Source organism: Pseudomonas sp. PDM32 (genome assembly GCF_019219225.1).
Lineage (GTDB): Bacteria > Pseudomonadota > Gammaproteobacteria > Pseudomonadales > Pseudomonadaceae > Aquipseudomonas > Aquipseudomonas laurylsulfatiphila.
This window is the reverse complement of the sequence record NZ_JAHUWE010000014.1, coordinates 57,672-113,724: the sequence shown is the minus strand read 5'-3', so window position 1 is coordinate 113,724 and position 56,053 is coordinate 57,672. Positions and strand designations below refer to the sequence as shown.

54 protein-coding genes and 1 tRNA gene (2 of these 55 only partly in view) are annotated in these 56,053 nt (G+C 59.9%); 34 read left to right on the top strand and 21 right to left on the bottom strand.

The window, feature by feature from the left end; genetic code table 11:
- On the bottom strand, positions 1-2 hold a 2-nt sliver of the coding sequence (gene gabP, locus KW846_RS24640) for a GABA permease (protein WP_218485849.1). The gene continues 1,390 nt to the left of window position 1, outside the view; just 2 of its 1,392 coding nucleotides fall inside the window; the start codon is cut by the window's left edge — 2 of its three bases fall inside, at positions 1-2; its stop codon lies beyond the left edge, outside the window.
- A gap of 564 nt (positions 3-566) precedes the next feature.
- Between gabP and KW846_RS24635 the strand changes: the two genes are divergently transcribed.
- The 7 genes from KW846_RS24635 to KW846_RS24605 all read left to right on the top strand — a co-directional run bounded on the left by KW846_RS24635 (position 567) and on the right by KW846_RS24605 (position 6,089).
- The gene (locus KW846_RS24635) at positions 567-1,340 is read left to right on the top strand and encodes an ABC transporter ATP-binding protein (protein WP_007972784.1); all 774 of its coding nucleotides are present in this window, start codon (positions 567-569) and stop codon (positions 1,338-1,340) included.
- Positions 1,341-1,353: 13 nt separating this feature from the next.
- The gene (locus tag KW846_RS24630) at positions 1,354-2,103 is read left to right on the top strand and encodes an ABC transporter substrate-binding protein (protein WP_007972785.1); all 750 of its coding nucleotides are present in this window, start codon (positions 1,354-1,356) and stop codon (positions 2,101-2,103) included.
- A 72-nt stretch (positions 2,104-2,175) separates the two neighbouring features.
- Entirely contained in the window at positions 2,176-2,871 is a 696-nt protein-coding gene (locus KW846_RS24625) for an ABC transporter permease (RefSeq protein WP_007972786.1), read from the top strand.
- Positions 2,868-3,557 carry an ABC transporter permease gene (locus tag KW846_RS24620; RefSeq protein ID WP_007972788.1) on the top strand — a complete coding sequence of 230 codons (690 nt, stop codon included), beginning with the start codon at positions 2,868-2,870 and terminating at the stop codon, positions 3,555-3,557. Before KW846_RS24625 ends, KW846_RS24620 begins: the two co-directional genes overlap by 4 nt.
- Complete coding sequence (locus KW846_RS24615; RefSeq protein WP_218485848.1) at positions 3,538-4,767, top strand: methyltransferase; 1,230 nt, start codon at positions 3,538-3,540, stop codon at positions 4,765-4,767. Before KW846_RS24620 ends, KW846_RS24615 begins: the two co-directional genes overlap by 20 nt.
- A 343-nt stretch (positions 4,768-5,110) precedes the next feature.
- Positions 5,111-5,935: an FkbM family methyltransferase gene (locus tag KW846_RS24610; protein WP_218485847.1), complete on the top strand. Its 825-nt coding sequence runs from the start codon at positions 5,111-5,113 to the stop codon at positions 5,933-5,935.
- A 78-nt stretch (positions 5,936-6,013) separates the two neighbouring features.
- Positions 6,014-6,089, top strand: a tRNA-Thr gene (locus KW846_RS24605).
- 64 nt (positions 6,090-6,153) lie between these two features.
- On the opposite strand, the gene KW846_RS24600 is transcribed toward KW846_RS24605, so the two are convergent.
- Genes KW846_RS24600 through KW846_RS24590 form a run of 3 tightly spaced genes read right to left on the bottom strand, consistent with a single transcriptional unit; the run spans position 6,154 to position 7,783 of the window.
- Positions 6,154-6,864, bottom strand: coding sequence for an SDR family NAD(P)-dependent oxidoreductase (locus tag KW846_RS24600; RefSeq protein WP_218485846.1), 711 nt, complete (start codon positions 6,862-6,864; stop codon positions 6,154-6,156).
- A 44-nt stretch (positions 6,865-6,908) separates the two neighbouring features.
- Positions 6,909-7,565 (bottom strand): DsbA family oxidoreductase, encoded by a 657-nt coding sequence (locus KW846_RS24595; protein ID WP_218485845.1) that lies wholly within the window; start codon positions 7,563-7,565, stop codon positions 6,909-6,911.
- Positions 7,562-7,783, bottom strand: coding sequence for a 4-oxalocrotonate tautomerase family protein (locus KW846_RS24590; protein WP_007972813.1), 222 nt, complete (start codon positions 7,781-7,783; stop codon positions 7,562-7,564). The genes KW846_RS24595 and KW846_RS24590 overlap by 4 nt, the downstream gene beginning before the upstream one ends.
- Positions 7,784-8,324: 541 nt before the next feature.
- Between KW846_RS24590 and KW846_RS24585 the strand changes: the two genes are divergently transcribed.
- Positions 8,325-8,618, top strand: a complete 294-nt coding sequence (locus KW846_RS24585) for a DUF3077 domain-containing protein (protein ID WP_104451190.1) — start codon at positions 8,325-8,327, stop codon at positions 8,616-8,618.
- A 576-nt stretch (positions 8,619-9,194) separates the two neighbouring features.
- Here KW846_RS24585 and KW846_RS24580 read toward each other — a convergent pair.
- Both KW846_RS24580 and KW846_RS24575 read right to left on the bottom strand, forming a co-directional pair.
- Positions 9,195-10,481: an OprD family porin gene (locus KW846_RS24580; protein ID WP_218485844.1), complete on the bottom strand. Its 1,287-nt coding sequence runs from the start codon at positions 10,479-10,481 to the stop codon at positions 9,195-9,197.
- Between the two features lie 259 nt (positions 10,482-10,740).
- Positions 10,741-11,412, bottom strand: coding sequence for a DsbA family protein (locus KW846_RS24575; RefSeq protein WP_218485843.1), 672 nt, complete (start codon positions 11,410-11,412; stop codon positions 10,741-10,743).
- Between the two features lie 263 nt (positions 11,413-11,675).
- On the opposite strand from KW846_RS24575, the gene KW846_RS24570 reads away from it, so the two are divergent.
- Positions 11,676-13,769: a TonB-dependent siderophore receptor gene (locus KW846_RS24570; protein ID WP_218485842.1), complete on the top strand. Its 2,094-nt coding sequence runs from the start codon at positions 11,676-11,678 to the stop codon at positions 13,767-13,769.
- Between the two features lie 176 nt (positions 13,770-13,945).
- Here the strand turns inward: KW846_RS24570 and KW846_RS24565 are convergent, their stop codons facing one another.
- The 3 genes from KW846_RS24565 to KW846_RS24555 form a co-directional block, all read right to left on the bottom strand.
- Positions 13,946-14,158 carry a hypothetical protein gene (locus tag KW846_RS24565; protein ID WP_007972820.1) on the bottom strand — a complete coding sequence of 71 codons (213 nt, stop codon included), beginning with the start codon at positions 14,156-14,158 and terminating at the stop codon, positions 13,946-13,948.
- 244 nt (positions 14,159-14,402) lie between these two features.
- Entirely contained in the window at positions 14,403-15,509 is a 1,107-nt protein-coding gene (gene aguA, locus KW846_RS24560; protein ID WP_218485841.1) for an agmatine deiminase, read from the bottom strand.
- Positions 15,510-15,783: 274 nt separating this feature from the next.
- Positions 15,784-18,696 (bottom strand): aminotransferase, encoded by a 2,913-nt coding sequence (locus KW846_RS24555; protein WP_218485840.1) that lies wholly within the window; start codon positions 18,694-18,696, stop codon positions 15,784-15,786.
- A 156-nt stretch (positions 18,697-18,852) separates the two neighbouring features.
- On the opposite strand from KW846_RS24555, the gene rfbC reads away from it, so the two are divergent.
- The 4 genes from rfbC to KW846_RS24535 all read left to right on the top strand — a co-directional run bounded on the left by rfbC (position 18,853) and on the right by KW846_RS24535 (position 23,187).
- A complete protein-coding gene (gene rfbC / locus KW846_RS24550; RefSeq protein ID WP_116580864.1) occupies positions 18,853-19,398 on the top strand; it encodes a dTDP-4-dehydrorhamnose 3,5-epimerase in 546 nt (181 codons plus the stop codon).
- 93 nt (positions 19,399-19,491) lie between these two features.
- A complete protein-coding gene (locus tag KW846_RS24545; protein ID WP_218485839.1) occupies positions 19,492-21,300 on the top strand; it encodes an ATP-binding protein in 1,809 nt (602 codons plus the stop codon).
- A complete protein-coding gene (locus tag KW846_RS24540; protein ID WP_218485838.1) occupies positions 21,297-22,691 on the top strand; it encodes a sigma-54 dependent transcriptional regulator in 1,395 nt (464 codons plus the stop codon). The genes KW846_RS24545 and KW846_RS24540 overlap by 4 nt, the downstream gene beginning before the upstream one ends.
- A gap of 40 nt (positions 22,692-22,731) precedes the next feature.
- The gene (locus KW846_RS24535) at positions 22,732-23,187 is read left to right on the top strand and encodes a thioesterase domain-containing protein (RefSeq protein ID WP_007972829.1); all 456 of its coding nucleotides are present in this window, start codon (positions 22,732-22,734) and stop codon (positions 23,185-23,187) included.
- A gap of 75 nt (positions 23,188-23,262) precedes the next feature.
- Here the strand turns inward: KW846_RS24535 and KW846_RS24530 are convergent, their stop codons facing one another.
- The 3 genes from KW846_RS24530 to nudE all read right to left on the bottom strand — a co-directional run bounded on the left by KW846_RS24530 (position 23,263) and on the right by nudE (position 25,272).
- Positions 23,263-23,691 carry a hypothetical protein gene (locus KW846_RS24530; protein WP_218485837.1) on the bottom strand — a complete coding sequence of 143 codons (429 nt, stop codon included), beginning with the start codon at positions 23,689-23,691 and terminating at the stop codon, positions 23,263-23,265.
- Positions 23,692-23,878: 187 nt separating this feature from the next.
- A complete protein-coding gene (cysQ, locus tag KW846_RS24525; RefSeq protein ID WP_218485836.1) occupies positions 23,879-24,709 on the bottom strand; it encodes a 3'(2'),5'-bisphosphate nucleotidase CysQ in 831 nt (276 codons plus the stop codon).
- Positions 24,706-25,272 carry an ADP compounds hydrolase NudE gene (nudE, locus tag KW846_RS24520; RefSeq protein WP_007972833.1) on the bottom strand — a complete coding sequence of 189 codons (567 nt, stop codon included), beginning with the start codon at positions 25,270-25,272 and terminating at the stop codon, positions 24,706-24,708. Before nudE ends, cysQ begins: the two co-directional genes overlap by 4 nt.
- Positions 25,273-25,360: 88 nt before the next feature.
- On the opposite strand from nudE, the gene yrfG reads away from it, so the two are divergent.
- Positions 25,361-26,023: a GMP/IMP nucleotidase gene (gene yrfG / locus KW846_RS24515; protein ID WP_218485835.1), complete on the top strand. Its 663-nt coding sequence runs from the start codon at positions 25,361-25,363 to the stop codon at positions 26,021-26,023.
- Between the two features lie 111 nt (positions 26,024-26,134).
- On the opposite strand, the gene lysM is transcribed toward yrfG, so the two are convergent.
- The gene (lysM, locus tag KW846_RS24510; protein ID WP_007972838.1) at positions 26,135-26,575 is read right to left on the bottom strand and encodes a peptidoglycan-binding protein LysM; all 441 of its coding nucleotides are present in this window, start codon (positions 26,573-26,575) and stop codon (positions 26,135-26,137) included.
- 128 nt (positions 26,576-26,703) lie between these two features.
- Between lysM and KW846_RS24505 the strand changes: the two genes are divergently transcribed.
- The 4 genes from KW846_RS24505 (at position 26,704) to KW846_RS24490 (ending at position 31,712) form a co-directional block, all read left to right on the top strand.
- Complete coding sequence (locus tag KW846_RS24505) at positions 26,704-27,591, top strand: LysR family transcriptional regulator (protein ID WP_218475695.1); 888 nt, start codon at positions 26,704-26,706, stop codon at positions 27,589-27,591.
- Between the two features lie 92 nt (positions 27,592-27,683).
- Positions 27,684-28,523 carry a formate dehydrogenase accessory sulfurtransferase FdhD gene (fdhD, locus tag KW846_RS24500; RefSeq protein WP_218485834.1) on the top strand — a complete coding sequence of 280 codons (840 nt, stop codon included), beginning with the start codon at positions 27,684-27,686 and terminating at the stop codon, positions 28,521-28,523.
- Positions 28,520-30,868 carry an FdhF/YdeP family oxidoreductase gene (locus KW846_RS24495; protein WP_218485833.1) on the top strand — a complete coding sequence of 783 codons (2,349 nt, stop codon included), beginning with the start codon at positions 28,520-28,522 and terminating at the stop codon, positions 30,866-30,868. The genes fdhD and KW846_RS24495 overlap by 4 nt, the downstream gene beginning before the upstream one ends.
- Positions 30,869-31,223: 355 nt before the next feature.
- Complete coding sequence (locus KW846_RS24490) at positions 31,224-31,712, top strand: glycine zipper domain-containing protein (RefSeq protein WP_218485832.1); 489 nt, start codon at positions 31,224-31,226, stop codon at positions 31,710-31,712.
- A gap of 66 nt (positions 31,713-31,778) precedes the next feature.
- Here the strand turns inward: KW846_RS24490 and KW846_RS24485 are convergent, their stop codons facing one another.
- From KW846_RS24485 to KW846_RS24475, 3 genes are all read right to left on the bottom strand, one after another.
- Complete coding sequence (locus KW846_RS24485; RefSeq protein ID WP_007972849.1) at positions 31,779-32,201, bottom strand: thioesterase family protein; 423 nt, start codon at positions 32,199-32,201, stop codon at positions 31,779-31,781.
- A 176-nt stretch (positions 32,202-32,377) separates the two neighbouring features.
- The gene (locus KW846_RS24480) at positions 32,378-33,604 is read right to left on the bottom strand and encodes a 3-hydroxyacyl-CoA dehydrogenase (RefSeq protein ID WP_218485831.1); all 1,227 of its coding nucleotides are present in this window, start codon (positions 33,602-33,604) and stop codon (positions 32,378-32,380) included.
- Positions 33,605-33,800: 196 nt separating this feature from the next.
- Positions 33,801-35,729 (bottom strand): ATP-dependent DNA helicase RecQ, encoded by a 1,929-nt coding sequence (locus tag KW846_RS24475; protein ID WP_218485830.1) that lies wholly within the window; start codon positions 35,727-35,729, stop codon positions 33,801-33,803.
- A 263-nt stretch (positions 35,730-35,992) separates the two neighbouring features.
- Here KW846_RS24475 and KW846_RS24470 point away from each other — a divergent pair, with 263 nt between their 5' ends.
- The 7 genes from KW846_RS24470 to KW846_RS24440 all read left to right on the top strand — a co-directional run bounded on the left by KW846_RS24470 (position 35,993) and on the right by KW846_RS24440 (position 40,034).
- A complete protein-coding gene (locus tag KW846_RS24470) occupies positions 35,993-37,057 on the top strand; it encodes a S8 family peptidase (protein WP_218485897.1) in 1,065 nt (354 codons plus the stop codon).
- 396 nt (positions 37,058-37,453) lie between these two features.
- Positions 37,454-37,792 carry a hypothetical protein gene (locus KW846_RS24465; RefSeq protein WP_218485829.1) on the top strand — a complete coding sequence of 113 codons (339 nt, stop codon included), beginning with the start codon at positions 37,454-37,456 and terminating at the stop codon, positions 37,790-37,792.
- 13 nt (positions 37,793-37,805) lie between these two features.
- On the top strand, positions 37,806-37,973 hold the full coding sequence (locus KW846_RS24460) for a hypothetical protein (protein WP_256356849.1): 168 nt from the start codon (positions 37,806-37,808) through the stop codon (positions 37,971-37,973).
- Between the two features lie 336 nt (positions 37,974-38,309).
- Entirely contained in the window at positions 38,310-38,609 is a 300-nt protein-coding gene (locus KW846_RS24455) for a hypothetical protein (protein WP_095964516.1), read from the top strand.
- A gap of 256 nt (positions 38,610-38,865) precedes the next feature.
- A complete protein-coding gene (locus KW846_RS24450; RefSeq protein WP_095964515.1) occupies positions 38,866-39,036 on the top strand; it encodes a YhfG family protein in 171 nt (56 codons plus the stop codon).
- Positions 39,036-39,644, top strand: a complete 609-nt coding sequence (locus KW846_RS24445) for a putative adenosine monophosphate-protein transferase Fic (protein WP_218485827.1) — start codon at positions 39,036-39,038, stop codon at positions 39,642-39,644. Before KW846_RS24450 ends, KW846_RS24445 begins: the two co-directional genes overlap by 1 nt.
- Positions 39,645-39,680: 36 nt before the next feature.
- Positions 39,681-40,034 carry a DUF1493 family protein gene (locus tag KW846_RS24440; protein WP_218485826.1) on the top strand — a complete coding sequence of 118 codons (354 nt, stop codon included), beginning with the start codon at positions 39,681-39,683 and terminating at the stop codon, positions 40,032-40,034.
- Positions 40,035-40,130: 96 nt separating this feature from the next.
- Here KW846_RS24440 and KW846_RS24435 read toward each other — a convergent pair whose 3' ends face one another.
- The 3 genes from KW846_RS24435 to KW846_RS24425 form a co-directional block, all read right to left on the bottom strand.
- Complete coding sequence (locus KW846_RS24435; RefSeq protein WP_218485825.1) at positions 40,131-41,672, bottom strand: phosphoenolpyruvate carboxykinase; 1,542 nt, start codon at positions 41,670-41,672, stop codon at positions 40,131-40,133.
- A 180-nt stretch (positions 41,673-41,852) separates the two neighbouring features.
- Complete coding sequence (gene hslO, locus KW846_RS24430) at positions 41,853-42,755, bottom strand: Hsp33 family molecular chaperone HslO (protein WP_218485824.1); 903 nt, start codon at positions 42,753-42,755, stop codon at positions 41,853-41,855.
- A gap of 371 nt (positions 42,756-43,126) precedes the next feature.
- A complete protein-coding gene (locus tag KW846_RS24425) occupies positions 43,127-43,534 on the bottom strand; it encodes an RNA-binding S4 domain-containing protein (RefSeq protein ID WP_007972869.1) in 408 nt (135 codons plus the stop codon).
- 234 nt (positions 43,535-43,768) lie between these two features.
- Here KW846_RS24425 and KW846_RS24420 point away from each other — a divergent pair, with 234 nt between their 5' ends.
- Positions 43,769-44,230, top strand: a complete 462-nt coding sequence (locus tag KW846_RS24420) for an ATP-dependent zinc protease (RefSeq protein ID WP_172435679.1) — start codon at positions 43,769-43,771, stop codon at positions 44,228-44,230.
- Positions 44,227-45,132 (top strand): 30S ribosomal protein S6--L-glutamate ligase, encoded by a 906-nt coding sequence (rimK, locus tag KW846_RS24415; RefSeq protein WP_007972871.1) that lies wholly within the window; start codon positions 44,227-44,229, stop codon positions 45,130-45,132. The genes KW846_RS24420 and rimK overlap by 4 nt, the downstream gene beginning before the upstream one ends.
- An 88-nt stretch (positions 45,133-45,220) precedes the next feature.
- Here rimK and KW846_RS24410 read toward each other — a convergent pair whose 3' ends face one another.
- Together KW846_RS24410 and ompR are read right to left on the bottom strand one after the other, a co-directional pair.
- The gene (locus tag KW846_RS24410; protein WP_218485823.1) at positions 45,221-46,534 is read right to left on the bottom strand and encodes an ATP-binding protein; all 1,314 of its coding nucleotides are present in this window, start codon (positions 46,532-46,534) and stop codon (positions 45,221-45,223) included.
- A 115-nt stretch (positions 46,535-46,649) separates the two neighbouring features.
- A complete protein-coding gene (gene ompR, locus KW846_RS24405; RefSeq protein ID WP_007972873.1) occupies positions 46,650-47,390 on the bottom strand; it encodes a two-component system response regulator OmpR in 741 nt (246 codons plus the stop codon).
- Positions 47,391-47,751: 361 nt separating this feature from the next.
- On the opposite strand from ompR, the gene KW846_RS24400 reads away from it, so the two are divergent.
- From KW846_RS24400 to tauD, 7 genes are all read left to right on the top strand, one after another.
- Positions 47,752-50,076, top strand: coding sequence for a Tex family protein (locus KW846_RS24400; protein ID WP_218485822.1), 2,325 nt, complete (start codon positions 47,752-47,754; stop codon positions 50,074-50,076).
- On the top strand, positions 50,076-50,459 hold the full coding sequence (locus KW846_RS24395; RefSeq protein ID WP_007972875.1) for a PaaI family thioesterase: 384 nt from the start codon (positions 50,076-50,078) through the stop codon (positions 50,457-50,459). The genes KW846_RS24400 and KW846_RS24395 overlap by 1 nt, the downstream gene beginning before the upstream one ends.
- A gap of 287 nt (positions 50,460-50,746) precedes the next feature.
- Entirely contained in the window at positions 50,747-52,330 is a 1,584-nt protein-coding gene (gshA, locus tag KW846_RS24390; RefSeq protein WP_218485821.1) for a glutamate--cysteine ligase, read from the top strand.
- Between the two features lie 234 nt (positions 52,331-52,564).
- Complete coding sequence (gene tauA / locus KW846_RS24385; RefSeq protein ID WP_218485820.1) at positions 52,565-53,542, top strand: taurine ABC transporter substrate-binding protein; 978 nt, start codon at positions 52,565-52,567, stop codon at positions 53,540-53,542.
- A gap of 16 nt (positions 53,543-53,558) precedes the next feature.
- A complete protein-coding gene (gene tauB, locus KW846_RS24380) occupies positions 53,559-54,353 on the top strand; it encodes a taurine ABC transporter ATP-binding subunit (protein WP_218485819.1) in 795 nt (264 codons plus the stop codon).
- Positions 54,350-55,183: a taurine ABC transporter permease TauC gene (gene tauC / locus KW846_RS24375; RefSeq protein ID WP_218485818.1), complete on the top strand. Its 834-nt coding sequence runs from the start codon at positions 54,350-54,352 to the stop codon at positions 55,181-55,183. Before tauB ends, tauC begins: the two co-directional genes overlap by 4 nt.
- A gap of 160 nt (positions 55,184-55,343) precedes the next feature.
- A protein-coding gene (gene tauD / locus KW846_RS24370; protein WP_218485817.1) for a taurine dioxygenase crosses the window boundary here: on the top strand, positions 55,344-56,053 show its 5' portion. Its footprint extends 133 nt past the window's final position; the window shows 710 of its 843 coding nt (coding positions 1-710); its start codon is at positions 55,344-55,346; the stop codon falls past the right edge of the window.

Genomic DNA, 56,053 nt, shown 5'->3' with positions numbered 1-56,053 from the left:
ATTGAAACTACCTTTGTAAGGAAAAGCGAATGCGTGCATCCCGTTCGGCGATCCTTCTCGTAAAAAGAAGCCAACGGGGCGTTCTGGATTCTGCACGCAATAATTGCGCCAAAATGTTTCAAATCCCTCTAGCCCGGTGATCTCACTTCGACCGGACGGTCATCGCAACCCATTGAATTTAATGGCACTTTGCCAGAACGTTACCCTGCGACCCACTTTGCGGGGCAAATTCGCGCACCGGAAACACACCTGAAAATGGCCCGGCGCACATTAAAAGTGCACAACCGCTGCATTTGGCCGGATAGCGCTTCCAACACCCCGTCAAAGCTGGCAACATCGCGCCTTTTTTTGCGACAGCCACCGCGCTTTTTATCGACAGGCAAGGTTCAAACAGCTGTTCGGTTGTTGATGGGGCGACAGTCTGCTGCGCCGATGCGACAACCTGCCACACGCCAGCCGTTTACCGTCCGTAGCGCTGTTGGCTGCCATTGAAACGCTATGCTAGGTTGGCCGCCTCGCCAGGAAGGCCGCCAACAGCAGGAGCGCAACATATATGAGGAACGCACATGGCTGAGGCCACGCCCGCGCTTGAAATCCGCAACTTGCACAAACGCTACGGTTCGCTGGAGGTGCTCAAAGGCATCTCGCTGACCGCCCGCGACGGCGATGTGATCTCGATCCTGGGTTCCTCCGGCTCCGGCAAGTCCACGTTCCTGCGCTGCATCAACTTGCTGGAGAACCCGCACCAGGGCCAGATCCTGGTCGCCGGCGAAGAACTCAAGCTCAAGGCTGCGAAGAACGGCGAACTGGTGGCCGCCGACGGCAAGCAGATCAATCGCCTGCGCAGCGAAATCGGTTTTGTGTTTCAAAACTTTAATCTGTGGCCGCACATGAGCGTGCTCGACAACATCATCGAAGCCCCGCGCCGCGTGCTCGGCCAGAGCAAGGCCGAAGCCATCGAAGTCGCCGAAGCCCTGCTGGCCAAGGTCGGCATCGCCGACAAGCGCCACGCCTACCCGGCGCAATTGTCCGGCGGCCAGCAACAACGCGCGGCCATCGCCCGCACCCTGGCCATGCAGCCCAAGGTCATCCTGTTCGACGAGCCCACCTCCGCGCTTGACCCGGAAATGGTCCAGGAAGTACTTAATGTCATCCGCGCGCTGGCCGAAGAAGGCCGCACCATGCTGCTCGTGACCCACGAAATGGGCTTCGCCCGTCAGGTCTCCAGCGAAGTGGTGTTCCTCCACCAGGGCCTGGTAGAAGAGCAAGGATCGCCACAGCAGGTGTTTGAAAACCCGCTTTCGGCGCGCTGCAAACAATTCATGTCCAGCAACCGCTAACGGAGCTACCCACATGCAGAACTACAAAAAGGTCTTCCTGGCTGCCGCCGTCACCCTGGCGTTCAGCGCCGGTGCCATGGCCGAGACCCTGAAGATGGGCATCGAAGCGGCCTACCCGCCGTTCAACAACAAAGATGCCAGTGGCAATGTCGTCGGCTTCGACAAAGAGATCGGCGACGCCCTGTGCGCCAAGATGAAAGTCGAGTGCACCGTCGTGACCTCCGACTGGGACGGCATCATCCCGGCCCTGAACGCCAAGAAGTTCGACTTCCTGATCTCCTCGATGTCGATCACCGACGAGCGCAAGCAAGCGGTGGACTTCACCGACCCGTACTACTCCAACAAGCTGCAGTTCATCGCCAAGAAAGACGTCGACTTCAAGACCGACAAGGCCTCGGTCAAAGGCAAGATCATCGGCGCCCAGCGCGCGACCCTGGCCGGCACCTTCCTGGAAGACAACTATGGTGACGACATCACCATCAAGCTCTACGACACCCAGGAAAACGCCTACCTCGACCTGACTTCCGGCCGCCTGGACGGCATCCTGGCCGACAAGTACGTCAACTACGAGTGGCTGAAAAGCGACGCTGGCCGCGCCTACGAGTTCAAGGGCGACCCAGTGGAAGAAAGCGACAAGATCGGTATTGCCGTGCGTAAAAACGATCCGATCCGCGCGAAGCTGAACACCGCGCTGAAAGAAATCGTCGCTGACGGCACCTACAAGAAGATCAACGACAAGTACTTCCCGTTCAGCATCTATTGATTCTGACCTGCCTGACCGGCGCCTGATGGCGCCGGTTCTCGGCCTTGCCTGCCGCGATTTGAAAAGAAATCCATGATTATCGACCTCTACGGATTCGGCCCGGCGCTCGCCGCTGGCGCGCTGATGACTGTGAAACTGGCACTCTCGGCCCTGTGCCTGGGGCTGGTGCTCGGTCTGCTCGGCGCCTTGGCCAAGACTTCCCCGTACAAGCCGCTGCAATGGCTTGGCGGCACTTATTCGACCCTGGTTCGCGGCATCCCGGAATTGCTCTGGGTACTGTTGATCTACTTCGGCACGGTCAACCTGATGCGTGCCCTGGGCGAGTTCTTCGGCAACCCCGACCTCGAACTCAACGCCTTCGCCGCTGGCGTGATTGCGCTGGGCCTGTGCTTCGGCGCCTACGCCACGGAAGTGTTTCGCGGCGCGATCCTCGCCATCCCCAAAGGCCATCGTGAAGCCGGCGTGGCCCTGGGCCTGTCGAAATGGCGCATCTTCACCAAACTGATCATGCCGCAGATGTGGCGCATCGCCCTGCCCGGCCTGGGCAACCTGTTCATGATCCTGATGAAAGACACTGCGTTGGTGTCGGTGATCGGCCTGGAAGAAATCATGCGTCACGCGCAAATCGGCGTGACCGTATCCAAACAGCCGTTCACCTTCTATATGGTCGCCGCGTTCATGTACCTGGGCCTGACGGTGCTGGCGATGACCGGCATGCACTTCCTGGAAAAACGCGCCGCCCGCGGCTTCGCGAGGAGCACCCAATGAACTGGGAAGTCATCATCAAGTGGCTGCCGAAACTGGCCCAGGGCGCGACCCTGACCCTGGAACTGGTGGCCATCGCCGTGATCGCCGGTTTGCTGCTGGCCATTCCGCTGGGCATCGCCCGCTCGTCGCGCCTGTGGTGGGTGCGGGCCTTTCCCTACGGCTACATCTTCTTTTTCCGGGGCACGCCGCTGCTGGTTCAACTGTTCCTGGTCTATTACGGCCTGGCGCAGTTCGACGTGATCCGTAACAGTTCGATGTGGCCCTATCTGCGCGATCCGTTCTGGTGCGCCACGGCGACCATGACCCTGCACACGGCGGCCTACATTGCGGAAATCCTGCGCGGCGCCATTCAGGCGATACCACCGGGCGAGATCGAAGCGGCACGGGCACTGGGCATGTCCAGGCCAAAAGCGCTGTTCTTCATCATGCTGCCGCGCGCCGCGCGCATCGGCCTGCCGGCCTACAGCAACGAAGTGATCCTGATGCTCAAGGCCAGCGCCCTGGCCAGCACCGTGACCTTGCTGGAACTGACCGGCATGGCCCGCACCATCATTGCCCGGACCTACCTGCCGGTGGAGATCTTCTTCGCCGCGGGCATGTTCTACCTGGTGATGGCTTACGTGCTGGTGCGCGGCTTCAAGCTGCTGGAGCGCTGGTTGCGCGTCGATGCCTGCCAAGGGCGTTGAGGATGGCGTGTTGACGGGCGAGGCCTTGCTCGCCCGCTTCACCGCACTGGATGCGTTTCTGACAGAGCACCAGGAACTGTGGAAACCTCGGCCGTTTACTCATCTGCAGCTTCCTTGGGAAGCGTCCTACCCAGCGCTAGCCGAATGGCTACGCGAGCGGTCGCTGGAAGACGCGGAAAACGCCCACAATCAACCTGCCCTCCTGAATGCGCCGGAGCCCTTTGCTTCCTTGGCATCGATGTCCGTTGCATTGAGTGCAGTGGATGAATTGCCTGCACACGCACTCGAAGCGGCCGGCCATCGACTGAACGTCGATGTACCGGGACGTAAATGGCAGCAGATCGAAGCCTTCGCCAGCCGATTGCAGTTTTCAGCAACACCCAAGCATTGGCTGGACTGGTGCTCGGGCAAGGGACACTTGGGGCGCCGCCTGCTGCAACCAGGGCAACAACTGACTTGCCTGGAATACGACCCGGCACTGGTAACGAGCGGCCAGGCACTCAGCCAGCGTCATCACCTGCATGCGTTGCATATTGAACAGGATGTGCTCGCGACAGACGCCGCTACTTTACTGAGTGCGCACCACACGCCCGTCGCACTTCACGCCTGCGGTGATTTGCATGTGCGGCTGATTCGACTCGCCAGCGCCACAGGCTGTAGACAACTCGCCATTGCACCGTGCTGCTACAACCGGATCAGTCTTGCCTACTACTCGCCGATTTCCTCGGCCGCCCAAGGCTCCGGCCTACAGCTTTCCCTCGACGACCTCGCGTTGCCCATGAGCGAAACCGTCACCGCCGGCGCCCGCGTGCGCCGTCAGCGCGACACCTCCATGGCCCAGCGCCTGGCTTTCGACTTGCTGCAACGGCAACTGCGCGGCATTGACGAGTATCTGCCAACCCCTTCGCTGCCCAGCGCCTGGCTGGACAAACCCTTCTCTGATTACTGCCATCACCTGGCCGCACTCAAAGAGTTATCCACAGTCGGCCCGCAAGATTGGCCAGCGCTTGAAGTTGCCGGTTGGCAGCGTCTGGCCGAGGTGCGCAACCTTGAGCTGCTACGCGGACTTTTCCGGCGTCCGCTGGAGCTTTGGCTGGTTCTCGACCGGGCACTTTTCCTCGCCGAACAGGGCTACAGCGTCCGCGTCGGTACGTTCTGCGAAACACCGCTCACGCCGCGTAATTTCCTGCTCCTGGCCGAACGCGCTTAAGCACGCCCGACCTGTGGATAACTCTGTTGATGAAATAATCATGGATCCAATATCTACGCCTGTTTCAGGGCTAAATCAGCACTGTTCATTTTTTGTACACCCGCATAAAAAATCGAAAAAACAGGCATTTGCGGACAAATGAGAACGGATCCACAAATTCGGCCTAAACCCAGTGCGTCGCCAATGCCATTGTGCATAAGCATTTAACCAAAACGACATAAACGCCTAATCCCGGACCGCAGACAGGGGAAATTGCACCCTTTCACTACTCTTGATATACACACATGCAAGGGCGCCGGCAGCGCGGCCACGAACAAGAACATTCCTCCGACAGGATGCGCCAGTGACGTTCATTTCCTACGCACAGAATTTCGAAGACATACGCCTGTGGCGCGCCCTCAAGACCGTCGAGAACGGCTTCTACATCGACGTCGGGGCAAACGACCCCACCCATGACTCGGTCACCAAGGCGTTCTACGACAACGGCTGGACCGGCATCAACGTCGAACCGATGCCCAACTACTACGAAGCCTTGTGCCAGCAACGCCCCAAGGACACCAACCTGCAATGCGTGGCCGGCGAAAGCGCCGACAGCCTGACCTTCTACGGCATCGCCGACACCGGCCTCTCGACCGTCGACCCGGCCATGGCGCAGATGCACAAAGACGCCGGTATGGACGTGCGCAGCCAAACCGTCCAATCCCGCACCCTAACATCCATTTGCGAAGAACATGCCCAGGGCCGCGCTATCCACTTCCTGAAGATCGATGTCGAAGGCCACGAAGAGACCGTCCTGCGCGGCATGGACTTCACCCAGTGGCGGCCGTGGGTCATCCTCATCGAAACCCCGTGGGAACGCGACCAGACCTGGGAAACCCTCGTCACCGGCGCTGGCTACCAGTCCATCCTGTTTGACGGCATCAACACCTACTACCTCGCCGAAGAACACCTGAACCTCAAACCCGCCTTCGACATCCCGCCGTGCAACCTGGACGAGTTCCAGTTCTGCAAAGGCCACAACTTCAGCCACCCCGTCGGCGATGCCGAACAGCAACTCGCCGCCGCCCTGCAACGCGCCGAACAGGCCGAAGCACAGCTGCGCGCAATGCAAAACAGTCGAACCTGGAAAGCCATTCAGAAACTCAAGAAAACCCTGCTGCGCGCCTGACCCGAACCCCGCGTAAAAATAGTCAGAATTCAGGGGTTTACAGAACCTATCCAATCGCTATAATCGTCGCCCTGACACGCCGGTATAGCTCAGATGGTAGAGCAACTGACTTGTAATCAGTAGGTCCCGGGTTCGATTCCTGGTGCCGGCACCATACAAAACAAAGCCCCTGCAGAAATGCAGGGGCTTTGTTGTTTCCGGGCTTTGAAAAATCGCTTTCAGTGACCCGCGCTCTGACCACCATCCACGTGCAGGATTTCGCCGGTCACGAACTTGGCGCCGTCCAGATACACAACCGCTTGCGCAATATCGTCTATCTCGCCCATGTGCCCGACCGGGTGCAGGTTGCCCAGTGCTTCATGGGTTTCTGCGCCGTGCATCGGGGTCTTGATGATGCCTGGGCTGACCGCGTTCACCCGGATTCCGCGCTTGGCGTATTCGATGGCCAGGGATTTGGTGGCCGCGTTGAGGCCGCCCTTGGTCAGCGAAGCCAAGACCGATGGCACACCGTCGATGGCGTGGTCCACCAGGCTGGTGGTGATGTTGACGACGTGGCCGCTGCCCTGTTTTTCCATTTCGGCGATGGCGAGTTGGGTGATGTAGAAGAAGCCATTGACGTTCACCGACAGCACATTTGCATAGTCTTCTGCGGTGTACGCGGTGAACGGCTTGGCGATGAAGATCCCGGCGTTGTTGACCAGGGTGTCGATGCGACCGAAACGGGACATCGCTTCGCGGATGACGCGCCGGGCGGTTTCCGGCTCGCCGATGTCACCGGCCACGGTGAGTATGTCCGGATCGGTGGATGGCTGGATCGAGCGCGAAGTGGCGACGATCCGGTAACCGAGTTCACGAAAGGCTTTGACCATACCGTCGCCGAGACCTTGGGATGCGCCGGTGATGACGATGACTTTTTTCGAAATGCTCATGATGAAGACCTCTGACAATTAAAAGTGGGGTAGAAAATCTGTAATCAAGCGTCGGCATGTGCCTTGGCCATTTCTCTCAACATCTGTTCGTAGTACTCGACCGATTGCGAGCCGGACACCAGGTGGCGACCGTTCAGCACCATGGCCGGCACCGAGTTGATGCCGCGCTGCTGGTAGTACGCTTCAAGCTCCCGCACCTCAGCGGCGAACGCACCGGACGCCAGCACCTCTTGTGCAGCTGCCCCATCCAGCCCCGCTTCAGTCGCCAGGCTCACCAGTGCCTGGTGATCGCTCGGGTTCTGGCCCTCACTGAAATAGCCCCGCAGCAGCACCTTCTTCAGCTCGACTTGCCGCCCTTCCTGCAACGCCCACAGCAACAAGCGATGCGCATCAAAGGTGTTGTAGAAATGCGTGCGCTTCTCCAGATCGAACTTGAAGCCGATGGCCTCGCCGCGAGCGATCTGCATGGCCTTGCCGTCGGCGACGTCTTCAGCAGTGCGTCCGTATTTGCGCATCAAGTGCTCTACCGCTGGCTCACCTTCAGCCGGCATGTTCGGGTTCAATTCGAACGGCTTGTAGGTCAGCTCGACCGAGACTTCCCCGGCCACGTTCTCGATCGCCTGCTCCAGCGCCGTCGCCCCCAGCGCGCACCAGGGGCACACCACATCGGAGATGAAATCGATGGTGACGGAGGACGTCATGACTTGCCCTCCGCCTCAGCCAGTTGCTTGCGGTACTGGGTGGTGGTGATACCGGCGTAACCCCAGTTATCGGTGTCGACTTCCTCGATCACGATGTGGGTCAGGTCAGGGCGCTTGTTGAGGACGCGTTCCAGTGTTTCAGTGATTTCGGCGATCACCTGAGCTTTCTGCTCAGTGGTAACGCCATCGCGAGTGATGCGTACGGTTACGAAAGGCATGAGGACAACTCCAGTGACCTTCCCGTCGGGATGATGGGAGAGGCGTTGGAGATGAATGTATGGGGTTGGCGGGAGGGGATAAAGGTGGGGGCGGGAACTTCATTCGTTACTCAGTGTAATGAATGAATAAGCCCCGTTGGCCAGGATCGCAGGTTGCGAATCGCCCTGCCCCACGCTAGGCTGCCCACATCGCTGCAAAATCAGCGACCGGGTTTGGCGACCCGACCCAAACAATAGGCGCACAGGCGCCACCATAACGATTGCTGGCGTTTTTTTTCGCTCGTATTTTTCCGTTATGGCGGCTGTGCGCGGGAGACCTTCGGGTCTGCCGGGTTCCTATTGTCCCGGTTCGCCAACCTGCGCACAGCTGCCACCCATAATCGTTTGGCGACGGTTCGTGGCAGTTCCTCAACGATAGGAGCTAGACCATGTATAAAATTGATTCGTCCAAAATCTGTGTTTTCACGTTCTTTGTAACCACGCCGGCCCTTCTTCGAAGGCATGCAAATACTCAACTCCTCCCAACCAGCGGAGGTGTTCAATGACCAATCCCCAAGATCTGAAAACCATCGGCCTCACCCACTTCTCCTTCCACGCCAACGAACCGCTGTTTCGCGTCAATGCAGGCGTTCCGGTTATCCAGGCTCTCTACCATGCTTCCGATCTACTCCACGTTGCCAAGCTGCTCGCAACAGACGCGGCCATGGTTCGCGATACTGATCGGCACGCTTGGGCGTCGCATTTTTTGCAGGATATGAGTAAGGCGATCATCGATGATGTTGTGAAGGTGCTTGATGCACCATGCAACAACCGAGTCAGCAATGTCGCGCCATGATGTGAGCTGCAAGTTTAAAAAAGCCCCGAATCAGCGGTAATGCTGTTCACTTACGGCCGACACTGACCCCGTGGCGAGGGAGCTTGCTCCCGCTTGAGTGCGTAGCACTCACAAAAAATGGCATTGTTGTCACATTTTTGGGGCCGCTACGCAGCCCAGCGGGAGCAAGCTCCCTCGCCACAAAAGTAGGTGTGCCTGAAGCACCGCGCTTAAGTGAACAGCGTTACGAATCAGCGGGGCCTTTTTGTTTTTCGATCAAGCTTCGGGGACTCCAAACACAAAGCGAAAAAAGTCTAAACGCTGGCAGTCCACACATAACAAGTGGGTTGCCATATGGATTGACGTAAGCGCCACTGCTGTCAGAGAATCGAACCAAGAGCGCGAAACCGACTGCCATCAGGTGGCGATAGTCGGCGTTAGGAACCCCGTTGATGACCTGAAAATCAGCGCCCGGGTGAGACCTCTTTTAAAAAGCAGCCTTATTGGTTGCTTTTTTATGCCCACAAAAAAGCCCCGAACCAGTCGGGGCTTTTTCTTTCTCAGCCTCTGATCAGACCTCGATCTCGCAACCACTCATCAGAAGATATTGATCGGGTAATCCACAAACACACGCACTTCATTGCCGCTGACGTTGTACTCGCTCGACTTCTGCGACACACGCAGGACCGAGCTGCGCAGTTTCACGCTGAGGTCTTTGGCCGGGCCGCTTTGGACGACGTATTTGATCTGGTTGAAGATCTCGCGCTCGGTGCCGCCTTCGCTGGTGGAGGTGGTGATGTTGTCACCGCGTACGTAGGCGAAGTTGTAGCTCAGGCCCGGTACACCGAAGGTGCTGAAGTCCAGGCCGTAGCCCAGTTGCCAGCTGCGTTCGTCTTCGGCGTTGAAGTCGGACCAGTAGGAGTTCGCCAGGTAGATGGTGTTGCCGCCGTCGCCGACACGACCCTGGTCTTTCTGGTAGCCGCCGTAGGCGTAGCCCAGGTTGCTGTCGCCAGTGCTGCGCTGGTGCGCGAGGGTGAACGAGTGCGGGCCGGTGATGAAGGTGGCCGCCAGGCTCCAGATTTTGTTGTCGTCGCCGGTGATAGCGTTTTCGCGGACGTAGGAGTCGTCCAGCTTGGTGCGGTAGCCGTTGAAGTCCAGGGTCAGGGACTGATCCTTGTCGATCGGGAACACGTAGTTGGCGTTCACGTATTGCTTCTTCAGCACGTCTTCGACGTCGGAAGCGTACAGCGCGGCCTTGAATTGTTCGGTGAACTGGTAGCTACCGCCCAATACGTTGATCGACTTCAAGCCACCACTGTCACGGCCTTCAGCGCTTTTACGCGATTCGGCGGTGAAGCGCCCGGCGTCCAGTTGCAGGCCTTTGATCTCCCTGGAGGTGATCAGGGTGCCGGTGTAGCTTTCCGGCAGCAGGCGCGAGTTGTCGTAGCTCAGCACCGGCAGGGCCGGCATCTGGTCGCCGTAGGTCAGGGTGGTGCTGGACAGGCGGAACTTGATCGCTGCGCCGCCCTTGGACAGGTCGTCCGCCGGCTGGCCGCTGTCGCCCTTTTTGAAGAAATCGATGCCTTGTGCGCCGCTACGGTCTTCGCTGCGCTCCAGGTTCAATGCGTACAGGCCAAAAGCGTCGACGCCCACACCCACGGTGCCTTGGGTGAAGCCGGACGAGAACGTGCCGATGGCCGCCTGGCCCCACTCGGATTTATCCGGGTTGCCGTCTTTGTAGTCACGGTTGATGTAGGCGTTGCGCAGCAGCACTTTTAGGCTGCTGTCTTCAACGAAACCCTTGGATTCGGCCTGGTCGTTCGCCATGGCCTGTGTAGCGCTCAACATCCCCAGAGCAATCAGGCTGATTCTCTTGTTCAACATTTTGTTTTTTCCTTGATGCGGTTGATACGCGCTGTGTCGAACGGCCGAAACGGCGCTATTGCGCTCTTATTTCGAGGCGAAAACAAAAAGGCCCGCCCACGATTTCTCGCGGCGGGCCTTTTATTGTTTTTGAGTCGTGGCGGTCGGCCACAGGCGTTGGGCCGAATCGTAGCGGCGCCCTTAACGACGTGTCAATTTCATGAATCTTCTAGAAATAGGCGAAAAACGTCTAAGAAACTGCTTTACGCGGCAGGAATATTCAATTGATACAGCCTTCCAGGCCACAAGCTGCTACGGAATGCGATGAGGGCTGCTCCGGCAGCGACTGTCCCAGCCACTGCGCAAATGCCTGGGGTTTGCCCAGCCAAGGCCCGATATCGATCAGGGTGAATTGGCCATTGTTTTCAAGTACCAGGGTCGGAAACCCCTGCCCGCCCACCTTGGCCAGCAAAGCCCGGCTGTCCTTGATATGGCCTTCGGTGTCGGCTGCCTTGAAGGCTCTTTCGAAGGCTTGAGGGTCCAACCCCATACCGCGGGCCAGTTCAAACAGCACAGATTCGTCGGCGATGCGGCGCCCTTCCACGTAGTGAGCACTTTGCAAACGCCCCAGCAACTCCAGCCCGCGACCTGCCATTTGCTCGGCAGCCAGCACTGCAGCGATGGGAGGAGCCGAGTCGAACACGGCGCTGTGATCACGCAGCAAACCTTCGAAATAGGCTTCACCGTACGGCTGCCCGCTGTATTCGGCAATACGCCGGTCATGGGGCATGACGTAACTGCGCAGTTGTGGCGAAACCTTTTGCCGATTGGCCCCCGTCATCATGCCCCCGCCGTGGGCAAGCACGGGCAGCACAGCCTGGGCGGCTTGCACCAGTGGTTTGGCGCCGTAGCACCAACCGCACAACGGGTCGTAGATGTAATGCAGGATCATGGGAAAGCTCCGACAGAAATTCAGGAAAATTCGATATCGGCAGATTAGTACCGCCGCAGCCCCGGAAAAACGCCAGATCTGCTTTCAGTCTGTTGCTTGAATCGGTCGAATAACTGCGTAAACCCTTTGTATCGACTAAGAAATAATTCGAAACAATCAAATGAGATAAGTTCTCAATAACAACTAACTGCAGTAAATGACAAGCATTACTATTCGCACCCTCCAGATGCTTCAACCTCAAAATCCTACGGATGCGCTCTTCAATGCCTGCCCCTTTTCGCCTTGCGCCCTGCAGCCTTGGGCTCTCTGCCTTGTTGTCTGCCGGTTTTTCCTACGCTGCACCGACCACCCTGCCTGCCACATCGATCAGCGCAGAAGCTGAAGCTGACGACCCGCGCGTGACACAAACCAACACGGCGACCCGGACCGCCACCCCGGTGCGCTACGTGCCACAAGCCATCGACTCGATCAAAACCTCGAACGTGATGGATTACGGCACCAACGATCTGGGCACGGCGCTCAGTGGCATCCCCAACGTCAGCAGCGGCGCCGACACACGCTTCGACAGCCTGCGCATCCGCGGTTTCGACGCCAGCAACGATTTCTATCTCGATGGCATCCGCGACGACAGTCAGTACGTGCGCGACTTGCACAACATCGAACGCATCGACGTCCTGAAAGGCCCTGCCGCCGTGCTGTATGGCCGTGGCAGCCAGGGCGGCATCGTCAACCGGGTGAGCAAACTGCCCGAGTTCGGTCGCCGCTCGACCCTTGAAGCCCAGGGCGGTAGCGAAGACTTGCGCAGCCTGTATGCCGACCTCAGTGCCGATCCTTCCGAGAACATCAGCTTGCGCCTGAACATGGGCAACATGGACGAGAACAGCTTCCGCGATGGCGTGAGTGGCAATCGCCAGCTGTTCGCCCCCTCGATGAGCTGGCAGCTGACACCCGACCTGAACTGGTTGGTGCAGTACGAATACAGCCGTTACAACCGCACGCCGGATCGTGGCATCCCCGGTGTAGATGGTCGCCCGGCCGACGTAGGACGCGATACCACCTACGGCAGTGAAAACGATTTCATCGACGACAAGGCGCAATCCCTGCGCTCGAAACTCACCTATGAACTGAGCGACAACTGGCAGCTGCGCCAGACCCTGGGCGTGTTCAAGCTCGACAGCGATTTCGACAATACTTACTTGAGCGGCTATGTCCCGGCCACCAACAAGGTCACGCGCCAGCACTGGCAGCAGGACCTGAACACCCGCAATGTCTACAACAACGTCGAGCTGGAAGGTGGTTTCGATACCTTCGGCCTGGAGCACCGTTTGCTCACCGGCATCGAGATCGGCAGCCAGCGCCGCGACCCGCTGCTGTACACCGCCGCCACTTCCGGGCCGGGCAGCTCCCCGGTGCCGGCGCTGGACCTGTACGCCCCCGACCGCAATTTGCGTCATACCGGGCGCATGGTGGTGTCGAGCAACACCCATACCGAGGTCGAGAGCCGCGCGGTGTATGTGCAGGATCAACTGCGCCTGAACGATCAATGGCAATTGCTCGCCGGCCTGCGTTACGACACGTTCGATATCGAGTCGACCAACAAGGTGCGCAATATTTCCGAAGACCGTGACAGCCATAGCACCAGCCCTCGCGTTGGCGTGGTCTGGACGCCGCTGCAAAATCACTCCTTCTACGCGTCCTGGAGCAAGACGTTCTCACCGGTCGGCGGAGGCTTGATCGGCATCACCCCGGGCGCGGCGGGCAACAGCAATGACCTGAGCCCCGAGCTGACCAAACAGAAGGAAATCGGGGTCAAGAGTGACTGGCTCGATGACCGCCTGAGCACAACGCTGGCCATCTACGAGCTGGAACTCTACAACCGCCGCACCAGCGATCCTAACAACCCGACCATTACCCTGCTCTCCGGGCTGCAACGTTCACGCGGGATCGAGCTGACCGCTGCCGGCAGGATTACCGGCAACTGGTACGTGCGCGGAGGCGTGGGTCTGCAGGACGCAACCATCGAAAAGGACAACAACGGCCTGGAAGGCAAGCGCATCAACAACGTGGCCAAGCACAACGGCAGCCTGTTCCTGACCTGGAAACCGGAAATGGGCTGGTACGCCGAAACCGGTTTGACCCTGGTTGGCGACCGCTATGCCGACAACCTCAACACCGTCGTGTTGCCGGGTTATGGCCGTTGGGACGCCTTGGCGGGATTCCGTCAGAAGGATTGGGATTTGCGCGCAGCGCTGAACAACATCAGCGACAAGACGTATTACTCGTCGGCGACCAGTGCATTCCAGATCCAGCCGGGGGCACCGCGTAGCCTGATGGTGACGGGCACCTACAGCTTCTAGACACCACAAAAACTGTGGGAGCGGGCTTGCTCGCGAAGGCGTCGTGTCAGCCAATGGCAACGTTGCTGACACACCGCTTTCGCGAGCAAGCCCGCTCCCACAGGGTTCAGTGTGCTGAAAAAAAAGCGCTGCCATCCCGGCAGCGCTTTTTCTTGATCAATCCGTTGTTGTTCTTCTTATCCTTCCATTACATCCCACAACGCATCCAGTTCCGCTTCGCTGAATAAACCAGCAGGGTAACGCTCGATCATTGTCCGGCGCGGATCAGTTTCGCTGATCTGACGCATTCCATTGGACTTGAACCAGTGCGCCAGAATCTGGAGCGATTCGCTGTTTACGGCCAGGGGATGCAACGCCTTGTCGCTCACTACGTTCACTTCGGCGTTCATTTCAGCGCTCTCTCCCGGTTTGTGAGCGGCTAACTTATCCAAGGTTTATGACAGAACATCGAAGTCCTCCCCCTCCCCGAGTTACAACCGCAGAGATACAAGAGCTGTGCCAAGGTGTCTGAAGTGTGGCCCTGCAGATACAAAAAAGCCCGCAACCCTGAAGGGCTGCGGGCTCTGCGCATGGCGGAAGGCTGATTTACAGCTTGAGAAAATTCGCAATCAACTCAAGATGTTACAACCTCACTCACTCCTTGTGCGGCGCGGGTTGCTGCTGGGTAAGGCAGTGAATATTGCCGCCCCCCAGTAACAGTTCGCGACCAGGCACCATCACCACTTCATGCTGCGGGAACAGGTTCTGCAGGATTTCCTTTGCCGGGCCATCCTGCGGGTCATCAAAGCAGGGCGCGATGATCCCGCCGTTGACGATCAGGAAGTTCACATAGGAACCGGCCAGACGCACAGTCGGGTTACGTTCCTGAGTACCGTCCACCGGATCGACGCCGGCACATTCTTCCTCGGTCGCAAACAGCGGGCCCGGGATCGGCATTTTGTGCACCGTGAACGGGCGACCCTTGGCGTCGGTGCTGCTTTGCAGCACGTTCATCGCCGCCTGGCAGCGCGGGTAGTTCGGATCCTGCGGATCATCGGTCCAGGCCAGCAGCACTTCACCCGGACGCACGTAGCAGCAGAAGTTATCCACATGGCCGTCGGTTTCGTCGTTGAACAAGCCATCCGGCAGCCAGATGATTTTATCCACAGCCAGGTTCGCACTCAGGACCGCTTCGATTTCTTCGCGGTTCAGGTGCGGGTTGCGATTGCGGTTGAGCAGGCATTCTTCGGTGGTGATCAGCGTGCCTTCGCCGTCGACGTGAATCGAACCGCCTTCAAGTACGAAGCCTTCGGTGCGGTAACGCGGGCTGCGCTCGATTTCGAGGATCTTGCCGCCGACCTGCGAGTCACGGTTCCACGGCGAGTACAGGCCACCGTCAAAACCGCCCCAGGCATTGAAGTCCCAGTTCACGCCACGGACTTCGCCACGGTTATTGATGACGAAAGTCGGGCCGGAGTCGCGAACCCAGGCGTCGTCACTGGACATTTCCACTACGCGAATATTCGGCACGTCCAGACGGGCACGGGCGTTTTCGTACTGGCCGGCGGAAACAGCCACGGTGACCGGCTCGAAACGGGCGATGGCCTTGGCCACGGCCACGTGGGCGGCTTGTGCCGGTTTGCCACCCAGGCGCCAGTTGTCCGGGCGCTCAGGCCAGATCATCCAGGTCTGGGTTTGGGGTGCCCATTCGGCTGGCATGTAGAAGCCGTCGGCGCGAGGGGTGCTGTTCAACGTGGTCATGACTCAGGACTCCGGAGTGGCGTTGATGCCTGACAGAAAAGAAAGCGCATGGGTACACGCCGTGGACTGGTCACTTTATATCCGATAAATATCGGCTTTTAAAGCACCGTCAATCCATAGTTACAAAAATAACCGACAGAAAGCCGATATCAATCGAATTAACACCACCACCTCTGTGGGAGCGAGCTTGCTCGCGATGAGGCCATTCCAGTCACAGATTTTTCGACTGAAAGACCGCTATCGCGAGCAAGCTCGCTCCCACAGGGGGAAGCGTTTACAAACCTTCCGCCAGCACCTTCGACAGCATGTCCACGAAGAAATCCACGCTCTGGCGCGAAGTGACCATCGGCGGCTTGATCTTGAGGATGTTCAGGTAATCGCCGGTCGGCTGCATGAAGATCCCCAGCTCGCGCAAGCGATCGCACAGTGCGGTGGTTTCCTCGGTGGCCGGCTCCAGGGTTTCGCGGTTGCGGATCAACTCGACGCCCAGGTAGAAACCGGAACCGTGCACCGCGCCCACTAATGGATGAATATCGATCAACGCTTCGAGGCGCTGCTTGAAGTGGCCACCAACGATCTGGGCGTTCTCCCAGAGTTTTTCCTCTTCCATTACATCCAGCACGGCCATGCCGACCTGGCAACTGACCGGGCTGCCACCGGCGGACGAGAAGAAATAACCCTCGGCCTCAAGTGCCTCGGCGATTTCCCGGCGGGTGATGACCGCGCCCAGTGGCTGGCCGTTGCCCATGCCTTTGGCCATGGTGATGATGTCCGGCACCACGCCTTGCTCTTCGAAGCCCCAGAAGAAATCGCCCATGCGTCCGTAGCCGACCTGCACTTCGTCGGCAATGCACACGCCGCCCTGGGCCCGGACCATGCCATAGACTTGCTTCAAATAGCCCGGTGGCAGCGAGATACCGCCGGCATTGCCGTACACCGGCTCGCAGATGAAGCCGGCCAGTTGGCGTTTCTGCTCGGCGATTTTCGCCAGGTGGTGCTCGACGCTGCGCACATAATCCGGCGCACTGTCGGGGCCGCGGAATTCACCGCGATAGGTGTTCGGCGCGGTCACCGGGTGTACCCAGTCCGGGCGGCTGCTCAAGGCCCTGGGGTTGTCGGCGATCGAGGTCGACACCGAGTCGGCACCCACCGTCCAGCCGTGATAAGCCTCCAGCACGCTGAGCATATCGCGGCCGCCGCTGTAGGCCCACGCCAGGCGAATCGCCAGGTCGTTGGCCTCGCTGCCGCTGTTGACCAGGAACACGCGGTCCATGCCGTCAGGGGACAGTTTCAGCAAGCGTTCGGAGAACTCGGCCACGGCCGCGTAGTTGAAACGCGAGTTGGTGTTGAGCAACGACCACTGGCGGCTGGCAACTGCCGCCATGCGCGGATGACCGTGGCCCAATACCGCGACGTTGTTGAGCATGTCGAGGTAGGAGCGCCCCTGCATGTCGATCAAATGGTTGCGCCAGCCACGCTCGATGCGCGGTGGGTCGACGTAATAATGTTTTTGCGTGCGGGCGAAACTGGCGTCACGCCGTGCCAGCAAGGTCGCACCGTCGAGTTCTGCTTCGGCATCACAGGCCAGCCCCAGCAGTGCCGCAGGTGATGGGCACAGTGCCTGCCAGGCAGCGGCGCGCGATGGTGTGCAGAACAACGGCGCATCGATCGACGCGCCACGGCTCAACTGCACGATCAACGGCCCGCTGACCGAACCCAGCACCTGGCCTTTGACCAGTGCCGCGCCGCTGTGCAGCGACGGCGTGACACCCCAAAGCCGCACACTCAATTGCGCGCCGTCCAGTTGCAGCACGCCCGCCGACGGGTGGTGCACCACACCGGCAAACGGTGCTTCGACCGTCGTGCCCTGAGGTACACGCAGTTCAACGTGCAAGGGGCAAGTGTCCGGTTCAGTGGCGCTGTCCGGGCGGGTGTGGGACAGGCGGTACTGTCCATAGCGACTGGCCGCCAGGCCATGAGCCGCGGCCGCTTCATCCAGCAGGCGCTGATCGACACCCTCCTGCTCCCAGTTCCCGGCCTCGAAATGCGGGCTGAGCACCCCCAGGTCGATCAGTGCGAACTCACGTCCCACCAGGCTCGGCAACAGTGGCGCGAAGCCTTCACTGCCTATGGTGGGCAGGTTCTGGCCGACGGCGGTGAGGATCGCCGCTTCCATCAATGCCAACGGCACCGACGTGGCCACACGGAAGATTTCCCATTCATGGACCAGATTATCGCGACTGTAGGCATTGCCCGGATCGATGCTGACCTGCTGTTCGCCACTGAGCACCAGCACCGCCGCACGGGCGACGATCAGCGGCCACAGCGCCAGCAGCTCTTCGTGTTGCAAGGGGTTGACCGCGTGGTACGCCTGGATTGCCGGCAAAATGCAGAACGGATCGCCCTCGCCATGATGCAGCAGCGCGGCGCAGGTGACAGACAGATCGGTAATGCGCCAGGTACGCACCAGGTCACCGAAATCGATCACGCCTTGCAGTTGCCAATGGCGTTGCGCATCGCGCTGCCACACCACGTTGTCGTCGGTGATGTCCATATGAATGGCCTGCACCGGCAGTTTGGCTTCCAGCGGCTGCAAACGCCGCTCGGCTTGTGCGGACGCGTCGACGATCAGTTTGCGCTGGGCTTCATCCTTGATCACCGGCAGCAAGTGCGCGATCAGGGCGTGAGCGTGGCGGGCGTCCCATTGCAGGGTTCGCACCAGGCCTGGATGGTCGAAATCCGCCAGGGCCAGGTCCATTTCACCGCACAGGCGACCGAAACCGGACACCACCGTCGGGTTGAAATGGCCAAGGCTCGTCAGCGGCTGGCCTTCGATGTAGTCGAGCAGGCGAACGTGCACTGCCTGGCCACCCACGTCCAGAGACAGCAGGTCTGCACCGTTTTTCGCCGCGATAACACGCGGCACATGGACATCGGGGTGCGCGCCCAAGTGCTTGAGCCCGGCATGCTGTGCCTGAAGCTCAACGATCGAGTAGTCGCCACGGCAGATTTTCAGGACGAAGCGTCCCCGCTCGCTGTCGACGCGGTAGTTCAGGTCTTGCTGGCTGCCGAGGGGCTGCAGTCTGCCGCTGAACCCGTAATGTTCTTCCAGCAGCTCTAGTGCTTGCTCCGCAGACACCTGCGGGCTGGGCAAACTGGCGCGATGAATCAACGTGGCGAGCGGCATACAACAACCCCTGAAATTTTATTAGGCGCCTATATCGCCACTGCTTCGGGCGATACGCAACCCCCCGCAAGCCGGTATGAGTGTTCTGGCACTCGCCTCGAATCGCACTTTGCGCAAGAATGGCGGCCATTAAACGCATGCAACTGGAGAGCCTCCATGAACGTAGTGACCACCGACCTGCCCGGTGTTCTGATCCTCGAACCCAAGGTCTTCGGTGACGAGCGTGGTTTCTTCTACGAGAGTTTCAACGCCAGGGCCTTCAAAGAGGCCACCGGGCTGGACACCGAATTCGTTCAAGACAATCACTCCCGTTCGCAGAAGGGTGTGCTGCGCGGTTTGCATTACCAACTGGAAAATACCCAGGGAAAACTGGTTCGCGTCACGGTCGGCGAAGTGCTGGACGTCGCCGTGGACATCCGTCGCAGCTCGCCGTACTTCGGCAAATGGGTCGCCGTGCGGCTGTCCGCCGCCAATCATCGGCAGCTCTGGGTCCCGGAAGGTTTTGCCCACGGGTTCGTCGTACTCAGCGAATTTGCCGAGTTCCTGTACAAAACCACCGACTACTACACGCCATCGGCCGAACGTAGCATTCGCTGGGACGACCCGGACCTGGCCATTGACTGGCAACTGGAAGGCACGCCGCAACTGTCGGCCAAAGATCAGGCCGGCGTGTTTTTCAAGGACGCCGACGTCTTTGCCTGAAAGGCCGGCGCAAGCTCGCCTATCAAGATGCAGCTGACCCAAGGCGGGCAAGCCTAGGCATAATGCGCCTGTACCCACAGGCGCATGCTGCTCATGAAACCGACTCTCCCCCCCAGACCCCGTTGGCGCAGCCTGGCCCTGCTGGCACTGTGCCTGGCGCCATTGCTGTGGCCGCTGGAGCATCTCGCCGAGCGCTATTACCGCAGCGAACTGGCCAGCCAGAATCGTCAGACCCTCGACCTCTATGTCGCCAACCTGCTGGGCACCCTGCACCGCTATGAAGTGTTGCCGCAAATACTGGGTGACCTGCCGGCCCTGCGCGCTGTTGTCGGCGCGCCGGACGATGGCGTCACCCAGGGCAATGCCAACCGCCTGCTGAAAAATATCGCCACCCAGACCGGCGCCGAAGTCATGTACCTGATGGACGCCACCGGCAAGACGCTGGCCGCCTCCAACTGGGACAAGCACGACAGTTTCGTCGGGCGCAATTTTTCCTTCCGGCCGTATTTCAGCGAAGCCATGGCCGGGCGGCTCGGGCGCTTCTTTGGTTTGGGTACCACCTCCGCCAAACGCGGCTACTTCTTCGCCGCCGGCGTGCGCGACGGCGAAAAAATCGTCGGTGTGCTGGTGGTCAAGGTCGACCTCGACCACACCGAAAGTCTCTGGGGCAAAACCCCGGAACAACTGCTGCTGACTGACCACAACGGTGTGGTCATTCTCACCTCGCGACCGGAGTGGCGATTCCGCTCGACCCGTCCGTTGAGCGAGGAGGAAAGCAAGGCCATCACCGCGATCCAGCCCTATCCAACCCGCGAGCCCAAACCGCTGGAGCTCAACCCCAATGCCTGGCTGACCCAGACCCAGCAGATCGCCGAAACCGGCTGGAATGTCAGCATCCTCGCCCCGCGCACCCTGATCGACCGCCCGGTGCGCACGGTGGTGGCCATCGGCGGTGCAACGCTGCTGGTGTTGATGCTGTTGCTTGGCCTGATGATGCAGCGCCGCCGCCATTACCTGGAACGCATTGCTTTCGAAGCCAAGGCCCGCCGCGAACTGGAAGGTCGGGTCGCCGAGCGCACCAGCGATCTCGAAGGCCTGAACCGGCGCCTCAAACAGGAAGTGCTGGAACGCGAGCAGGCCCAGCAGGAGCTGGTCCGCGCCCAGGACGATCTGGTCCAGGCCGGCAAACTGTCGGCACTGGGCACCATGTCCGCGAGCATCAGCCATGAACTCAATCAGCCGCTGGCAGCCATTCGCAGTTATGCGGAAAACGCCGAAATATTGCTCGACCACCAGCGCACCGACGACGCCCGCGGCAATCTCAAGCTGATCAGCGAACTGACCGGTCGCATGGCCTCGATCATTGCCCACCTGCGCGCCTTTGCCCGACGCGACCGGCATGCCCCGGAAAGCGTCGCCCTGCAACCGGCGCTGGATGATGCCCTGGCTTTGCTGGCCAAGCGCCGACGCAGCATGGACGTCGAGCTGATCCGTGATCTGCCCGCCGCCACCCTGTGGGTCGAGGCCGGGGAAACCCGCCTGCGCCAGGTACTCGGCAATCTGCTGGCCAACGCCCTGGATGCCCTGACGGAAAAAGGCCCGCCACGTAAACTCTGGCTGAGTGCCCAATCCACGGCCGAAGGCGTCAACCTGTACATTCGCGACAACGGCCCGGGCTTTTGCATGGAAGCCCTCGGGCGCGCCAGCGAGCCGTTCTACACCACCAAGACCCGAACCCAGGGCCTGGGCTTGGGGCTGGCGATTTGCGAAACGCTGATGCGCGCCTTCGGTGGCGAACTGTCGTTCGCCAACCACAAGGAAGGCGGCGCCCTGATTACCCTGAAGCTGCGCGCAGGCGCACCAGGCGTGAGCCTGCAACCGTCCGAGGACCGAAGTGCATGACCATCGACAACCGCATTCAGGTCGTGTTGATCGACGACGATCCCCACTTGCGCCAAGCCTTGAGCCAGACGCTGGATCTGGCCGGCCTGAAGATCCTGCCGCTGGCCGAAGCCAAGGGCCTGGCCGCGCAACTGGAGCGCGACTGGCCGGGTGTGGTGGTCAGCGACATCCGCATGCCTGGCATGGACGGTCTGGAACTGCTGACCGAACTGCACGCCCAGGACCCTGAGTTGCCGGTGCTGCTGATCACCGGCCACGGCGATGTGCCGCTGGCGGTGCAGGCCATGCGCGCCGGAGCTTATGATTTTCTCGAGAAGCCGTTCGCCAGCGACGCCTTGCTCGACAGCGTGCGCCGCGCCCTGGCCCTGCGCCGGCTGGTGCTGGACAACCGCAGCCTGCGGTTGGCCTTGAGCGACCGCAATGAGCTGAGCGCCCGCCTGGTGGGCCATTCACCTTCGATGCTGCGGTTGCGTGAGCAGATCGGCGCCCTGGCGGCGACCAGGGCCGACGTGCTGATCCTCGGCGAAACCGGCGCCGGCAAAGAAGTCGTGGCCCGGGCACTGCACGATCTATCGGGTCGCCGCAACGGTCCGTTCGTGGCGATCAATGCAGGTGCCCTGGCCGAATCAGTGGTCGAAAGCGAGCTGTTCGGCCACGAGCCCGGCGCCTTCACCGGCGCGCAGAAACGCCGCATCGGCAAGTTCGAATTCGCCAATGGCGGCACCTTGTTCCTCGATGAAATCGAAAGCATGAGCCTGGATGTGCAGGTCAAACTGCTGCGCTTGCTGCAAGAACGTGTAGTCGAACGCCTGGGCGGCAATCAACTGATTCCCCTGGACATCCGCATCATCGCCGCGACCAAGGAAGACCTGCGCCAGGCAGCCGATCAAGGGCGCTTCCGTGCCGACTTGTACTACCGTCTGAACGTCGCGCCGCTGAGGATTCCACCCTTGCGCGAACGGGGCGAAGACGCGCTGATGCTGTTCCAGCATTTCGCCGATGAAGCCAGTGCCCGCCACGGCTTGCCGCCCCATGAACTGCAACCGGGGCAACGTGCCTTGCTGCTGCGCCACACCTGGCCCGGCAACGTGCGCGAGCTGCAAAATGCGGCCGAGCGTTTTGCCCTCGGGCTGGAACTGGCCCTCGACAACAGCACGCCGGAAGGCGGCGCTGGCAATAGCGTCGAAATGGTCAGCGGTGGTTTGAGCGAGCAAGTGGAGAACTTCGAAAAAACCCTCATCGCCGCCGAACTGGCGCGCTCGCACAGCTCCGTACGCAGCGTCGCCGAAGCCCTCGGCATTCCGCGCAAGACCCTGCACGACAAACTGCGCAAGCACGGTTTGAGCTTCTCGGACAGTGGCGCTTCGGCCCACCCTGACGACCTCGATTGAGCTACCGTCCAATCATCCAATTCAAACAAGAGGCCCCTGAATGAGCCGCGACAGTCGACAACTGGAATCAGTCCTCCATCACGACATTCCCCTCACCCGGGACATGGGCCTCAAAGTGCTCGACTGGCATGACCAGCAACTGCGCCTGCACTTGCCGCTGGATGCCAACGTCAACCACAAGAGCACCATGTTCGGCGGCAGTCTGTATTGCGGCGCAGTCCTGGCCGGTTGGGGCTGGTTGCATCTGCGCCTCAAGGAAGAAGGCATCACGGACGGGCACATCGTGATTCAGGAAGGGCAGATCAGCTATCCGCTGCCGGTGACGGGCGATGCCCACGCCATTTGCCAGGCACCGGATCCGGTGATCTGGAAGAAATTCCTGACCACGTTCCAGCGATACAGCCGAGCGCGGTTGACGCTGCATACGCGGGTCGTCAATGAAGGCCGGGATGAGGATGCGGTGAGGTTTGTCGGGCAGTACGTGTTGCACCGCTAGATAAACCAGGTAAATACTCCTCAACACTTTCTAAGAAAAGGAGCATTACAATTGGAAAAGAAAGACGCCACTGATTCATTCGGAGGCTTTGGCGTCTGCGAATGTAAGTATCACATTACTGGCGCCTTCACTTCTTCTTTGAGCGAACTGAACTGTTCCATCACCGCCCTTGCAATCAAATTTCTTAAAGCCGACGAACTCAACACTAAGTGTATAAGGGCCAGTGAGCTCGCAAGAAACAACATTCCCGTATAACCACTCCACTCCTTCGCTATGCGACAAAGTTATGAAGCCGACAATACTGCTACCAGTATCTGGAGATATCACTTCACTAGTAACCGACGCTCCCACCAATACCAGATCCTTATCTCCATGACCTAGTGTTCCCGAAGTGGTATTAAGCTTTAGTCCAAACGGAGGTGACTTGATCGTGATTGTTCCTGCGATGGCAAAGTTTGCCATCAACAGGAGAGATACAAACAAAAACGACTTTTTGACATTCATTAGAATGCTTCCTTTGAAAGTGACAACAAAGTGATTTATTGCTCAGCAAGCCAATTTAATTTGCTCAGGCAGATTTAATGGGTTGCAAGGCTTAACCCAGCATTAACTAACGAATAAAAAACCTGTCAGAACTGACAGTGGATAAGCTGACAGTACTTTGGACAAACAACCCTTGTCAGTGCATGACCTACTGGGTGGAGGCGAGTACCAACAATTTCTCCCGCCAAGCCGCCTTTGCCGGCAACGCCAGAAAGAACGCATTCAACAGCGACTCCCGCGCCGGATAGCTGAACGGCTCACCACTCAACTCCAGCACTTCACCGCCTGCACCTTCCAGTACGCCTTGGGCGGCCGCCGTGTCCCACTGCGAAGTCGGTGCCAGGCGCGGATAGCAATCCGCCGCCCCTTCAGCCACCAGGCAAAACTTCAGCGAACTGCCGATGTTGGCCAGTTGCAGCTCGCCAAGACTGGCGCTCAGCCCGGCCAGCAAACGTTCCTGCTCCGGGCTCGAATGGCGACGGCTGGCCACCACGGTGAACGACTCACCGGGCGCCAGCGCATCACGTACCTTGATCGCCTCGGGAGTACCACCTTTATCTCCACGCCAGGCGCCGAGGCCGGCGCCACCGACATAGAAACGACCATTGGTCGGCATCGACACGACGCCGAACACCACCCGACCGTTTTCGATCAGGGCGATGTTGACGGTGAACTCTTCGCTGCCGCTGATGAACTCCTTGGTGCCATCCAGCGGATCGACCAGCCACCAGCGCTGCCATCCGGCCCGCACGCTTTGCGCAATGTTGGCGTCTTCTTCGGAGAGCACCGGGATGCTCGGATCCAGCGCCGTCAGCCCCGCCAGAATAAGGTGGTGCGCGGCCAGGTCGGCAGCGGTCACCGGCGAATCATCAGCCTTCGCCGTGACGGCCGTGCCTGTACGCCAGAACGGCAGGATCGCTTCGCCGGCCTGCAAAGCCAGCTCAATGACCGGAGCCATCAACGGATGCGGGAAATTCATGACTGGAACGCTCCGCGCTGAGTCAACAGGTCTCGGGCCAGGTACAGCGCCGCCAAGGCACGGCCTTCGGTAAATTGCGGGTTTTGCGCCAGCGCCGAGAGTTCACGCAGATTGACCTTGTCCACCCGCATCGGCTCGGGTTCGTCGCCTTCCAGGCGCGCTTCGTAGAGGTCGGTGGCCAGCACCACCTGAATCTTCTGGCTCATGTAACCGGGGGACAGCGACAACTCGGTCAGGTGCTCCAGCTGTCGCGCGCCGAACCCGGCCTCTTCCTTGAGCTCACGCTCGGCCGCCGCCAACACGTCTTCACCGGGCTCGATCAAACCCTTGGGCAAAGACATTTCGTATTCATCGGTGCCGCCGCAATACTCCTCAACCAGCACCGCATGCTCGGCATCGAGCATCGCCACGATCATGACCGCGCCGTACCCGGCCCCTTTGCCAACCAGGCGCTCATACGTACGCTCCACGCCATTGGAAAAGCGCAGCTTCAGCTCCTCCACGCAGAACAATCGACTGGTGGCGACAATTTCGCGGGCAAGTATGGTGGGTTTCTGGCGCATGCAAAGCTCCTTGGCGTGAACGCGCTACTATAACGCGGCTTTCCCGTTTGTTTACGCCAGAAATCTTTCTACTGCCCGAGACGTTGCCATGCCTTCATTACCCTGGTCCGACATCGATACCGTTCTGCTGGACATGGACGGCACGTTGCTGGACCTGCATTTCGACAACCACTTCTGGATGGAGCACCTGCCCCAGCGTTACGCCGAATTGCACGGGGTCAGCCGGGCCATGGCCGAGATGGAATTGCAGCCATTGTTCGAGCGCAATGCCGGCCAGTTGCAGTGGTACTGCCTGGACTTCTGGAGTGCCGAACTGAAGCTGTCGGTGCGCGACCTGAAACTGGAAACCGCGCACCTGATCGCCCTGCGCCCGGATGCCGACACCTTTCTGGCGGCGATCAAACGGGCCGGCAAACGCGTGGTGCTGATCACCAATGCCCATCGGGATGCGCTGTCGTTGAAGCTGGAAAAAATCGAACTGGCACCCTACTTCGAACGCCTGATCAGTTCCCATGACTACGGTTTCCCCAAGGAAAACCCGCAGTTCTGGGATGCGCTGCAAGCCGATATCGATTTCGATCCGGCGCGCAGCCTGTTCATCGACGACACCTTGCCGATCCTGCGCAGTGCGCGGGATTTTGGTGTGGCGCATTTGCTGGCCGTGCGCGAGCCGGATAGTCGCAAGGGGCCGAAGGACACGGCGGAGTTTGCGGCGGTCGGGGATTATCAGGAGCTTATTAACGGTCTCTGATTTCCTGTAGGAGCTGCCGAAGGCTGCGATCTTTTGATCTTGATCTTCGTTTAATTCAATACCGCCAGGATCAAAAGATCGCAGCCTTCGGCAGCTCCTACAGGCCTCGTGTTACTCGGGAATCCGCAGCGACTGCCCCGGGTAGATTTTGTCCGGGTGCGACAGCATCGGCTTGTTGGCTTCGAAAATCTTGTTGTACTTGTTGGCATCGCCGTAAACGCGCTTGGAAATCGCGCTGAGGGTGTCGCCCTTCACGACGGTGACAAACACTGCGGCCTTCACCACCGGCCCGGTCACAGTGATCTGATCATCCACACTGCCAACCCCGGCAATATTGCCCACTGCCAACAGAATTTTTTCCTTCTCTTCCTGGCTTGCCACCTCACCGGTCACGGTCACCTTGTCCCCATCGACCGTCGCTTGCACATTCGGGTTGCCCAGGCCGACCTTGCTGATGTGCTCCTTCAACTGCTCACTGGCATTGGCGTTGCCTGGCGTCAGCAAATCCAGCAGTTTTTCGCCCGCCTCCTTCACAAAACTCAAAAGACTCATGGTGCACTCTCCTTGGGTTTGGGGTTCCAGACGCAAAAGCCTAGACCACGGCCGTCACTTGCGAATCCAACCCGACCAATGACCCCGCTTGCGATAGAATCCGCCCCTTCCCGCGCCCAGGAGCGAAGATGGACATCAAGCAGCTGAAATTCCTCATCGCGCTCGACGAAACCCGCCATTTCGGCCAGGCCGCCGCACGCTGCCACATCACCCAGCCGACCCTGTCCATGCGCCTGCGCAGCCTCGAAGAAGAACTCGACCTGCCGCTGGTCAATCGCGGCCAGCGCTTCGAAGGCTTCACCGCGCCGGGCGAGCGGGTGCTGGCCTGGGCGCGCACGGTGTTGGCGGCCTATGACGGCTTGTATGCCGAGGCCGCCGCCTGTCGCGGCAATCTGGTCGGCACGTTGCGCCTGGGCATGGTGCCGTTGTCGAGCTTCGATCCGCTGCCGCTGCTGCAACGCCTGCACGCCGAACACCCGAACCTGCGCTTCGAGCTTTCAGCGTTGAGTTCGGAGCAGATCCTCGAACAACTGGCGAACAATCGCCTGGATCTCGGTGTTTCCTACCTGGAACGCCTGGACGCCGAACATTTCGACTCCCTGGCCTTCAGCGAAACCCGCATGGGCCTGCTCTACGACCAACGCTTCTTCACCTTTGGCGAGGCGCCGCTGAGCTGGGAATCATTGATCGAGCTGCCACTGGGCATGCTCACCAGCGGCATGCACTTTCGCCAGTCCATCGACCATAACTTCCATAGCCGCGGCCTCACCCCACAACCCTTGCTGCAGACCGACGCCGTCCATCAACTGCTTCAAGCCGTGCACGGCGGCCTGTGTTGCGCCGTGATGCCCTTGGACGGTGGCCTCGAAGGCCTGACCGAACACTTGCGCCTGCAACCGATCGAGAACGCCCAGACCCTTGGCCGCCTGGGGCTGATCATGCGTCGCAGCGCGCCACGCTCGGCTCTGGCGGAAGCCTGTTTCGCGATTTATCAGCAATCACTGACAAGTGCTTGATCGACGGCATCTATCGGTAGATCAGTAATAGCAATTAGACGCGACAAGTTGCCGCGCCTAGTCTTAAAGCTGATCAAACCGTGGGTGATGCCATGAACACCAAGCGCCCTGCCTGCGCGGCGCCTGCCCTCGAAACGCCCGCGCCCGCCGCCAGCCAGACGTACAGCTACAGCAACTTTGAATACTCGGAATCGGACAGCACCGCGCTGGCCGAGGAAGTCGCGTTGGCGATTGCCTATAACGGCATCAGCCAGGCGGTCATGCTGGTAACGCCGACGGACCTGGAAGACTTCATTGTCGGCTTCAGCCTGGGCAGCGGCATCATCCAGGACGCCTCGGACATCTACGACCTGCAACTGACCGGCTCGGGCTCGGCGCAATACGCGCAAGTGACCATCGCCAATCGAGCCTTCTGGAACCTCAAGCAGCAGCGTCGGCAGCTGGCCGGCACCAGCGGTTGCGGGCTGTGCGGCGTGGAAGCGGTCGAACAGGCCTTGCCCGACCTTCAGGTATTGCCCGGCGCCCCGCTGCCACCCGTTGAATGGCTCGACGGCCTGCGCCAGCGCATCGGCGCCTTCCAGCCATTGGGTCAGCATTGCGGTGCGGTGCATGCAGCGGTGTTCATGAACGATCAGGGCGAGTTGCTGATGGGCCGCGAAGACATCGGCCGACACAACGCCCTCGACAAGCTGATCGGTGGCCTTGTCCGCCAGAACATCCCGACCGCCGGCGGGCTGGCGATTGTCACCAGCCGCTGCAGTCTCGAATTGATCCAGAAAGTCCTGCGCGCCGGCATCCAGACCCTGGTCAGCCTGTCGTCGCCCACGGGCCTTGCCGTGCAATGGGCTCGGCGCCACAACCTCAACCTTATCCATCTGCCACAGAAGAATGCGCCGCGGGTGTACAGCCCAACGTTGGAGAATCAAGCGTGAGTCAACACCGTCAAGCCGACCAGACCCCCGTCCCTCGCTACAAGCCCTACAAAGGTCCTGCCGGTGGCTGGGGTGCTCTGATCAGTGTGGCCCAGGCCTGGCTGACCAGCGACAACGCACTGAAAAACCTGCGCATCATGCTCAAGACCAACCAGAACGGCGGCTTCGACTGCCCGGGTTGCGCCTGGGGCGATTCTCCGGAAAAGGGCATGGTGATGTTCTGCGAGAACGGCGCCAAGGCGGTGAACTGGGAAGCGACCAAGCGCCGTGTCGACGCCAAATTCTTCGCCAGACACAGCGTCACTTCATTGCTGGAGCAGAGCGACTACTGGCTCGAATACCAGGGTCGCCTGACCGAGCCGATGAGCTACGATGCCGAAACGGACCGCTATAAACCGATCAGTTGGGACGACGCCTTCGCGCTGATCGCCAAACACCTGAACGGCTTGTCCAGCCCGGACCAGGCCGAGTTCTACACCTCGGGCCGTGCCAGCAACGAAGCGGCCTATTTGTACCAGCTGTTCGTGCGCGCCTACGGCACCAACAACTTCCCTGACTGCTCGAACATGTGCCATGAGGCCAGCGGTGTGGCGTTGTCGCAAAGTGTCGGCGTCGGCAAAGGCACCGTGACGTTCGACGATTTCGAACACGCCGATGCGATTTTCGTCTGTGGCCAGAACCCCGGCACCAACCACCCACGCATGCTCGAACCGCTGCGTGAAGCGGTGAAACGCGGTGCGCAAGTGGTGTGCATCAACCCGCTCAAGGAGCGCGGCCTGGAACGTTTCCAGCACCCGCAGCACCCGATCGAAATGCTCACCAACGGCGACAAGCCGACCAACACCGCGTTCTTCCGCCCGGCTCTGGGCGGTGACATGGCGATCATGCGCGGCATGGCGAAATTTCTCTTGCTGTGGGAACGCGACGCACAGAAAACCGGCGCACCCGCGGTGTTCGACCATGACTTCCTCAATGAGCACAGCGCCAATGTGCTGGAATACCTGGCGGCCATCGACGACACCCCGTGGGAGCAGATCGTCGAGCAGTCCGGCCTGACCCTGGTCGAGATCGAGCAAGCGGCGCGCATGTACGCCAAGGGCAAGAACGTCATCATGTGCTGGGCCATGGGTATCACCCAGCATCGCCATTCGGTGGCGACCATCCAGGAAATCGCCAACCTGATGCTGCTGCGCGGCAACGTTGGCCGCCCGGGTGCCGGCCTGTGCCCGGTGCGGGGTCACAGCAACGTGCAGGGCGACCGGACCATGGGCATCAACGAACGTCCGCCGGCAGCCTTTCTCGATGCCCTGGAGCGCCGCTTCCAGTTCAAGGTGCCACGCCACAACGGCCACAACGTGGTCGAGGCGATTCATGCCATGGCCGAAGGCCGGGCGAAGGTCTTCATCGGCCTGGGCGGCAACTTCGCCCAGGCCACGCCGGACAGCCCGCGCACGTTCCAGGCTTTGCAAAACTGTGACCTGACCGTGCAGATCAGCACCAAGCTCAACCGCAGCCATTTGACCCACGGCAAGGACGCGTTGATCCTGCCGTGCCTGGGCCGCACCGACATCGATATCCAGAACGAAGGCCCGCAAGCGATAACCGTCGAAGACTCGTTCAGCATGGTCCACGCCTCCAATGGCCAGCTGCAGCCGCTATCGAACCAGATGCGCTCGGAACCGGCGATCCTGGCCGGCATTGCAGCGGCGACCCTGGGCAACCACCCGGTGGACTGGAACTGGCTGGTGGCCGACTACAACCGCATCCGCGACCTGATCGCCGAGACCATTCCCGGTTTCACGGACTTCAACGAGAAGGTCAAGAATCCCGGCGGTTTCTATCTGGGCAACAGTGCCGGCGCACGCAAGTGGAGTACCGCCTCGGGCCGGGCCAATTTCCGCCCGAACGCACTGCCCAAAGACCTGGTGCACGAACGCACCCGCGCCACCGGTGTGCTGCCGGACCTGATCATGCAATCGATGCGCTCCCACGATCAGTACAACACCACGATCTACGGCCTGAATGACCGCTATCGCGGGGTGAAGGGACAACGCGACGTGTTGTTCGTCAACGAGGCCGACATCATTCGCCTGGGCTTCAAACCGGGGCAGAAGGCTGACATCGTTTCGCTCTGGGACGATGGTGTCGAACGTCGGGTGAAAGGCTTCACACTGCTGGCATTCGACATCCCGGCCGGGCAAGCGGCGGCGTACTACCCGGAAGTGAATCCGCTGGTGCCGCTGGAAAGCACCGGCGATGGCAGCCATACCCCGACATCGAAGTTCGTGGCAATCCGGTTGGAAGCGGCGAGCGAGACCGGGTTGATCATGGCCAGGTCTGCTTAACGCTTCGCCTGAACCGGCCCCTTCGCGAGCAAGCCCGCTCCCACATTGGATCTTCAGCGAACACAAATTTTGTGAACGGCAGAGATTCAATGTGGGAGCGGGCTTGCTCGCGAATACGGTAGATCAAGCAACAATTTTTCCGGATCCAGCACTTTTCAATCGCCCACAAAAAAGGCCGTTTCCTCATGAAAACGGCCTTTGCGAAGTAGTAAAAGACCGGCAAAAAAACGATAAGTTCCGCCCAAAAAACAGTAACTTGCAATATTGTATACAAGTCGTGTTATTCGTCGGATTTCGATTGTCACGCCCATTCCAGAGCCTCAGGATCGCGCCGTCATCCCCTTGAGGTTCCTCCATGAAGTTCTCCTCGATTCTCTTGTTGTCCCTTGGCCTGGTCAGCGGTATCGCGTCTGCTGGCGGCACCACCGAAGCCGGTGTAGGCGGCGCATTGGGCGGGGTTCTAGGCTCGGTCGTCGGTCAGTCGTTAGGCGGCAGTACAGGTTCCACCATCGGCGCAGCCCTGGGCGGCGCGGGTGGTAGTGCCGTCGGCGCAAACAAACACAGCCGTGGCGAAGCGGCCATTGGCGGTGCGTTGGGTGCAGCGGGCGGTAACGTGGTCGGCCGCAGCGTGGGCGGCACCACCGGCAGCCTGATCGGTGCCGCAGCAGGCGGCGGCGCCGGTGGCGCGCTGGGTAACTACATGGGCAAAGAGTACGATAATGATGACGACGATCGTGGTTCATATCGCGGCCATGGTGATCGTCGTTACTACCGTGACGGCCATCCAGGCCGCGGTCATGCCTATGGCCATCGCAAGCACCACCACAAGTACTATCGCGACTAAGGCCTCGAGCGCCTCGCTGATCAGTACAACAAAAATCGCAGCCCAAGGGCTGCGATTTTTTTTGCCTTACTGAACCACCAGACGCTCCAGCGCCCCGCGTAACCCGGCAGGAATCGCCACGGGTTGATTCGACGCACGATCGACAAACACATGCACGAAGCGCCCTGCCGCACAGGCTTCATCCTCGCCTTGCTTGAACACGGCCAGTTCATACTGCACCGAACTGTTGCCCAACTTGCCCACACGTAGACCGATCTCGATACGGTCCGGGAACGCGATGGAAGCAAAGTAATCACAGGAGGAACTCACCACGAACCCCACCACCTCACCGTCATGGATATCCAGGCCGCCGACTTCGATCAGGTAAGTGTTCACCGCCGTATCGAAGAAGCTGTAATAGGTGACGTTGTTGACGTGACCGTAGGCGTCGTTGTCGTGCCAGCGGGTGGTGATGGGCTGGAAGTGCGGATAGTCGGTGCGTTGGGGCATTGGCGTTGCGTCCTGGAATGGGTTCACCAAGTCTAAGGCGAAAACCGCGTTATCGTTCTTCGCGAGCAGGCTCGCTCCCACAATTGATCTTCGGTGAACACAGATTTTGTGTACGACCGATATCCAGTGTGGGAGCGGGCTTGCTCGCGAAGGCGCCCTTGCAGGCGTCACACCAATCACTGGTCAGCAAAGCCCTTGCCCGCCACCGCCAATTCACCAATCAACCGCGCCGGGTTCCAGTGATCGCCTTGACGCGTCTCAAGGTCGATCAGGCGCCGATGGATATCCGCCAGCCCTTGCTGATCAGCCCAGGCCATCGGCCCGCCCTTGTCCGCCGGGAAACCGTAACCATTGAGGTAGACCAGATCGATATCCCGAGCCGATCCGGCAATGCCTTCCTGCAGGATCTTCGCGCCTTCGTTGACCAGTGCCAGCAAGCAGCGCTCGAGAATCTCCTCTGGGCCGATCTCCCGACGCTGAAAGCCCAGCTCCTCACTGACTTGAAGCACCAGTGCATCGACCTGCGGATCGTGCTCGGCCTGCCGGCTGCCCGGTTCATAGTGGTAAAAACCGTTGCCACTCTTTTGGCCAAAACGCTCCATCTCGCACAGTCGGTTATCCACCTGAACTTCAGGCGCGTCCTGCCCGACACCGGACAGTTGCCGCGCGCGCCACTGCAGGTCAACGCCCACCACGTCGAACATGCGGAACGGCCCCATGGCGAAACCGAACCCTTGCAGCGCTGCGTCCACCTGGTAGGGATAAGCCCCTTCCAGCAGCATTTTCCGCGCCTCGAGCACATAGGTATTGAGCATGCGGTTGCCGATGAAACCGTCACAATTGCCCGCCACTACACTGACCTTGCCCATGCGCTGGCCGAGCGCCAGCGCCGCGTCGAGGACTGCCGGAGCAGTCTGCGCGCCACGGACGATTTCCAGCAGCTTCATGATGTGCGCCGGGCTGAAGAAATGCAGGCCCAGCACTTGCTGTGGCCGGCGTGTGACTGCCGCGATAGCGTCGATGTCCAGCGCCGAAGTATTGCTCGCCAGAATCGCCTCAGGTTTGAGCAGGCCATCGAGCTCACGGAAGATTTTCTGCTTGAGCTCAAGGTTTTCGTACACCGCTTCGATGACCAGGTCCACATCGCGGATGGCCACATAACCATCGGCCGCCGTTACGCGCGCGATACGGACGTCGGCTTCTGCCTGAACAATGCGGCCCTGACGCACACTGTGGGCATAGGTGTCCGCCACGGTTGCCATTGCCTGTTCCAGCATTTGCGGATTGTTGTCGACCCACTGCACGGCCACTCCGGCGTTGGCCAGGCACATGACAATGCCACGGCCCATGGTGCCCGCGCCGATGACGGCGGCGCGCTGAATATTCGACGGTGTCTGGCTCATGTTTTGTTCTCTTGTTGGCGATCCGAAGACAGCCATCACCATAATCAGCGACTGCACATTTTTGAAATTTATTCCTGTGATGAGCAACATTCAGCGGATGGATGAGCCCTGTAGGAGCTGCCGAAGGCTGCGATCTTTTGATCTTGATCTTCACGTCAAAGATCAAAAGATCGCAGCCTTCGGCAGCTCCTACGGGTTAGAGGTGCGCTTCGGCCCACCCGCGTACCTCGGCGTACGGATAATCTTCCAGCGCCGCAAATCCGCGAATCGCCCGCGCCTTGAGTTTGGTGAACAGCGGCACGCTGATCCCGCACAGAAACCGCGTCACGCGTTCAGCCGAAGGCACGTTGCCCGTGTGCTGCTCATGCCTGTGGATAAAGTCGCCACACAACGCCTCGAAATTTTTATCCACAAGCGCCGGCAATTCCGGTGGTGCCGGTAGCCGCGCCACTTGCCCATGACACACCGAACAATGGCCACATTGCTGCGGAGCATTGTGGTCGCCGAAATACTCGGCCAGGCGATAGCCCAGGCAACGGTCGGTGGCGAACAGATCCAGCATCGCGTGAATCCGCGCGATCTCGGTGTGTTCATGCCGAGTGAAATAGCGGTGCAGCTCTTCGCTCAACGCGGCGCTGTCGAACCCGCTTTGCAGCACGCTGTAGACCTCGGTCATCTGCTTGCTTTCGAGCTCCACCCAACCCTTCTCCTGGAAGTAGTCCAGCGCCTTGACCACCCGACTGCGCTCGGCCTGATGCTGCTCGTGCAACGTCTCGAAATTCACCGTAGCCCAGGTCCGGGCGCGGCTGGAGGTCTGGATGATCGCAGCGACAAAATCCCTGCGCTCGCCTTCAAAACGCGCCAACAGCGCCTCGGGCTCCTCCAGATACTTGAAACGATACTCGGCGTAGTAGGCGTAACGCGGGGCGATCAACCCGCGCAATTCAAGTTGCACCAGCAAAGTCTTGAGCGGCAATTGGCGAATATTGCTCTGATCCGCCAACGGCCCCAGCAGAAACTCCCACTGCCCTTCGGGTGCTGCGACAAGCATCTCGTCCAGCACGCAACGGATGCCATCGAACTCGGGGGTGTCGCCGTAGACGAAGTTCTCCAGCACGTTGAGGCTGTCGCGGTTGGCCAATACCAGGCAGTCCGACGGTTGCCCGTCACGCCCGGCACGGCCGATTTCCTGGCTGTAGTTTTCGATGGATTTGGGCAGGTCGAAATGCACCACATTGCGGATGTCGCTTTTGTCGATGCCCATGCCGAAAGCGATGGTGGCGACGATGCAATTGGACTGCCCGCCCATGAAGCGACGCTGGATCGCTTCCCGTTGTTCATGGGGCAAGCCGGCGTGATAAGCCTCGGCCTGAATGCCGTTGCGGTTCAGGTGTTCGGCGATGTGTTCCGCCGTTTTCTGCAGGGTGACGTAGACGATGCTGGGCTGGTCCGCACGCTGGCTCATCCACTCGACGAGGCGACTGCGCTTGTCCGCTCCACGAACCGGCTCTACCAGCAAATTGAGGTTCGGGCGATAGAAACCGGTGGTCACCACATCGTCAGCGGCGATGGCGAACTTCGCCTGCATGTCGGCGATGACCTTGGGTGTCGCCGTTGCGGTCAGCAGCAGCACCTGAGGGATATTGAACTGGCGTTGATAGTCGGGAAGCTTGAGGTAGTCCGGGCGAAAGTTGTGCCCCCATTCGGAGATGCAATGCGCCTCGTCCACCACCAGCAGCGAGATCGGTACTTGCTGCAGAAAATGCCGGAAGCGCTCGTTCTTCAGGCGTTCCACCGAGATCATCAGAATCTTCAGTTCGCCGGATTTTGCCCGAGCCGTGACGTCGCTGGCGTCTTCGCGACTCTGGGCCGAATCGATACTGCCCGCCGAGATGCCGTGGCGTTGCAGGAATGCCAGTTGATCTTGCATCAACGCCAGCAACGGCGAGACCACCAGCGTCAGGTGCGGCAGCAACAGCGCCGGCAATTGGTAACAAAGGGACTTGCCGGAACCGGTGGGAAATATCGCCGCCGCCGAACGCCCGGCCAACACGGCACTGACGGCCGCCTCCTGACCGGGTCGAAACTGTGGATAACCGAAAACCTGTTCCAGGGTGTTGTGCATAAGCTGTCACTCCATTGACCGCTGCGGAATCAAAAGCCTAGCCGGCGATTGCAGCGAGTCGAGAAAAGGTCGGGGGCGAAAACGATACGGGATGATACAGCGTCCCAACCCACCGATCCCTGGCCATAGGTTGAAACACAGGAGGCACTTTGCCCACTGATCTCGGCCTTCCGTCAACAGGTATGGTTTACCGCCATCAACTTCCGCCAGGTATCCATCATGCAGGAAGCCTGAGATACGCGGATCTTTATCAAGGAACGACCATGTCCCAAAGACACTTTATTCCGCTTGCCTGCACGCTCGCACTCCCCCTTCTTTTGAACGGATGCCTGACCGTCCCGGAACAGCCTTCCCTGGACACGGCAGCCTTTGAAACGCCGGAGTATCAGGCCCAAAAAGGTCTGGCGATTGTCAACGCATCAAGTCTGTATGCCCGCGGCGGCACCGGCCAGGGTGTGGCTGTCGCACTGATCGATTCGGGCCTGAACAGCGGCCTGCCGGCGTTTCGAGGAAGGCTCCGTGATCCGGGTTTTGACCATGTCGAGAATCAGGTCGGCACTTTTGATCGGGTCGGCCACGGCACCCAGATGGCCGGCATCCTCGCAGCCAACAAGGATGATCAGGGCATGCACGGCGTCGCATTCAATGCGCAGCTGATCCCCTATCGCTTCGGCGACGATAACGAACCCTTTTTCTTCGATGGTGAAATCGCTCAGTCCTGGCAAGCAGGTTTCGACAAGGGCGCGCGCATTCTCAACAACTCGTGGGCCAACGCCATTCCTGCGACCGAAATCAACGAGGCGCGTTACAAGCAAGTCATGCCGCAATCACTGGTGACCGCGCGCAAACTGGTTGAGGACGGCGCCGTCTTTGTTTTTCCTACCGGCAATGAACTGAAACGAGAACCCTTGGCTGAACCCGGCTTGCCTGTCGCCATACCCGAACTGGAAAAAGGCTGGATCGCGGTGGTTGCGTTGAAAAACGACGGCAGAGCCATCAATGCCAAATCCAACTATTGTGGCGTGGCGGCAGCCTGGTGCATTGCTGTACCGGGTGGCGACTCCGGTGCAGGGCAAGGCCTGCTGACCACCAACAAGGATGGCACCTACACCCAGACGGCTGGCACCTCGCCTGCTGCCGCGCTGGTCAGCGGAGCATTGGCGGCACTGCAAAGTCGTTACCCCGAGCTCACTGCGCAGCAAGTGCGCGAGCATCTGCTGGCGACGGCGAACCGGACTGGCCTCTATGCCAACAGTGAAGCGTACGGTAGAGGCTTGATGGATCTGGAAGCGGCCTCGCGCCAAGCGCCAGAGGTCATGACCGAGTAAGTCTGTATGGGTCGTTCGGCAGCCTCGAGATAACCTCGCCAGTCTGAACCACCCACACGACTCAGACCCCTTGTGGGAGCGGGCTTGCTTGGGAAGAGGCCAGCACAGCCATTGTAAAACTCGAAACACCCGACATTGTCCGAGGCACCCTCTACCGAGATTTACTGCGAAGCGGCTGATAACGCTGTAAGCATTTTTACCTCTCGCCATTTCACGTTGAAAACCCAGCAACAACCTGTAGTCCCCTTCCTCCAAATATGACAAAACCCTTACAAAGCCTGTCGATCTCGGCCGTCTTGTCCCCCAACGCCATACCCTCCTATAGTTTCCAGCGCGGCTGAAAACAGTGTCTCGGCCTGCCGGGAACACTTGCCGATTTCGCACAGGACGCACTCAATGAAAAGCCCCGACTCACTGACAACCCGCTACCACCCGCTAAAGACCCGCTACAGCGAAACCCCGGTGCTGGTCATCGATACCGAGGCCGACCCCTACGAGATCCTCGACGCCGCCCGACAACGCATCCGCGCCGCCAGCGACCTGCTCGAAACCCTTTATTGCACCTGCTTCAAACAGGCCGAAGCGAGCGACATCCCCAATATCGTCAGCGCCCTGTACCTGCTGACCCAGGACGGCAACGACCTGCTCGACATCGCCCGCCAACGTTTGCCGAAACATGTTGCTAGTCCCACCACAACTCCCTGTGGGAGCGGGCTTGCTCGCGAAGAACGATAACGCGGTGAGCCAGATGAAAAACAAAATACCCGATACCCAAGAACCGCTCGTACAAGCAGCCTACGACGCATGGTTCAAAGCCCAAGTACAAGTCGGCCTAGACGATTCCCGCCCCTGCATTCCAAATGAAGAGGCCAAACGCTTGATGGCAATCAAACGCGAAAAATTGCGCAAGAGATAAGCCCGTCAGCAACGCCCTATCAAAGCTTCGGCAAGGTCCTACAAAACAAGACACCTTGTCGGCTATCGATGACCAGCCACTCAATCCTATAGTCCGGGCTGTCGCTGCCAAATCAGCGACCGGGTTTGGTCACCCGAATAGGGAACTCATTTTGCTTCCGATGTATGCTGCGACACCTCAAGTGTTTGCACGCTATATGGTGGCTGTGTTCGGGACGTCTTCGGGCGTACCGGCAATGTGAGTTCTCACCGGTTTGACCAACCCGAACACAGTCCGCCTCCCATCGCTTGGTCACGATAATGGCGGTTTTTTCTAAAGCACTTGAGAATTCTCACAATGAACAAATGGAATCCGTTCACCAACGAACGCTACCTGCCGCTCCACACCAACCTCACCGACACTACACCGCTAATCATCGACACAGAAGCCAACCCCCAAGACATCCTCGAAGCCGCACTTCAACGCATCCGAGCTTCCAGCGAGCTCCTCCAAACCCTGCACTGCCAAAGCTTCAAGGACGGTGACGTCGAAGACATTCCCCACATCACCCACGCACTTTATCTCCTGACCCAAGACGGCTGCGACCTGCTCAAGGTTGCCCAGCAACGAATGTTGAACTGGAAAGCCCCGGTCTGACGCCATGCACTCGCAAGTAAGCCGCCTGCCCATTGGTGCCGGTTTGCTTGCGATGAAAAAGGAGTAGGTAAGTGGCATTATTCTGGCTGTTAAAGCGCATTACAGCTGGAATAATGGCAGTTCATGCGCGGTTATCGCCGGCCTTATTCCCATGGTGTGCATGGAAATGGTCAACCCCGCGAAACATCAAAAATAACGGTCTATCGACCAAATCCTTTGAGCTACACTGGGTCATTGCACTAAAGAGGCAGATGTCATGAGCGAACTGACTTTCCAGCAAAAGCAGGATTATTACGACAAGGTGCGCCGTTCAAACTATCTGGCGAGCTTGCGCCTTGAAGGCTTCAATACTTCCCGTGCAGACGCAGAAAAACCACTGCCGACGCGGGAGTCGGTGCTCGAAAAATATCGTCAGAACCCACGTTAATGGTGGATAAATATGGGGTCGGACAAGACCCCTATTGCTACCCAGGTAGCGACGTTCTGCGTAACTTGCTCAATATCCAAGACGAAGAACAGCTACAAAAAGCGGAGCGAGAACTCTCAGAAATTGCCGTCAGCAATTTTCGCCTCCTCCCCCCTCCATACGACCTTAGCCTTCTACAACACATTCATAAGACCTTGTTTGCAGATATCTACGAATGGGCGGGATTGCTGCGAACTGTCAATATCCGCAAAGGCGACACACTTTTTTGTACCGCAGACCGAATTGCCCCTGAAACCGAGAAAATTTTTCGCGTCATGGAGGGTGCTTCGTGGTTTGTCGGAGCCAGTAAAACCGAACTAGTCGAGAGAATTGCTGAATCGTACGGTGATCTTAACGTCGTTCACCCTTTTCGTGAGGGCAACGGTCGCGCTCAAAGGATCCTATTCGAACAGATCATCATTAATGCCGGCTTTGCAGTAGATTGGTGGCTGATAAAAGACGCTGTATGGGTACCCGCGAATATCGCTGCGGTGGTCTGCGACTACCGTGGTCTTGAAGCTATTTTCGAACATTGCATTGGTGACCCGTTGAATGCTCCACATACTTGACCGTTTCCCGCTCCAACATCGGATGCACTCCCCGCAATGAACTTCGCCCCCAACCTCCCCGACGACCACTTGATGCAGCAACTCATGCAACTGCTGCATGAAGAACTCGGCTTCCCCGAACGCAAAACTATCAGTTTCAACACCTCGATCAACTTCGACCTGGGCTGCAACGGTGCCGATGCTCAACACCTGATCGAATCCCTGGAAGACCACTTCGCCATCGATTTCGTGGATTTCGACAGTTATCGCTATTTCCAGCCCGACGGCCACGATATGAATCTAAAGCGAAAAGCCAAGGGTCGCGGCAATAAGGTGCCATTGACCATCGGCATGCTCTACCGGGCCATCAAGGCCCAACGCTGGGACACGGATGAGCTCGAGGGCCCGTAACGGCCCGGCGCATTCTGACTTGCCAGCGGAAAACTGAATTTTGCGCACAAAAAAGCCGCCCCGAAGGACGGCTTTTTCGTTAGCTCAATCCAACACTTACAACTTCGGACCCGCCGCCTTGATCGCGTCGCTCACTTCGAACTTCTTGAAGTTCTCGATGAACAGGCCGGCCAGTGCTTTGGCGGCTTCGTCGTAGGCGGCTTTGTCGGCCCAGGTGTTGCGTGGATTCAACAGGCCAGTCTCAACGCCCGGTACAGCCACTGGCACGTCGAGGTTGACGGTGTCCAGGTGCTCGGTCTCGGTACCGATCAGCGCGCCGCTCTGGATCGCTGCGATCACGGCACGGGTGGTCGGGATGTTGAAGCGTTTGCCGACGCCATAGCCACCGCCGGTCCAGCCGGTGTTGACCAGGTAGACCTTGGAGCCGAAGCCGCGGATGCGCTTGATCAGCAGCTCAGCGTATTCGCCGGCCGGACGCGGGAAGAACGGTGCGCCGAAGCAGGTGGAGAAGGTCGACTTGATGCCGCTGCCCGAACCCATTTCAGTCGAGCCCACCAGTGCGGTGTAGCCGGACAGGAAGTGGTAGGCCGCTTGTTCTTCGTTGAGGATCGACACTGGCGGCAGCACGCCGGTCAGGTCGCAGGTCAGGAAGATCACAGCGTTCGGCTCGCCACCGAGGTTTTTCTCGGAACGCTTGGCAACGTGCTCCAGCGGGTAGGCGGCGCGGCTGTTCTGGGTCAGGCTGACATCGGCGTAGTCGGCGTGCTTGGCGTCGTCGATAACGACGTTTTCCAATACCGCGCCGTGCTTGATGGCTTTCCAGATAACCGGCTCGTTCTTCTCGGACAGGTCGATGCACTTGGCATAGCAACCACCTTCGATGTTGAACACCACGCCTTCGCCCCAGCCGTGTTCGTCGTCACCGATCAGGTAACGGCTTTCGTCGGCGGACAGGGTGGTCTTGCCGGTGCCGGACAGACCGAAGAACAGGGTCACGTCGCCTTCCTCGCCGATGTTGGCGGCGCAGTGCATTGGCAGTACGTCGGCAGCCGGCAGCAGGAAGTTCTGCACCGAGAACATGGCTTTCTTCATCTCACCGGCGTAACGCATGCCGGCGATCAGCACTTTCTTCTGTGCGAAGTTGATGATCACGCAGCCGTCGGAGTTGGTGCCGTCACGCTCTGGCACGCATTCGAAGTTGGCAACGTTGAGGACCTGCCACTCGTCACGACCCGCCGGGTTGTACTGAGCCGGGTTGATGAACAGGCAACGGCCGAACAGGTTCTGCCAGGCAGTCTGGGTGGTCATCTTCACGGCCAGGTAGTGCTCGGAAGCCGCACCTACATGCACGTGGGAAACGAAATGCTCTTGCGCGTTGTTGAAAGCTTCAACACGGTCCCACAGGGCGTCGAACTTGTCGGCCGGGAACTTGCGGTTGATCGGGCCCCAGGCGATGGCGCCCGTGGTGCTCGGCTCATCAACGATGAAACGATCAACTGGCGAACGGCCGGTACGGTGACCGGTACGAACAACCAGTGCGCCGGTATCGGCAAGCTCGCCTTCACCGCGATTGAGGGCTTCTTTAACCAGATCATCAACACTCAGATCGGTGTACACGGCATTGTTGGCTTGCGTCATGAGGTTCCCCGTCGGCCAGTGGCCGAGTGCTCCAAACGTTTTTGTAGTAGAAAGTCGTGCACTACTACCGCGAAAAAAGTGGGCCGGATTATGCCAGAAAAGCCCAAAAAAAGTAGGCCCCTCCTGTCGTAACGGCGTTAATCCGGCGGTAGCCAGTGAATTTACCTGCGCTGAACCGTTTTAGTGACGGGTATCTGACGGCGTATCGACACCCGCGCCGGCGAACAATTGAGTGACATCGGCGGCATCGAACAGGTAGCGCTGGTTACAGAACTGGCAATCGATTTCGATGTTGCCACCGTGCTCGACCACCAATTGCTGCGCATCTTCCACACCCAGACTGACCAGCGCATTGGCCGAACGTTCGCGCGAGCAGCTGCAACGGAAGCGCAACTTCTGCACATCGAACAGGCGCACCTGCTCGTCGTGGTACAGGCGATGCAACACGGTTTCGTTGTCCAGGCCCAGCAGTTCATCGGCGGTCAGCGTGCCGCCCAGGGTGGTGAGGTGCTGCCAGCTGGCGGCGCGCTCGTCTTCGTCCTTCAATCGGTCGGCAGGCAGCTGTTGCAGCAACAGGCCACGGGCGCGACGGCCGTCGGCGTACAGCCAGAAACGCGTGCCGACTTGCTGGGACATGACGAAATAGTTGGTGAAGCATTCCGACAGGGTGGCGCCGTCGAGGTCGACGATGCCTTGGTAACGCTGGCCCTGAGTCGGGTCGATGGTCAATGCCAGCACGCCGTCCGGCATCAGGTCGGCCAGGGTCGCGTCAGGTGCGATACGGTCCGCTTCGTAACGGGCCAGGCCACGGATGTCGCGCTCGCTGGAGCACTCGATCATCAGCAACGGGATCGGGCCTTCGGAACGGGCCTGCAGAATCAGCAAGCCATCGAACTTCATCGCGCCGACCAGCAACGATGCGGCCGCCATCAGCTCGCCGAGCAGTTGCGCGACCGGCTGCGGGTAGGCGTGTTTGGCCAGGACTTCGGCGTAGCTGAGCTCCAGCGAGACCAGCTCGCCACGGGTGTCGCTGTCATCGAAGATGAAGCGTTGGGTGAAGTCGTTATCCGGTAGGTCAGTCATTAGTCTGGGTATCTGAATGGGTAGCAATGGGTTACAACGGTGAAAATCGCGCGTTGGCAGCACCGTTGGGTGCGCAAGCTCAGTCATGTCCGGCATTTTAGGAGCAATCCGCGGTTTGCTCCAAGCAAGGGGGGCGATGCGCAATCCTTGCCCGCTGATGCTACCGGCCTTTTGGTTATGGCCTATGGATCAGAGGCTGTGGTGATTTTCGACGAGCGGCTGTTCGACCGCTCGATGTGCCGCTGGCGAATCACCCGATATGGTTGCTGATCGGGGCAATTGCAAGAGCCTTTGAAAAGATCGCAGCCTTCGGCAGCTCCTACAGAGGTCCGCTCAGGCCCGTGTAGGAGCTGCCGCAGGCTGCGATCTTTTTAGCCATCGTTGCTGCTGCCACGAAACTTGAACAGATCCCGTCGCTGTTTCTTGCTCGGTTTGCCATCGGTGCTCACGCCCAGGGCGCCTGCCTTGCGCTCGGCGGCGGCGTTTTCGCGCTTGGCGATGCTGGCTTCCGTTTCGGCGTACAGCATCTGCGCCTCCGGTGCACCACGGCGAACGATCGACAACGCCTGGACCACCACCGTGCGCTCTTCGAAACCGGTGCGGATCACAAACTCGTCGCCGACCCGTGGCTCTTTACCCGGCTTGCAGCGTTCGCCTCGGCAATGCACCTTGCCGCTTTCAATCGCCGCCTTGGCCAGGGCACGGGTTTTGTAGAATCGTGCAGCCCACAGCCATTTATCGAGGCGGACTTTGTCGTCCTCTTCGTTTTTTTGTGCCATGGAATTTCCTCATTCTGAAATATTGGTGAACTGTACTACCGTTTCTGACGTACCAAGAATTTCACCGGCTCGGATTACAATACTGACATTCCATAACCTCCTTGCGAGGCTGGAAATCCGGGCCGTAGATATCTGTCGCCTTTTAATCATTATTCTGCGTGAATACCGCGAATCCGGCCGCATGCGGCCCGAGCGGTTTCTACCGGTTGAGCACTTTTGAAGACATTTGACCATTTGACCGTTGTCGGTCTGCGCGAGTGGGTGGCGCTCCCGGATTTGGGAGTCGCCGGCCTTCGGGCAAAAATCGACACCGGTGCCAGCACCTCAAGCCTCCACGCCACCGACATCGAGCTTTTCGAGCGCGATGGTGAGCAGTGGGTGCGTTTTACCGCCCACCTGGGCTCCGTCGTACAACTGCGCCACCGACGCTGCGAAGCACCGTTGGTGACGATGAAAACCATTAAAAGCTCAAACGGTCACGCGCAGGTGCGATACGTGATCAGCACCACCCTGGCCCTCGGTGATCGGGTCTGGCGAGTCGAGTTCACGCTCGCCTGCCGCAAGTCCATGCGTTATCGCCTGCTGCTCGGCTCCAAAGCCCTGATCCACGGTCAGTTGGTGGTCAATCCGGGCATCAAGTATGTACAAGACAAGCCGGTGTTCCCGGTATCTACCTCCTCCACAGGTGTTGCATGAAGATCGCTGTGCTGTCGCGGAACCCGCGTCTGTATTCCACCCGCCGCCTGGTTGAAGCCGGTACTGAACGCGGCCATGAAATGGTGGTGGTCGACACCCTGCGCGCCTACATGAACATCGCCAGCCACAAGCCGCAGATCCACTACCGCGGCAAGCCGCTGGAAGGTTTCGATGCGGTGATTCCACGGATCGGAGCGTCCGTGACCTTTTATGGCTGCGCCGTGCTGCGCCAGTTCGAAATGATGGGGGTGTTCCCGCTCAACGAATCGGTGGCCATTGCCCGCTCGCGGGACAAGCTGCGTTCGCTGCAATTGCTGTCCCGTCGCGGGATCGGCTTGCCGGTAACCGGGTTTGCCCACTCCCCCGATGACATCCCCGACCTGATCGAAATGGTCAACGGCGCGCCGCTGGTGATCAAGGTGCTGGAAGGCACCCAAGGCATCGGCGTGGTGCTGTGCGAAACCGCGACTGCCGCTGAATCGGTGATCGAGGCGTTCATGGGCCTCAAGCAGAACATCATGGTTCAGGAGTACATCAAGGAAGCCGGTGGTGCGGACATTCGCTGTTTCGTCGTCGGGGACAAGGTGATTGCGGCGATGAAGCGCCAGGCCAAACCCGGCGAGTTTCGCTCCAACCTGCATCGCGGCGGCAGCGCGAGCCTGATCAAGATCACGCCGGAAGAGCGCATGACGGCGTTGCGTGCAGCCAAGGTCATGGGGCTGGCGGTGGCGGGTGTGGACATCCTGCGCTCCAATCACGGACCGCTGGTGATGGAAGTGAACTCGTCACCAGGGCTGGAAGGGATCGAGACCACCACTGGCAAGAATGTGGCGGGGATCATCATTGAGCATCTGGAGAAGAATGGCGGGCCGAATATGACCCGGACCAAAGGCAAGGGGTAAAAGCAAAAGATCGCAGCCTGCGGCAGCTCCTACAGGGTACGCATTTCCATGTAGGAGCTGCCGTAGCAGGCTGCGATCTTTTCAGCCCTTAAACCGCATCCCTCGGCAACATCAACCCCAACGGCAAGCGCACCCGCGCTTCCAGTCCACCGCCCGAGCGGTTACGCAGTTCAACATTCCCGCCATGCATCGAAGCAATCCGCTTCACGATCGCCAGCCCCAACCCGGTGCCCTTGCCGCCCCGGGCACGATCACCACGGGTGAACGGATTGAAGATCGCTTCCAGTTCCGACGGATCGATCCCGGCACCACGGTCCATGACACTGAGCACCACATACGGCGCGCTGGTGTCCCCGGACACATACGCCGCCACCTCTACACCGCTGCCGGCATGATGCAGCGCATTGCCGATCAGGTTGTTCAACAGTCGTTTCATTGACACACGACGCAACGGAAACGGCTGAATCGGCTCCAGGCGCAGCCGCACTTTCTCTTCATTCTGGTTGTAGGGCGCAGCGACTTCCCGGACCAGGTCGCTCAGGTCAACCTCTTCCACCGACTCGTCGCGCCCGTCACGAATGAACGCCAGGAACTGATCGAGAATCGCGTCCATGTCTTCGATATCGCGCACCATGTCGTCGGTCAGGTCGGTGCGATCCCCCATCAACTCCAGAGACAGGCGCAAGCGGGTCAAGGGCGTGCGCAAATCATGGGAAACCCCGGCCAGCATCAGCTCACGCTCGCGACCGGCCTGCTCGACATCTTCGGCCATCTGGTTGAAAGCGCGGTAAACCTCGGTCATCTCGCTCGGCGTATCGCTGATTGGCAGGCGCACGCTGCGCCCCTGGCCCAGTTGCCGCGCGGCGTACACCAAGCGCTTTAACGGCTGGTTGAGCTGGCTGACGAAAATCCATGCCGCCGCAGTGGACAGCAATCCAATAGCGAGGAACCAGCCAAGCACGTTCCAGATTTTCTGACCGCGCAGTGGGTGCGGATACAGCGGAACCTTGAGCCAGCCTTCCCCCAGGCTTGGCGCACGAACCCATAACGCCGGCGGTGCATGCATGCGCAATCGCACTTCGGTGTCAGCCCCCAGCTCAGCCTGCATTTGCCGCTGATAGATCTCACTGTAGGGCCAGTGTTGCTCGCCCTCCGGCACCCCGGCCCCCACCACCCGTATCAAGGGCACTGCGCCGGCGATCTTGTCACGGTTTTCTTCGTCGGCGGCCCAATAGGCGCGCAGCGTCAGGGCGACACCATGGCTGTACTGGCGGTCCACCAGCACATCTTCGTTCATCAGCAGATAAACCAGGGTCAGCGCCTTGGAGAAGAGAACGACGATGAGCACCAGCCAAAGGGTGCGGGAGAAGAAGCTCTGGGGGAACCAAACGGGGGTTTTCATGGATAACCGTTAAACACTTGCAGGAGAGAGCGATGCTCGCATATTGCGGTTTGCGAGTCTGCGGACAGGATCGATTGATCCGGTGTCCGCACGACCCGCTCCTACAAATCGCCAATCACTTGGTGGCGGTACCATCCGGTACAAACACATAACCCACACCCCAGACAGTCTGGATGTAACGCGGTTTGGACGGATCGGGCTCGATCATCCGGCGCAGACGGGAGATCTGCACATCGATGGAACGCTCCAGGGCATCCCACTCGCGGCCACGGGCCAGGTTCATCAGTTTGTCGCGGGTCAGCGGTTGACGCGCGTTCATCACCAGGGCCTTGAGTACCGCGAACTCGCCGGTGGTGAGCATGTGCACTTCTTCGCCGCGCTTGAGCTCGCGGGTAGCCAGGGACAGCTCGTAGTCACCGAAGGTCACGCTTTCGTCTTCGCTGCCCGGGGCTCCTGGCACCGGCGCCGACTGGCGACGCAGTACCGCCTTGACGCGAGCCATCAGCTCATCCGGGTTGAACGGCTTGGCCAAGTAATCGTCGGCCCCTAGTTCCAGGCCCTTGATGCGGCTCAGCTCGTCGCCCTTGGCGGTGAGCATGATGATTGGAATCTGGTTGTTCGCGTTGCGCAGGCGGCGGCAGGCGGTCAGGCCGTCTTCACCGGGCAACATCAGGTCGAGGACGACCAGGTTGAACACTTCGCGCGCCAGCAGGCGATCCATTTGCTCGGTGTTCGGTACGGCGCGGGCGCGGTAGCCCTTGCTGACGAAAAAACGTTCCAGCAGGCTGCTCAGCCCCGGATCGTCGTCAACGATAAGAATTTTCTCGCCTTCAGCAGTTTGTGCAGTGCTGCTCATTGGATGCTCCTTTGATCTCGGCGCGCATTATGGCGTAGCTGCCGTTATACGCACCGTGTGCATTGTTAGCAGATTTTTCCTTTAGCGCCAGAAAACCGGCCATTGCACCGGCAACCCCTGATGCCCCCGAACGACAGAACGCTGGTTATAATGCGCGGCCTTTTGTGTCAGGCAACATCAGACAGGTACTACAGACAGACACCATTTATTTTCATGGCGTCGGCAGTAATTGTTCGATTTCACGGGTCAACGGGATACCTTTTGATCCAGGTAGCGGCGCAGGCCAGGCCGCTCAACCAGACTCGCCGAGCCCTTATCCTCGCGCCTGCGAGCCTGCTTTCACAATTTGTCAGGTGGTTTTATGGACAGCATCAACAGCCGCATCGCCGAGGAACTCGGTGTACGCCCACAACAGGTCGAAGCGGCCGTCGCGCTACTCGATGAAGGCTCTACCGTTCCCTTCATCGCCCGTTACCGGAAAGAAGTGACCGGCAGCCTCGACGATACGCAATTGCGTCATCTGGAAGAGCGCCTGCGCTACCTGCGAGAACTCGACGAACGGCGCATCAGCATCCTTGCCAGCATCGAAGAGCAAGGCAAGCTGACCCCGCAACTTGAACGCGACATCAAGCTTGCCGACACCAAGACCCGTCTCGAAGACTTGTACCTGCCGTACAAGCAGAAGCGCCGCACCAAGGGCCAGATCGCCCTGGAAGCCGGCCTCGGCGAACTGGCCGACGGCTTGTTCAACGACCCGTCCCTGAGCCCGGAAGCCGAAGCCGCACGTTTCATCGACGCCGAAAAAGGCGTGGCCGATGTGAAGGCAGCCCTCGAAGGTGCCAAGTACATCCTCATGGAGCGCTTCGCCGAAGACGCCGGCCTGCTGGACAAGCTGCGCAACTACCTCAAGCAGGAAGCCACCCTCAGTGCCCGCGTGATTGCCGGCAAGGAGGAGGAAGGCGCCAAGTTCCGCGACTACTTCGAGCACGACGAACCACTGAAAAGCATGCCGTCGCACCGCGCGCTGGCGATTTTCCGTGGCCGCAACGAAGGCATCCTCAGTTCCGCGCTGAAAGTCGGCGACGAACTGCCGGGCACCATGCACCCGTGCGAAGGCATGATCGGCCAGCATGTCGGCATCCAGAACCAGAACCGCGCCGCCGACAAATGGCTGGGCGAAGTGGTGCGCTGGACCTGGAAGGTCAAGCTCTACACCCATCTGGAAACCGACCTGCTGGGCGAACTGCGCGATGGCGCGGAAACCGAAGCGATCAACGTGTTCGCCCACAACCTGCACGACCTGCTGCTGTCGGCCCCGGCCGGCCCGCGCGCCACGCTGGGTCTCGACCCTGGCCTGCGCACCGGCTGCAAGGTGGCGGTGGTTGATGCCACTGGCAAGCTGCTGGATCACGCCACGGTTTACCCGCACGTGCCGCACAACAAGTGGGACCAAACCATCGCCGTACTCGCCGCCCTGTGCGCCAAGCACTCGGTGGACCTGATCGCCATCGGCAACGGTACCGCCAGCCGTGAAACCGACAAGCTCGCCGCCGAGCTGATCAAAAAATACCCAGCGATGAAGATGACCAAAGTCATGGTCTCCGAGGCCGGTGCATCGGTTTACTCGGCGTCGGAGCTGGCCTCCAAGGAATTCCCGGACCTCGACGTGTCGATCCGTGGCGCCGTGTCGATTGCCCGTCGTCTGCAAGACCCGTTGGCCGAGCTGGTGAAGATCGATCCGAAATCCATCGGCGTCGGCCAATACCAGCACGACGTGTCGCAGCTGAAACTGGCCCGTGGCCTGGATGCAGTGGTCGAGGACTGCGTGAACGCCGTCGGCGTCGACGTGAACACCGCTTCCGTGGCGCTGCTGGCGCGCATCTCCGGTCTCAACGCGACCCTGGCGCAGAACATCGTCAGCCACCGCGACGAGCACGGTGCGTTCAAGACCCGCGCAGCGCTGAAGAAAGTCGCGCGCCTCGGTGAAAAAACCTTCGAACAGGCGGCCGGATTCCTGCGCGTGATGAACGGAGACAATCCCCTGGATGCCTCCGCGGTGCACCCGGAAGCCTATCCGCTCGTGCAGCGTATCGCCGCCGAGACCGATCGCGATATTCGTTCGCTGATTGGCGACAGTGGCTTCCTCAAGCGCCTGGACCCGAAAAAATTCACCGACGAAACCTTCGGTCTGCCAACGGTCACCGACATCCTGCAGGAGTTGGACAAGCCCGGCCGCGACCCGCGTCCCGAGTTCAAGACCGCCGAGTTCCAGGAAGGCGTCGAAGACCTCAAGGACCTGCAACTGGGTATGATCCTCGAAGGCGTGGTGACCAACGTGACCAACTTCGGTGCCTTCGTCGATATCGGCGTGCATCAGGACGGTTTGGTGCATATATCCGCACTTTCGGAGAAGTTCATCAAGGATCCGCGCGAAGCGGTGAAGGCCGGTGACGTGGTGAAAGTGAAGGTCATGGAAGTCGACATCCCGCGCAAACGCGTGGGCCTGTCGATGCGCATGAGCGACACCCCGGGCGAGAAAATCGACGGCGCTCGCGGCGCGCGTCCGGGGTCGGCGCCACGCCAATCCCAGAACACTGCACCGCGCAAGGAAACCACGGCAGCAGCACCGAGCAACAACGCCATGGCTTCGCTGTTCGCCAATGCCAAGCAGTTGAAGAAACGCTGATGGACATTCCCGCCGGGCTGACCGAAAGCGCGTTTTTCAAGCTGTTGGGCTGCCGCTTGCACAGCCTGGAAACCGGGGTGGCGCAAGTCGCCCTGGCGCTGGAGCCCGAACTGCGCAATCGCGGCGGCAAGCTGCACGGCGGGGCCTTGTTCAGCCTGGTGGACATTGCCATGGGGCTGGCCTGTTCCAGCACCCACGGCTTTGACCAGCAGAGCGCGACCATCGAGTGCAAGATCAACTACATCCGCGCCGTCTCTGACGGCGAGGTGATGTGCACGGCGCGGGTGATCCATCCGGGTCGCCGCACCTTGGTGGTCGAAGCCGATGTGATGCAGGGCGACAAACTGGTCGCAAAAGCACAAGGCACGTTCGCTGTCCTGTAGCTAGTCGTCATCGATTTGAGTTAATTTCGGCGTTGTGACCGCAGCGTCGGAGTTTCCTGTGGGAGCGAGCCTGCTCGCGAAGGCGATGTGTCAGTCGAAGTCGATGCTGACTGATACTCCCTCTTCGCGAGCAGGCTCGCTCCCACAGGGATTGTGCAATTCCTGACCGATCGGCATGAGGCCTGTGCGGCGCCAAAACGAGGCGAAAACGCCAGTTTTAACTTCACCCTTGTAGACCGTCTTGCCCACCCCCATATTGGGGCGACTGACGCGTGAAGGAATCCAACTTGAGCGAACTTCTCAACCGCCGCCTGGCCCTGCTCGGCGAGCGCGCTAACCTCTCTCTGCTCGAACAGTGCCTTCACGGCATCGAACGTGAATGCCTGCGCGTGACCGGCGAAGGTCGCCTGGCGCAAACGCCGCACCCGGAAGAATTGGGTTCCGCGCTGACCAACGAACAGATCACCACCGACTACTCCGAGTCGCTGCTGGAGTTCATCACGCCAGCCCTGCCCGACCCGGCGGACACGTTGGCGAGCCTGGACAGCATTCACCGTTTTGCCTACAGCAAGCTCGGCAACGAGTACCTGTGGAGCCCATCGATGCCGTGCCCGTTGCCGGCCGAGGAAGACATCCCGATCGCCTATTACGGCACGTCCAATATCGGGCAGCTCAAGTACGTGTACCGCAAGGGCCTGGCCCTGCGTTACGGCAAGACCATGCAATGCATTGCCGGCATCCACTACAACTTTTCCCTGCCGGAAAAACTCTGGCCGCTGCTCAGGCAGGCCGAAGGCTTTGTCGGCAGCGACCGTGATTTTCAGTCGTCGTCCTACATCGCGTTGATCCGCAACTTCCGCCGCTACAGCTGGCTGCTGATGTACCTGTTCGGTGCGTCGCCAGCGCTGGATGCCGGATTCCTGCGCGGCCGTTCGCATCAGCTGGAACAACTGGACCCGCACACCCTGTACCTGCCGTACGCCACCAGCCTGCGCATGAGCGACCTGGGTTACCAGAGCAACGCCCAGGCCGGCCTGACGCCCTGCTACAACGATCTGACCAGCTACACCGACAGCCTGCGCAAAGCGGTGGCCACGCCGTATGCGCCGTACGTCGAAGTCGGCACCCACCAGGATGGCGAGTGGGTGCAGCTCAACACCAACATCCTGCAGATCGAAAACGAGTACTACTCCAACATCCGTCCGAAACGCGTGACCTATACCGGCGAGCGGCCGATCCAGGCGCTGATGGCCCGGGGCATCCAGTACGTCGAAGTGCGCTGCCTGGACATCAACCCCTTCCTGCCGATGGGCATCGACCTTACCGAGTCGCGCTTCCTCGATGCGTTCCTGCTGTACTGCGCGCTCAACGAAAGCCCGCTGCTGACCAACACCAGCTGCGGCAACGCGACCTCGAACTTCCTCAGCGTGGTCAAGGAAGGTCGTCGTCCAGGCCTGCAACTGCAACGCGACGGTCAGCCGGTTGATCTGAAGGAATGGGCCGGTGAGCTGCTGGAAAAAATCGCTCCGCTGGCAGCGATGCTCGACCAGAGCCATGGCGGCGATGCCCACAGCAAGGCGCTGGACGCCCAGATGGCCAAGGTCCGGGACCCATCCCTGACGCCGTCGGCCCAGGTATTGGCGGCCATGGCCGAGCACAAGGAGAGCTTTGCCCAGTTCTCCCTGCGCCAAAGCCAGGCGCATGCCGAATTCTTCCGCAGCGAGCCGTTGCCGGCTGAGGAACAAGCGCAGTTTGAAGAGCGGGCGCGTTCATCGCTGGCTCAACAGGCTGAGCTGGAACAGAACGAAGTCGGTGATTTCGATGTGTTTGTCGGGGCTTACCAGGCGAGCATTCTGGCGATCAGTAATTAATTCGTAGCCCCGAAAAGATCGCAGCCTTTGGCAGCTCCTACACGGAGTCCCGCAGGTTGCGATTTTTTTTGGCCATACGCTGCCTCTGTAGGAGCTGCCGAAGGCTGCGATCTTTTGATCCTTTAACATTGCCCGCTCATAAGCTAATTCTAAAAAGTTATTTATTTTTGAATTCTTAGATCATTTAGTCTCTTTCTCACGCCGACATTCGGTCGCCTGACAAGGAGCTTTCTGATGAAACTGACTTTCCCTCTACGCTTGCTGGCGGCCGCAACCCTGGCTACCGCGAGTTTCTTTGCCCAGGCGGCCGACGTCACCGTCGCCTACCAGACCACCGTTGACCCGGCGAAAGTCGCCCAGGCCGACGGCGCTTACGAAAAGGCCACCAAGGCCGATATCAGCTGGCGCAAATTCGACAACGGCGCCGATATCATCGCCGCCATCGCCTCCGGCGACGTGCAGATCGGCTACCTCGGTTCCAGCCCGCTGACCGCTGCCATCACTCGCAAAGTCCCGGTGGAAACCTTCCTCATCGCCACCCAGATCGGCGCCGCCGAAGCCTTGGTCGCCCGCGACGGCTCCGGGATCAAGACCCCGCAAGACCTGATCGGCAAGAAAATCGCCGTGCCGTTTGTATCCACCGGCCATTACAGCCTGCTCGCTGCACTGAAGCACTGGAACATCGATCCCTCGAAAGTCACCGTTCTCAACCTGGCGCCACCGGCGATCATCGCCGCCTGGAAGCGCGGTGACATCGACGCCACTTACGTGTGGGACCCAGCCCTCGGCGTGGCCAAGGAAAACGGCAAGGTGCTGATCACTTCCGGCGAATTGGCCAAGTTCGGCGCCCCGACCTTCGATGCCTGGATCGTGCGCAAGGATTTCGCCGAGAAGCATCCGGAGATCGTCACCGCGTTCGCCAAAGTGACCCTCGACGCCTACGCCGACTACCGCAAAGACCCACAAGCCTGGCTCGCCAACCAGGGCAACGTCGACAAGCTTGTAAAGCTGTCCGGCGCCAAGGCCAGCGATATTCCGTTGCTGCTGCAAGGCAACGTCTACCCGCTGGCGGCTGACCAGGTGCTCACGCTCGGCGCGCCGACCACCAAAGCCATCACCGACACCGCCGCGTTCCTCAAGGAACAAGGCAAGGTCGAGGCCGTGCTGCCGGACTACGCGCCGTACGTCAGCGCCAAGTTCATCACCAATTGATCGGGAGTTGACTGCGATGGCTTTGCTACAGCTGGAGCGCATCAGCGCACAGTACCCCGGCAACCCGGAACCGGTGTTGGCGGATATCTCCCTGAGCCTGGGGCCCCGGCAATTGCTGGTCGCCCTTGGCCCGTCCGGCAGTGGCAAGACCTCGCTGTTGAACCTGATTGCCGGTTTCGTCGAACCCAGCGCCGGGCGCATCACCCTCGACGGCGTGCCCGTCAGTGGCCCGAGCGCCGAGCGCGGCGTGGTGTTCCAGGACGACGCGCTGCTGCCCTGGCAGGACGTACTGGCCAACGTCGGCTTCGGCCTGGAGCTGGCCGGTATTGCCCGGGACAAACGCGAAGCGCGTGCCCGGGAAATGCTTGCCCTGGTCGATCTTTCCGGTTTTGACCAGCGCCGCATCTGGCAGCTCTCGGGTGGCCAGAAGCAGCGTGTCGGCCTGGCCCGGGCGCTCGCCGCCGACCCGCGCGTGTTGCTGATGGACGAACCTTTCGGCGCCCTCGACGCCTTTACCCGCGAGCAGATGCAGGAACTGTTGCTGCAAGTCTGGCAGCGCACCGCCAAGCCGGTGTTCCTGATTACCCACGACATCGAAGAAGCCGTGTTCCTCGCCACCGACCTGATTCTGTTGGCGCCAAACCCCGGGCAAATCGTCGAGCGCCTGAGCCTCGATTTCGGTCAGCGTTATGCCGCCGGTGAGTCGGCCCGCTCGATCAAATCCGATCCGCGTTTTATCGAAACCCGCGAACACGTACTCGCCAAAGTGTTCTCCCAACGCAGCGCCGCCCAGCGGCAGGAGCACGCATGAGCAGTTACGAAATTCCCGTCGTCGCGATAAAGCCAGGCACACCTGTGCCTGCGGCACGACGCCGCTTGAGCACTCGCTGGATCAGCGTGCTGACACTGGCCGCGCTCATTGTCATTTGGTGGGCCGTGACGGCGACCGGTTTGATCGAGCCGCTGTTCCTGCCGCCGCCCTCCGCCGTGCTGCAAAAAGGCTGGCTGCTGGCGACCTCGGGCTACATGGACTCAACGCTGTGGCAGCACCTCGGCGCGAGCCTGAACCGCATCGGCCTGGGCCTCGGCTTTGCGATTCTCACCGCCGTGCCGGTGGGCATCGCCATCGGTGCCAACCGTATTGCCCGTGGCGTGCTCGACCCGCTGATCGAGTTCTACCGGCCCATTCCACCGCTGGCCTACCTGCCGCTGATCGTGATCTGGTGCGGCATCGGCGAACTGTCGAAAGTGCTGCTGATCTACCTGGCGATCTTCGCCCCGATTGCCATCGCCACCGCCACCGGCGTGCGCACGGTCGACCCGGCCAAATTGCGTGCCGCGCAGTCGTTGGGTGCCACTCGCGCACAGTTAATTCGCCACGTGATTTTACCGAGTGCCTTACCGGACATTCTGACCGGGGTGCGCATTGGCCTCGGTGTCGGTTGGTCGACTCTGGTCGCCGCCGAATTGATCGCCGCCACCAGCGGTCTTGGCTTTATGGTGCAGTCCGCCGCGCAGTTTCTGGTCACCGATGTGGTGGTCCTGGGGATTCTGGTGATCGCACTGATCGCCTTCGCCATGGAAATGGGCCTGCGCGCCCTGCAACGCAAACTGGTGCCATGGCACGGCCAGGCCCACTGAAGCCTTTTCAGCCAGGAACAACCCCTTTTTCAAATCACCCCTGTAGGAGCTGCCGCAGGCTGCGATCTTTTGACTTTTCGGTTGAAGGGCAAGATCAAAAGATCGCAGCCTGCGGCAGCTCCTACAGGTGCGGTGTTACCCAAAATTTAAGAGAACCACTATGAGCCACTTGACCATCGTCCCTTTGAGCTCTGCCCTCGGTGCGCAAATCAGCGGCGTCGACATCAGCCAGCCGCTGAGCGCGGAACAACGCGATGCCATTGAGCAGGCCCTGCTCAAGCATCAGGTGCTGTTCTTTCGCGACCAGCCGATCACGCCACAGCAACAGGCACGATTCGCCGCGAATTTCGGCGACCTGCACATTCACCCGATCTACCCCAATGTGCCGGAACAGCCGGAAGTGCTGATCCTCGACACCGCCGTCACCGACGTCCGCGATAACGCGATCTGGCACACCGACGTGACCTTCCTGCCGACCCCGGCCATGGGCGCGGTACTCAGCGCCAAACTGTTGCCGGAGTTTGGCGGCGACACCTTGTGGGCCAGTGGAATTGCCGCGTATGAAGCCCTGTCGGCGCCGATGAAAACCTTGCTCGAAGGCTTGACCGCCACCCACGATTTCACCCGTTCGTTCCCACTGGAGCGTTATGGCAACACGCCCGAAGCGTTGGCCCAGTGGGAAGAAGCACGGCGCAAAAATCCGCCGCTGTCACACCCGGCGATCCGCACGCACCCGGTGAGTGGGCGACGCTCGCTGTTCGTCAACGAAGGCTTCACTTCGAAGATCAACGAATTGTCGGAAACCGAAAGCGAGGCGATTCTGAAATTTCTGTTTGCCCACGCCACGCGGCCTGAATTCACCATTCGCTG

What these genes read in the sequence shown, in the direction of transcription:
- KW846_RS24585 (WP_104451190.1), top strand. Translation starts at nt 8,325, where the DNA reads ATGACCAATCCCCAAGATCTGAAAACCATCGGCCTCACCCACTTCTCC.
- tauC (WP_218485818.1), top strand. Translation starts at nt 54,350, where the DNA reads ATGAGCAGTTACGAAATTCCCGTCGTCGCGATAAAGCCAGGCACACCT.
- yrfG (WP_218485835.1), top strand. Translation starts at nt 25,361, where the DNA reads ATGCCTTCATTACCCTGGTCCGACATCGATACCGTTCTGCTGGACATG.
- KW846_RS24580 (WP_218485844.1), bottom strand. Translation starts at nt 10,481, where the DNA reads ATGTTGAACAAGAGAATCAGCCTGATTGCTCTGGGGATGTTGAGCGCT.
- KW846_RS24425 (WP_007972869.1), bottom strand. Translation starts at nt 43,534, where the DNA reads ATGGCACAAAAAAACGAAGAGGACGACAAAGTCCGCCTCGATAAATGG.
- KW846_RS24400 (WP_218485822.1), top strand. Translation starts at nt 47,752, where the DNA reads ATGGACAGCATCAACAGCCGCATCGCCGAGGAACTCGGTGTACGCCCA.
- KW846_RS24445 (WP_218485827.1), top strand. Translation starts at nt 39,036, where the DNA reads ATGGTGGATAAATATGGGGTCGGACAAGACCCCTATTGCTACCCAGGT.
- rfbC (WP_116580864.1), top strand. Translation starts at nt 18,853, where the DNA reads ATGAACGTAGTGACCACCGACCTGCCCGGTGTTCTGATCCTCGAACCC.
- lysM (WP_007972838.1), bottom strand. Translation starts at nt 26,575, where the DNA reads ATGAGTCTTTTGAGTTTTGTGAAGGAGGCGGGCGAAAAACTGCTGGAT.
- KW846_RS24490 (WP_218485832.1), top strand. Translation starts at nt 31,224, where the DNA reads ATGAAGTTCTCCTCGATTCTCTTGTTGTCCCTTGGCCTGGTCAGCGGT.
- fdhD (WP_218485834.1), top strand. Translation starts at nt 27,684, where the DNA reads ATGAACACCAAGCGCCCTGCCTGCGCGGCGCCTGCCCTCGAAACGCCC.
- KW846_RS24540 (WP_218485838.1), top strand. Translation starts at nt 21,297, where the DNA reads ATGACCATCGACAACCGCATTCAGGTCGTGTTGATCGACGACGATCCC.
- KW846_RS24470 (WP_218485897.1), top strand. Translation starts at nt 35,993, where the DNA reads ATGTCCCAAAGACACTTTATTCCGCTTGCCTGCACGCTCGCACTCCCC.
- tauA (WP_218485820.1), top strand. Translation starts at nt 52,565, where the DNA reads ATGAAACTGACTTTCCCTCTACGCTTGCTGGCGGCCGCAACCCTGGCT.
- KW846_RS24620 (WP_007972788.1), top strand. Translation starts at nt 2,868, where the DNA reads ATGAACTGGGAAGTCATCATCAAGTGGCTGCCGAAACTGGCCCAGGGC.
- KW846_RS24590 (WP_007972813.1), bottom strand. Translation starts at nt 7,783, where the DNA reads ATGCCTTTCGTAACCGTACGCATCACTCGCGATGGCGTTACCACTGAG.
- KW846_RS24475 (WP_218485830.1), bottom strand. Translation starts at nt 35,729, where the DNA reads ATGCACAACACCCTGGAACAGGTTTTCGGTTATCCACAGTTTCGACCC.
- nudE (WP_007972833.1), bottom strand. Translation starts at nt 25,272, where the DNA reads ATGCGCCAGAAACCCACCATACTTGCCCGCGAAATTGTCGCCACCAGT.
- aguA (WP_218485841.1), bottom strand. Translation starts at nt 15,509, where the DNA reads ATGACCACGTTGAACAGCACCCCTCGCGCCGACGGCTTCTACATGCCA.
- ompR (WP_007972873.1), bottom strand. Translation starts at nt 47,390, where the DNA reads ATGAGCAGCACTGCACAAACTGCTGAAGGCGAGAAAATTCTTATCGTT.
- KW846_RS24575 (WP_218485843.1), bottom strand. Translation starts at nt 11,412, where the DNA reads ATGATCCTGCATTACATCTACGACCCGTTGTGCGGTTGGTGCTACGGC.
- KW846_RS24555 (WP_218485840.1), bottom strand. Translation starts at nt 18,696, where the DNA reads ATGCCGCTCGCCACGTTGATTCATCGCGCCAGTTTGCCCAGCCCGCAG.
- rimK (WP_007972871.1), top strand. Translation starts at nt 44,227, where the DNA reads ATGAAGATCGCTGTGCTGTCGCGGAACCCGCGTCTGTATTCCACCCGC.
- KW846_RS24600 (WP_218485846.1), bottom strand. Translation starts at nt 6,864, where the DNA reads ATGAGCATTTCGAAAAAAGTCATCGTCATCACCGGCGCATCCCAAGGT.
- KW846_RS24505 (WP_218475695.1), top strand. Translation starts at nt 26,704, where the DNA reads ATGGACATCAAGCAGCTGAAATTCCTCATCGCGCTCGACGAAACCCGC.
- KW846_RS24465 (WP_218485829.1), top strand. Translation starts at nt 37,454, where the DNA reads ATGAAAAGCCCCGACTCACTGACAACCCGCTACCACCCGCTAAAGACC.
- KW846_RS24455 (WP_095964516.1), top strand. Translation starts at nt 38,310, where the DNA reads ATGAACAAATGGAATCCGTTCACCAACGAACGCTACCTGCCGCTCCAC.
- KW846_RS24395 (WP_007972875.1), top strand. Translation starts at nt 50,076, where the DNA reads ATGGACATTCCCGCCGGGCTGACCGAAAGCGCGTTTTTCAAGCTGTTG.
- KW846_RS24615 (WP_218485848.1), top strand. Translation starts at nt 3,538, where the DNA reads ATGCCTGCCAAGGGCGTTGAGGATGGCGTGTTGACGGGCGAGGCCTTG.
- KW846_RS24480 (WP_218485831.1), bottom strand. Translation starts at nt 33,604, where the DNA reads ATGAGCCAGACACCGTCGAATATTCAGCGCGCCGCCGTCATCGGCGCG.
- KW846_RS24635 (WP_007972784.1), top strand. Translation starts at nt 567, where the DNA reads ATGGCTGAGGCCACGCCCGCGCTTGAAATCCGCAACTTGCACAAACGC.
- cysQ (WP_218485836.1), bottom strand. Translation starts at nt 24,709, where the DNA reads ATGAATTTCCCGCATCCGTTGATGGCTCCGGTCATTGAGCTGGCTTTG.
- KW846_RS24545 (WP_218485839.1), top strand. Translation starts at nt 19,492, where the DNA reads ATGAAACCGACTCTCCCCCCCAGACCCCGTTGGCGCAGCCTGGCCCTG.
- hslO (WP_218485824.1), bottom strand. Translation starts at nt 42,755, where the DNA reads ATGACTGACCTACCGGATAACGACTTCACCCAACGCTTCATCTTCGAT.
- KW846_RS24450 (WP_095964515.1), top strand. Translation starts at nt 38,866, where the DNA reads ATGAGCGAACTGACTTTCCAGCAAAAGCAGGATTATTACGACAAGGTG.
- KW846_RS24530 (WP_218485837.1), bottom strand. Translation starts at nt 23,691, where the DNA reads ATGAATGTCAAAAAGTCGTTTTTGTTTGTATCTCTCCTGTTGATGGCA.
- KW846_RS24485 (WP_007972849.1), bottom strand. Translation starts at nt 32,201, where the DNA reads ATGCCCCAACGCACCGACTATCCGCACTTCCAGCCCATCACCACCCGC.
- KW846_RS24435 (WP_218485825.1), bottom strand. Translation starts at nt 41,672, where the DNA reads ATGACGCAAGCCAACAATGCCGTGTACACCGATCTGAGTGTTGATGAT.
- KW846_RS24410 (WP_218485823.1), bottom strand. Translation starts at nt 46,534, where the DNA reads ATGAAAACCCCCGTTTGGTTCCCCCAGAGCTTCTTCTCCCGCACCCTT.
- KW846_RS24565 (WP_007972820.1), bottom strand. Translation starts at nt 14,158, where the DNA reads ATGAACGCCGAAGTGAACGTAGTGAGCGACAAGGCGTTGCATCCCCTG.
- KW846_RS24460 (WP_256356849.1), top strand. Translation starts at nt 37,806, where the DNA reads ATGAAAAACAAAATACCCGATACCCAAGAACCGCTCGTACAAGCAGCC.
- KW846_RS24625 (WP_007972786.1), top strand. Translation starts at nt 2,176, where the DNA reads ATGATTATCGACCTCTACGGATTCGGCCCGGCGCTCGCCGCTGGCGCG.
- KW846_RS24535 (WP_007972829.1), top strand. Translation starts at nt 22,732, where the DNA reads ATGAGCCGCGACAGTCGACAACTGGAATCAGTCCTCCATCACGACATT.
- tauB (WP_218485819.1), top strand. Translation starts at nt 53,559, where the DNA reads ATGGCTTTGCTACAGCTGGAGCGCATCAGCGCACAGTACCCCGGCAAC.
- KW846_RS24595 (WP_218485845.1), bottom strand. Translation starts at nt 7,565, where the DNA reads ATGACGTCCTCCGTCACCATCGATTTCATCTCCGATGTGGTGTGCCCC.
- KW846_RS24440 (WP_218485826.1), top strand. Translation starts at nt 39,681, where the DNA reads ATGAACTTCGCCCCCAACCTCCCCGACGACCACTTGATGCAGCAACTC.
- KW846_RS24570 (WP_218485842.1), top strand. Translation starts at nt 11,676, where the DNA reads ATGCCTGCCCCTTTTCGCCTTGCGCCCTGCAGCCTTGGGCTCTCTGCC.
- KW846_RS24630 (WP_007972785.1), top strand. Translation starts at nt 1,354, where the DNA reads ATGCAGAACTACAAAAAGGTCTTCCTGGCTGCCGCCGTCACCCTGGCG.